Below are 57,671 nucleotides of genomic sequence, written 5' to 3'. Positions count from 1 at the left end.
TCAAAATTGATATGAAATTGGGTACATACGAGTAATTAGATATGATGACTTTAGAAATTGGCGGACAAATGTACGCGATTAAAAAGCTAAATGCATTTGATCAACTACATGTATCAAGAAAAATATCACCGATGACACCGCATATCATTCCTGTGATTTCTGAAATTATGCATGGTGGTTTGGTTAAAACACTAAAAAAAATTGATGAAGAGCTAGATATTGAAAAGCTTGACATTAACAACATTGATGACCTGCTTAACAAAGTTGATCTCAAATCCTTAAATGGTCTATCCGGTGCACTATCTCCACTTACAAAATCATTTGCTGAGCTTCCTCAAGAAGATGTGGACTATGTGATTCACAAATGTTTATCAGTTTGTACTCGAAACGGTGCAAAGGTTTGTCAAAACAATGCAATCATGTTTGATGATTTGGAGTTGGGGCAGATGCTTGCGCTCGTTGTTGCAGTAATTCGTGACAGCATGGGAAATTTTATTCAAGGGCTGCTTACCAAGGCGAGAGCTTTGCAGGAGCAGTCCACGTAAATTATAAAAGCTTGCCTGATGGTGAAGATTGGTTATTAAGACCAGTCATGAAAGGCATGTGTAAGTTTGAGTCATTAAAAGATGGAACTATCGATTTACATGATATTTCATTAATGAATGATGCTTTAGATGTTGTTGCTGACAATGAATACCTTGTTGAAAAAGCGAGGGAGAGAGAAGCAGCGAACAAGTAGTTTGACGACCACCTTCGGGTGGTTTTTTATGGGCGATAGATATGGCACAAGCAGCTACAATTAAAGATTTCCTTGTTGCATTGGGATTCAAAACAGACAATGCAGGTCTTGCGAAAATGCAAGGCGCATTACAGGGTGTTGAGCTTAAAGCTAAATCCCTCAATATGGCTTTAGGTGCGCTTGCTGTTGGTGCTGTTCTCGCAGTCCGTCAAACGGCAAGTGAACTCGATAAACTTTACTTCTCATCAAAACGCATTGGTGCAAGTGCTGAAAACATTAATGCGTATGGTAATGCTATTTCTCAAATGGGTGGTAGTGCAGAGGACGCGATAGGCACTTTAGAAAGTCTTGCTGAGAAAATGCGTAACTCTCCTGGATACGAGGGTATGCTTAATAGTCTTGGAGTAAAAACCAAAGACTCAAACGGTGCATTGCGAGATCGTGTTGAAGTCATGAAAGACTTGAGTGCAACACTTGCTAAAATGCCGTCATACCAAGCCAATGCTTACGCAAATTCTTTAGGGATAGATCAGAAAACACTTTTAGCTATGCGCGATGATAAATTCATCGGCAATATGGAGAAGTACAAAAAGATTCAAAAAGAACTTGGTATGAATGACAAACTTGTGAAGTCGGGTAATGATTTCATGAGTGAATACCGTGATTTGTCTATGATTACTAAGACAGGGTTTCAAGTCATTGTTATGCAGGTCGGTAAGGCGCTTATTCCAGTGCTTAAAGGTTTGAATCACCTTGTTCTTATGGGGGTGCATGCTTTTAGTCAAATGAATCCTAAAATTAAAGAAGGTTTGGTGATTGGTCTTCGTTTTGCGCTACTGGCTACGGTATTTAGTAGTGTGGCAAGAGCATTTGGCTTGTTCCTTCGGTTCATAGCACCATTGAAATTCTTTATTCGCCTTCTTGGTTTACTGCGGGTTGCTTTCCTTGCTACCCCACTCGGTATTATTGCTGCTTTAGCTGCGGGAATCCTTGCGCTCTATGATGATTATAAAACATGGAAAGAGGGTGGGAAGTCTTTTCTTGATTGGTCTCAATGGACAAAAGAAATTGATTGGGTAACCCAAAAAATTAAAGATTTTATGGATTTGATATCTAGTCTTACTGGTAAGGCAATTGAGTTTGTTCAAAAGCTTGTACATGATCCAAAAGGTGCACTCAAGGATATAAAGGATGGTACAGTTCATTTAGCACGTGATTTTATAAACTGGACAAGAGGTACTGCCCATGCTGCGGTTGGTGGAGTGAAAGGTGCTGCAACCCAATATAGTCAAAATTACACAAGTAAAAACTTTACCAATGAAAAGGCAAAAGTAATTCAGGAAACAGCGAAAAGAATAGGTGTTGACCCAAATGATTTAGCTGCGGTAATTTCATTTGAAACAGGTGGGACATTTAGTCCTAGCGCAAAAAACAAAAAGTCATCGGCTACAGGGTTAATTCAGTTTATGAAAGGCATTGGTGGCGTGAAGAATAAATATTATGGTATGACTCGCGATCAATTCTCATCATTATCTTTTGCTGAACAAATGAAATATGTCGAGCGGTATTATAAGGAGAGAGGATTCAAAGAGGGTGGGTCATACTCTGTTGGAGATGTTTATGGTGCTGTTACAGGTTGGGGGTATAAAAAAGGGACAGCAGCATATGATTTAAACAAAGTTTGGGACTCGAATCACGATGGTATAATTACTAAAGGGGAAATGGTGCAGAATCCATCCTTTAAGGCTCATCAAAGAAGTTACTTCTCCAAGCCCAACTTTGGTATTGGCAGTCCGCAAATAAATAGTTTTGCCCCACCAAGAGGTAATCCTAATAAGTCACAAATAAACTCTACTAAGTCATCTGCATCTAATGTTACTATTCATCAAGAATACAATACAACAATGACAGTGAATGGCGCTAAAGATCCACAAGAGTCTGCTAATGCTGTAAAGAGAAGCCAAGATAATGCCAAGATATTTCTAGCACGAAATACTAGGGGCGTAATGGCTTAAGGTGAACAATATGAAATACTATCTTCTAGCACTACTCCTTTGCGGGACTAATGTATTTGCACATGATTTTCCAAATAAAAAAGGCATATGTACTTTCAATGGAAGTGAGCCAACACCGTGCACTATCGAAAATGGTGGCGGTGCTGGAGGTAGTTATTACATTTTAAAATCAAAAAAAGATTCTATTTATGTCGAAAGCGATTGTTCTGGTGATAACTGTGCACTATCTATAGGTGCAAATTCTGATAATACTGTGGATGCCAAGGAGTTTAAAAAAGATGGTTTTTACTGTACATCTAGTAATGATAATAAATTAACTGGATGCTTTAAGATAACATGAGAAAAATAATTACTGCATTAATAGCTACCTTACCAACCCTATCAAATGCTGATTTTAATCAATCTCAAAAGCTCTTACTTATGAATGATATGGAGGCTTGGCTCTCATCAGGGAGTTCGCTTTTTAATTGGTCGGGTATTGCTCAGAAAGATATTTCACTTGATCCGGATATTGAGTCCCCAATAGAAGTTTTTGCAAACTTTCAGAAAAATTCATTTTCATCAGAAAAGATGTACCGTCAAAAATATCAACGAATAGTTGGTAATTTTGAAAGCATTCAAAAAGATAGCTATGGCAATCCTATAGGTGTTTTTGATGTTGGATATTTAAATCACTTATACATTAGTGGCCTAACAAGGAATGAAGCTGAAGACATAGATTTAAGCAAACCTATAGCATTAATGTGTAAAAGTGTAGTTGAACAAGATGGTGATTTAATAGCGAGATGCTCAATGTTTAAAAGCCCAACAAGAATGTTCTCTGTAGATTATTTTCAAGATCATCTAAATGACTTCGCACTAGATAAAGTAAGTAAGATTGTTGCATCAAATGAAAAATTAGCCTCAATTATGAAAACAGCATCAGAAGTCGATTTGGGGAGTGATTGTGATTTAATAGACAGTAAGAACTATAGCTACTGTCTATCAAAGACTGAGAAAGAAGTTGGGAGTAGAATAAAAAGAGATTAGTTGTTATGCCTGATTGTTGTCGATATATGTAGAGTTTCGCTTGGATCAGTACTGTTTGCAATACTTTGTTGTTTCTGCTGTTCAGCACGTTTGTAATCTTCAGCTGTTGGTGTATAACCATGCGCTGCTATTTCAGCATCTTTCGGAAAGTCTTGATTTACAGCAACTGTACTTGCAGGCGCAGGTGTAGCAATTTGCTCTTGTGGCTCAGAGACTGTAGATATTGGTGCTAACTCTTGATTTGCAACAGGTTCACTCGCTATTTCTTGTGTAGTCGTAGGCTGTGTGTCTGCCTTTTTATTAGATTCACCAAAAAAGAAATGATAACCGCCATATACGGCAGCAGCTAAAATAAGTAGTCCAAATAAGGTGCTGAAAAAGCCACCCTCTTTCTTAGGCTCAACTTCATCTATAACAAATTCACTACCACACTTTTTGCAGTCGTAGCCATTTTGCCAATCTGAAAGAAGATCTGGATCAGATGGTCGTGGATATTTATTAGGTTGTGCCGGCATTCTTTTTACTTGAATGCTTCCACAGTATGGACAATTTACTTTAGGTCTATAGGTTTGCATTTTATTGCTCTTTCTTAATATATTTAAGGTGCTACAAGATGTTAACAGGAAAGTGACTAATCAATATAGTAAAGCATATTTTGTCAAGGGTAAGGCTGTGCTGAAAATGCTATATAAATGTATAAGCAATAAGTTACAAAATAAGTAATCAAAATTAATTAAGCCACCTTCGGGTGGTTTTTTTATCTCTCCAAAAAAGTAAAACCCCTGATGCGACCAACATCAGGGGTTTTTTGTATCCACCTTAATAATAAGGGAAACAATAAATACCTATGTATAAAAGTATAGCAGTAATTCTACATAAAGTAGAGGTGATTATGGAAAAACATGGATTTTGGAAAGTAACAGGAGTTTGCTTATTTGCAATTCTCTTATGGCAAGCACCAAATATTATTAATGCAATTGCTAAATTAATAGAAGTTGTGAAGTAAAAATTAGCATCTGAATGGTGTTTTATAGGTGAAATATGGGAATAGAGTCTTTACTAAGTTCAGCTTACAGCACTGCTTCGAGCTCACCTTATACAGAAAAAGCTGCCTCTTTATTGCTTGCCGGCAAAGGCAGAACAATTATGGGGTTGTTTGCCGATGTAACTATTGAAGAAAAGCATAAAGATGAAGTGCAAATTACAGAGCATCCAGTTGAAACAGGTTCTCCAATCTCTGACCATGCCTACAAAATACCGCCTGAAGTCTCAATTAAGGTAGGTTGGTCTGAAAGTGCTGGTCGCTTAAATAGTCTAGTTGGTGATTCATTGCTGTCAGGGAGTACGGGCCTTGTCGCAATATATGAGGTACTTCAAACACTTCAAGATAAATACATACGTCTTATCGTTTCTACAGGTAAGAGACTGTACACCAATATGATTATTAAAACGCTTGAGTGCACAACGGATCCTGAAACAGAAAATGTTTTGATGATCGATATCACATTTAAAAAAGTGAATATCGTGAAAACATCAGAAGCAACGGTACTCCTAGAGCAACAAGCCGACCCATCTAAGACTTCACAGGTTCAAGACAATGGAACGGTACAAAAGCAAGCAACAAATGAATCTTGGTTGTCCCAAATGATGGGTGGAGCTAAAGGTGGCGCATACACATTGCTTAATCCTTTTGGGAGTTAGTTATGGCTTATTTTAATATCCCACTCACTAGCAACAACCAAAAACTGAATGTAGTTTTGGGAAGTACAACTTATAAACTCCGCTTAATCTATCGTTCACAAAAATGGTTTTTAGACATATTGGATACTGCTGAAAATCCACTAGTATTGGGTATCCCAATGGTGATGGGTGATGATTTACTTGTTCAGCATCAGCATGTCCTACAAGGCTCTTTATATGTCGTCAATGTGAATGACAATGAAGCACAAAACTTTAGTGACTTGGGCGATAAAATTACCCTGTACTGGAGTGATAGCTAATGGAACAATGGATTCGGCAATGTAGGCTTACTGTTCAAATCAATAAAGATCAGCCACAAGCACTTGATCTATCCGAGTTTAGAATTGTATTCCATGTAGCGCAGCCAACAACGGAACAGCCCAAATATGCTGAGATATATATTTATAATATGTCTCACAAAACAATGAATACGCTTGCGGGTGAGAATAGTCAAAATAAGGATACTCAAGTCATTCTTGAAGTTGGCTATAAATCAGGGCCATTAGAAACTCTATTTAGGGGGACATCATTTCAGTTTAGAAAGGGTAGAGACAACCAAACAGATACTTGGCTGTGTATTCTTGCTCAATGTGCTGATACGGTAAAAAGCGCTGCTGTTATAAATAACTCATTACCAGCAGGAACATCGCTCAATGACATGCAGCAGTTCATTCTCCAACAGTACAATAGTTATGGTATTGATATTGGTGAAACACCCCAACTAACTGAACAAAGATATCCAAGAGGGCGAGTGTTTTTTGGGTCTTTAGATCGTCATGCCAATCAATTCTATAAAGACAACAACACCAGTTGTTCTGTAGATGACGATACGTTTAATGCTGTTCCACTTGGTAAATATAGTGTTATTCCAATGCTGTCTCTGAATAAAGAGAATGGAATGATCGGCATGCCAAGGCTCACAAGTGAAGGGGTGCAAGTAACTTCACTGATTAATCCTAAGTTCAAACGTAATGGTCGAATACAAATTGATTTATCCAATCTACAGACAGAAAGCTACGATGTGCAATATGGACAACAGGGTGTTGATCAGCCATTTAAAAACCAAAACCTAGCAACCAATACTCAAGGGACATTCATTATTGTTTCTGTAGAGCACTATGGTGATATACGTGGCGATGAATGGTACAGCACACTTATTTGTGTCGGTGTTGATACGGTTGTTCCAAAATCAGGTCTATTGATATCGGGAGTAGATGACAATGGCACTTAGTTATGAAGAACAGGCCCCAACACATCTCAATATCATTAAAGAGTCGATACGAGATGAAATAGCGCACCTATGGACTTGTTTGCCTTGTGAGGTTATGTCTTATAACCCTGATAATGTCACAGTCGATGTTCAGCCATTGATTAAGATTCCAATTAGACAGCAAGATGGCAGTATTCAAACAGTCAATTTACCAATGCTACTTGATGTACCTGTAATGTTCACTTGTGCAGGTGGTTTTACTATTACTCATCCAATCCGAGAAGGTGATGAGTGTCTCGTTAATTTTGGTGATAGAAATATTGATTTGTGGTGGCAATCAGGTGGCATACAAGACCCATTTGACATGAGAAAGCATGACCTATCAGATGGTTTTGCATTCTTCAGGCCACAATCTCAGCTCAATAAAATATCTAATATATCAACAGATAATTTAGAAATTAGAACTGATGATGGTAGTTGCAAGATACAGATGACTCCTGGTGGTGAGATTAACTTCTTTGGTCAAAAGGCAATATTCAACTGCCCTGTAGAGATGGCTCAAACCCTGACTGTAACAGGAATTATTAAATCACTTGCTGATGTGATTGCAAAAACAATCAGTCTGTTTAGTCATAAACATGGTGGGGTTCAAGGCGGTGGATCAACCAGTAGTGGGCCACAATAGTTTTAATCAAGATAGAGGGGCGCGAAAGCGTCTTTTTTTATGCGTTATAGAAAGCAAGATCAAGACGGGGACCACGTATTTGGTTCTAGTGCAAACGACTTCTATGTTGATTCTGCTGAAGCGGTTGCACAATCAGTGAAAACACGGCTTAACCTTTGGATTGGGGAGTGGTTTGCAGATACTTCGGACGGTACAGGCTGGAATCAAAGCATACTTGGTAAGAAAGCTGGGAACTTATACGAGCTCGCACTTAGACAGCGTGTTTTAGAAACGCAAGGTGTTTTGAGTATTGAGGACTTTGAAAGCCAAATTGATCCAAACATAAGAAAGCTCACAGTCACCATGACGATAAACACAGTGTATGGCGAATATTCATTGGATGAGGAAATTAACAGATGACGTTAACCACAATAGCTCCTCAAATTACAGACTCAGGCGTATCTGCACCCACTTACTTTGAAGCATTAGATTACCTAAAAGACCAATATAAAGCGATTTATGGTGATGATGCTTATCTAGAGAATGATAGCCAAGATGGGCAGTGGCTTGGTGTAATTGCTCGTGTTGTTTCGGACTGCGGTGCTGCATGTATAGATGTATATTCAACATTCTCACCAAAAACAGCCACAGGCGATGCACTTTCAAGAAATGTCGCGATTAACGGCATTAAACGTGCACTACCTACTTATTCAACTGTTGATCTGACTATTACAGGTACAGCAGGCACAGTGATTACGAATGGCTATGCAGTGGACAAGAACAACAATCAATGGATGTTACCAACGACAGTAACCATTCCATCGAGTGGTTCAATTGTAGTGACTGCAACAGCATCTCAAGCAGGTGCAGTACTGGCAATGGCTGGATCAGTAACAACCATTGGGAAGCCAACAAGAGGGTGGCAGAGTGTAACGAATGTTGCATCATCTACACTTGGAACAGCAGTGGAGCAAGATGCTCATTTAAAGCAACGACAAGCCTTATCTGTTGCAATCCCATCTCAGTCTAAAACAGACAGTATTAAGGGTGCTTTATTCAGCCTCGCAGGTGTATCACGCTGTAAAACCTATGAGAATGACACCAAAAAAACTAATGACCTTGGATTGCCTCCGAATACGTTATGCGTGGTTATTTCAGGTGGTGATGCGAATGCCATTGCCCAGACTATGCGCTCCAAAAAATCATTGGGTTGTGGGTGGTATGGAAACACCAATGTTTCTGTCAATGATAACTTTGGTGAAGCAGTCACTGTACAATTTTATCGACCAAATGTTAGAAGTATTGGTTTCATCATTAGTGCTCAAAGCACTGTGGACTATACGAGTGATATTGGCGATTCAATCAAGCAAGCGATAGCCAACTATGTGAATCAGCTAGACATCGGTGACAAGATTGCACTCAACAAAATCTATGTTCCTGCAGGTTTATATGGTGGTCTAGATTCAATGACCTACGATATCTCATCAATCATAATCACAGTTGATGGGAAACAAATTTCAGGTGACTTCTTATTAAGTTTTAATGAAGTGGCATATTGTGAAACAAAGAACATAGATATCAGTATCGCAGGGGGATAAATGGACTCATCAAGTTTCTTATCTCTCATCACAAGCCAACATCGATCACAACCAAAATTTAATGCAGCAGTTCGCGTATCAATTGAGCCGATTATAGATGTCATCAACTGTTTCCAGTCAATGAATGGAAAGTTTGACTTGGCTAATGCAACGGGTGATCAATTACAGATTATTGCAGATTGGGTTGGTGCACCAAATGCAATACCCAATGCAATTCCTATCCCATTCTTTGGTTTTGATGATCAAGACGGGTCATTAACTTTTGGTGAACTAGATGATCCTACAGTCGGTGGATATTGGCGTGAATCAGGTATGAATGACTCCACCGCAAAGGTTATGGATACCGGTCTATTTCGCAACGTGATTTATGCCAAGATTCTTTTAAATCAATCTGACTGTTCAGAGCAATCTGCAATCGATATTTTGTCATTAATTCTAACTAAAAAATTCAAATTTATAGATAACTTGGATATGTCAATCACATTCACCTTTCTTGATAGCTATGAAGTATGGGAAAGAGAGCTAGTGAGAATGATGTTTCCATTGCCTTCGGGCGTAAAACTAATATTCGAGGGTGAAAATGAGTATTGATAAACTACCTGATTTCGCTACTGGCTCTACGGCATCAAAAGGTACTGATAATTTAAATCTGCCACTTGGATTTCCATCACGTATACGCCCAGCTAGACAGTGGTTTAATTATTTGTTCAATGCAACTTTCTTAAAGATAAATGAAGTTATCGATAAGAAGTTGGACGCAGATGCGAATGCTGTATCAGCGACAAAGTTACAGAATCAGAGAAATATAACTCTTTCTGGGGTTGCCTTAGGTTCGGTGAGTTTTGATGGTACAGATGATGTAGATATTCAACTATCAGCAAATACTGACCCATTAAGAGTTGTGAAAGGGAATAATTACACCATCACATACGATGATGCACGACGTATCGCAATTATTGAAATGTCACTTTGGACAAACGATAGCGTTATTAATCAGACGGCCAGTGATAATAGTCGTTCAAACTGTCGAGTTGGAACTTTCTCGCTGCCAATTACGCTTAAAAAGCGAATGTCTGCATCAATTCAATTGAGTGAAGAGGGAACAACGGTGGAGTACTTTGTTGAAGCCATGGAGTGGCTTATTAATGTCATGTATGACGGTTATAGAAATGTAGATGCTCAAAAGCAGTTATGCGCTCGGTTTGAAAGGTGGACAGGCTCTAGCGATGAGCAAGTAACAGCAAAAGCTACTATTGTGGGGATTTTCTAAAATGGCGACGAATTGGAATACAATCCTAAGCAACACCAAAAATTTAAATGATGTATTGGCTATTTTACGAAAAATTTTGGGGCAAACTGATAAATTATCTGAATTAGATATTGATGGGATTCTAGCAAATATCAATGTTCAGGTTAATCAAGCAACAAGCAACTTTGACTCAAAACAGGTTGATGCACTTAATGAGTTAAAAACAACACTTGAAGTAGCGAAGGCTGCTGGTGCTGGGGAACATGGCTGGATCACAGATATTGTTGCAACCAAAATAAGTGATGCAGCAACTCAAGACTTATTCAACCAAAAAGGAATTACCACAGTAGAAACATTTGCTGATCTAGCAAAGTTAGATACATGGGACCTACGACTTGTTTATGTGAGTGGTGATGGGCAGTATTATTACTCTGCGGCACAAAAAGCATGGTTGAAAGATGAGCCATATGCCATATTCGATTTTAAAAATGAACAACCTATTCAATACTATTTCAATAAACTTGGAAATTGGGACGATGCAATATTTGAAGCACAATGCAATATATATAGAAAGGGTTTTTCAAGTATATTAAGACTCCCTATGGGTAATATTGAAATAACACGTCCAATTTATGGTGGTCGTGGTCTTATTGAGTATATAACTAAAAATGCTCCCGATATAGACACGAGTGGGCAATGGATACCACTAACGCTTTTAGGCTCCCCAAGGTCTACAGAAGGCAGGCCTGAAAATAATCTTGGAACTCAAATTGTATTTAAAGGTATTAAATCTGATACGGACCTAACGTGGGCAAATTATGGAATAATCCATAGTGCATCGTTAGATTATAAAAATATGCAAACAGGTGATCAAGATAACCCCGGTTCAATAACTTTGCGTGATATGAATATTAGACCAGACAATATTAATGCTGGTCAGTCATCAATTCACGGGATGGTGGTTCGAAATGGTAGTAAACATTATCTGCAAAACGTAACATTTTATGGGTGTTATGGGTCAGGTTTCTACGGGGACTGGATTTTTGATAGTCAATTCGATCAGGTTACATTTATGCGATGTGGTCGAATGTCCCCTGATTATAAGAAATTTATGGCTGATGGCAATCTCGATATTCGATATCAAACTTACGCTCCTTTACAGATTACTCATACTTCAACAGATGCAGATAATTCTAATTTTATTTTTTTCCATAAAACTCATTTTGAAGATAATACATATGGCGCTGCTGATATTATTATTAATGGAGATAGCACACCAATTGTTATGTATGACAATCACCACGAAACAGAGGGCAATGGCGTTGCATCAAAAAATAAAAAGGTTTGTGTAGCATTAGGCGGATATGGTGTTAAGTATTTTGGTCAAGATCAGGAAAATGGATTTGATTATACTAATTTTGATAAGCAGACTAGAGCTGGATACATAACTCTAGCGAATACAAGAGTATATTCTCCAGGGTATGAATATTTAAGCAAACAAACAGCATGGTGCACATCAACATATAATAGTTGCAATGTAGGAGGTTTACCTGTTTATGCATATTCATACAATTCAGGTGGGGGAGTAACCCTTAATGACACACCAATCGGTGACTTTATACATGAAGGTTTTAGTGATAGAGGTTATTTATTAAGGGCGACTCAGGGAACAATTGGAGATATTTATCTAGGTAAGGATAATGGCAGTGGTGGCAGTGTTTCATTAGTAAATTGTGACTGTGGCAATATGAGCATTGGTTCAAACTCTGATGGTTCATGGGCTAGCTCTATTGAAATAAGAGCGACAAACACATCATTTAATTCAATTACTGGCAAGTATCCAAACTTTTTTGGAGATATCAAGATAACATCACCAGACACAGCAAGTAGTTTCACAGTAATAAATAAGGCTGACTTAGATATTCGATCTTATAATTTCTTAGAGACATCTGGAGTATAAAATGGGATACAAGATAATCAAGATTGGCTCAATTAATAATATTGATAAAGCATACATGCATGGTTACTACAATATTAGTGGGTCATCATACGGAGTCCCAAATGGCTCTGAAACTACAGTACATACAGTAAATGTTGGTTCAAATACAACAGCACAAATAGCTTTTCAATATCAAAATTCTGTTTATGCTGGACGTTGCTATTTCAGAGTTGGTGCTGTTCCACAAATATCAGACGGCACACCTAGTAGCAATTGGCAGTCATGGATTGAATTACATGGAGTGGGGAAGCCTTATTCAGCAAATATTGTATTTGACAAGACAGCGACTAGAAATATCGGATCATCATCGAATACAGTAAATAATCTATATATGCAGAATGCAGTTACAGTTGTATCTGATGAAAACTATAAAACAGAGATACAAGATATCCCTGATAACGTTTTAGATGCATGGTCTAAGGTTAACTTTCAAATGTATAAGCTCAATGCTGCAGTACAAGAAAAAGGGGGGGATGCTCGATTTCATTTTGGTGTAATTGCCCAAAGAATTAAAGATGCATTCGATAGTGCCGGTCTAGATTTTAATGAATATGGATTATTGACCTATGACAAATGGGATGCGATTCAAGAAGTTAAGTATCAAGAGGCTACTTACGATAATAAAGGCAATGAATTGACTCCTGAGGTACAAGAAGTTGAACCCAGAGAGGCAGGTGAGGTCTATATGGTTCGTTATGACGAATGTATGGTTCTAGAAATGGCCTATCAACGTAAACGCCTTGCAGATATAGAGGCAAAACTTAAATCATAAATAAGATTATAAAAAATGACCCGCTAATTAGGCGGGTTTTTTATTACTAAAAATCATAAAACAGAGGGAAAAATGTCGGACCAACAACCACTTGTCGATGTAGCAAGTTCAGTTATTGCTAGTAAATCAACAACACTCACAAGCTCAGCAACTACGGTTGGCTCTGGCTTTATCGCACTTATTTCACAACATGACTGGATAACCATAATCACTACATGCACGACAGTAGGTGGTTTTTGTATCGCGGTTATTAGTGTTTGGTCAAATTGGAGATTTAAAAAACGTGAAGAGCTAAGAGCTGAAGAACGCCACAAACTTGAAATACAAAAGCTACTCAAAGAGTCGAAGGAATTAGATGATGGGAAATAAGCATAAGATTATTATAGGTTTACTCACCGCATCAAGCGCACTGTTTTACGGTGTACGAACAGATGAAGGGTTCACCTCCAAACCTGTTCGTCCAACTCAGGGAGATGTACCTACTATTGGTCATGGCACTACGGTTTACCCAAATGGTAAGTCTGTCACGATGCATGACAAGCCCATCTCAAGACAAACTGCTGACTACTACTTAAAAGACCATATCTCAAAAGTAGAGAAGCAGTTTAAGCACTCCATTCCGAATGTAAAACTCGCTCAAAGTGAATATGACGCTTACATCGATTTCGTATACCAATTTGGCATGGGCACTTTCAATCAATCTTCAATGAGAACCAACTTACTTCAAGGTAACTACGTCCAAGCCTGTAAATCACTTCTGAAATATAAATACGTGGCAGGGCGTGATTGTTCAATCCGATCCAACAACTGCTATGGCGTGTATGTACGTCAAAACAACCGTTATGAGAAATGCATGGAGTCAAACCAATGACCTATCTATTACTGGTCCTAAAGTACTGGCGAGAGTGCTTCATTGCATTACTCGCTTTTTTAATCCTGTGCTTACTTATGATCTTGAACCATAAAGATGAAGTGATCGAAAAACAGAAGCAAGAGCATATTGCTTATATACAGGAACAAAAACAAAAATATTTAGAAGCTGCTCAACAACAGCAAATTGAAATGAACAAGGTGAGTGCAGACTATGAAAAACTTAAAACTGAGCAAGCAACTAAAGTTGAATACGTCACTAGGACAATCAATAAATACATTGATCGTCCTGTCTATCGTAATGTGTGTATCGATGATGATGGTCGGGTGCAGCTCAATGACCTCATCAAATCAAGTCAAACCACCAGTACAGATACCAAGTAACCTTTTACAGCCTTGTCCTGATCTTCAAACATTAGATGAAAATACAGGTAAGGCATGGATTCTTTGGTCGGTGGATACGGTGAAGAAGTATAATGAGTGTAAAGATAGGCATGATGCACTTATTAGGTTATAGATTAAATTCACTTTTTAGTAATATACAAGTTTGCCAAAGGAACTAGTTCTTTAAAAAACACATCTTCTAGCTTCTTAAGGTCATTAAAAAAATTCACAATCAATGGAATAGAATCATTTATATCCATTTTTTTATTAAAATGTAACATTACTAATTCCAAAGATTTATTTAGCTTACTTGTTTCTTGAATAATTATTCTTGGTATATCTGTATTGGAAATAATATTTGAGAAAAATGATGCGTTGTGCTGCAACACATCTATTTTTTTAATTATATTATGTATTTCTTTTAAATATATTTCACATGTTTCTATGGAATCATGCTGAGGTGTTTCTAATGATTTCTCAGCTTTCGTAATTATTTTATCTAAACTGTGTATATCATAAGATATGGATTTTATTGATTCAAGGATTTCTAAAGCAAACCTTGAATACATATTAGTATTGTGTTGTTCCTTCCAATCATTAAATAAATATGCAGCTATAATACTAGCACTTATAGTTGCTATTGCTGAAAAAAATGACAGAGTATTAGATGTAACATCCTTAATATCTGGTGGATTGGAGGCACTTCCAGTAAACAAATAATATTTCAAGAATAAGAAAAATACGAAAGTTAATATAATGCCGCTACATACAATCCAAAATAGAAATACATTTAATTCTTTTTTCATCACTTCCACCCATCAACCATATCAGCCCAATCCTGTAGCATCTTGCGTCTATCCTCTAAATATTGAGCATGGTTGTATGATGCTCTTGTTTTGTTTTCTTCAGCATGTGCCAACTGTTTTTCTATCCAATCCTGACTATAGCCTTTTTCGTTTAACATAGTTGATGCAGTTGCACGGAAGTCGTGAGCAGTAACTTCACTTAACCCAATATAATCTAGCATTCGATTTAATGTTGTAGCAGATAGCATTCCTGTTTTATAGACAGAAGGAAATACATACTCTTGGCCACCTGTAATTTTTAATTGCTCTTTTAGAATGTCTTCAATTTGTTTTGAGAACGGTACAAGATGCAGTCGATTTTTTTTAGTTGTTCGTTCACTTGGATTTCTTTTTGATGAAATTGGAAAGGTAATTACACGTTGCTCAAAATCAACAAAAGACCATTTCATACGTCTAATCTCAATTGTTCTAAGCATTGAGTAGAGTAGACATAATCCTGCATTTTTAACAGTTGTTGAGCCTTTATAGCTATCTAGGTTGCTTCTTAGTTTTGACATCTCAGAGCGATCTATTGGTTTTGCATGCTCTACATCGGGTCTAGTAACATAATCTTTAACGGCATAAGTTGGGTCGTATTCAGCTCGCAGCGTAACAATCGCATATCTCATTACAAGACCAATAAACTTACGGTTTTGGATAGCGGTCACTTCCCCTGAACCATAATTGGTTTGTGAGCGCACTCTTTTTAAAGTATTCTCCATAATCTTCAGAACATCAGCAGATGTTACTTTTGAAATATCTTTTGTGCCAATGACTCTAAAGACATCTTTTTCCATTGCACTATCAAATTGATTAATATAGCCAACGGATCGGTTTGCTAGTTTCTTTTCTTTATACTCTTGAGCAATATCTTTAAATGTTGTTGACGAGGATTCTTTTTGCTTTGCCTTTTTCTTTTCGTCAGATGGGTTGAGTCCCTGTGATAGTTTTACCTGTTCAGCCTGTTTTAATCGTCTTGCTTCAAGTAGTGAAATAACTGGGTATTCACCAAGACTAATAGATCCTTCTTTTCCATTTAGTACATACTTGAAACGCCATATCTTTTTGCCACTAGGGCGAACTTCTATATAAAGACGCTCAGCATCAAGGATGCGGTATACCTTATCTTTAGGTTTTAATGTCTTTATTTTTGCATCTGAAAGCATACGGGTAACTTGTACTATTTTTTAAGATTACCCGTTAGAGTACCCGTTTTTTTGTCAGATTAAAACAAACTATATAAAACTAACAAACACTAATAGTATTACTATATATGGACTTTGATGGAATTAATCAAACTAATTAGCACTATATAAAACTAAAATACTTCTTTTCAATCATTAGAAGCATATTAATGGTAACCTTTTGAAAATTAAAGTTTATTTACTTTATGTGTGATTGGTACAGATATAGTACTCAATACGAAAAAGTGCTAACCACAGAAATAAAAAACCATTGGTTAAGTGGTTAATATATCAGATTTTTTGCTTTCTTCTAGTTTTGATTTATTTATAATTTTGTTTTTTAAATGAAATATATTTTATCGTGTGAAAGTTAATAACTTAATTAATATATTTTATATATTAATTTTGACATATTATTTTGTTTTTTGGTATGTAAGTTTTTAATATTTAATATTTAATATTTAATATTTAATATTTAATATTGAGAAGTTTATTTATAATCTTTTAATAGGAAATACTTTAATTTAAAAAATATTTTAATTGCATATTTGTAAATTCTATTTATAAAAATTTAAAAAGATATTAATTTACAGGAACTTATTTATTTTTATCTTAAGTGTGATATATATTTTTTAGTTGATTTTTTTTACTATTTTCGTATTCTTGTATTTATATAAAACTAATCAAACTAAAGAATGTGTTTAGGTTCTTTAAGTTATAAAAAATAAACTTCATAAAAGCGAGATTATAATGACGAATGTGCAAGTTGTATCTAAAACAAGTCATAAAGTTTTAGAAGATGTAAATAGTAATAATATTAATATAAATGAAAATTCAGTTGTCAAAGTTAATGTGAAATATGAGGATGTTGCAAATATTTCTCGTACTGATAACTCTTTAGTTATTACATTGAAAAATGGTGAAAAAATAACAGTAGATAATTTCTATACATCATCTTATCCAGATAATAGCCTTGTTTTTATAGATAATAATCATAATTTTTTGATAATTGATCATAGTGCACAAGGTGTTGTGAATTATGAGCCAATAAGCTCTATTGAAGGACTTTTATATGATTCAGGGGCAGCTGGGGTATTAGGTGGGGCTGGAGTTTCAATACCTTTAGCACTAGGTGGAGGGGCATTGCTTGCTGGAGGTATTATTGCTGCTAGTACACATGACAATAAAAATAGTGATTCTGAAAAGATATCAGCAAGCACACCAACAGTTAAAGCAAATGCTAATGGTACGATTACAGTTGAGGGAACCACATCTGCAGGTAGTACAGTAACGGTAACTTATCCTGATGGTAGTAAAGGGACAGTAACAGCTAATAGTAATGGTAGCTATAGTTTGACATCTACGACGCCTCAGCATTCTGGAAGTGTAAGTGTAACTGCAACAGATACAGCAGGAAATACGTCAGGTGTTGTGAGTAGTACTTATAAAGATACTACTGCGCCAGAAAATCCAACAGATACAGCCGTACAAGCAAATAGTAATGGTACATTAACAGTAACAGGTAAAGCGGAAGCTGGTAGTACGGTTACAGTGACGTATCCTGATGGTACGAGCAGTAAAGTAACAGCAGATAGCAATGGCAACTATAGTGCGACTTCAAGCACCCCACAAACCTCAGGAAAAGTAGATGTTACAGCAACAGATGCAGCAGGAAATACGTCAGGGCAAACAACGACAGATTATAAAGATACTACTGCACCAGAAAATCCAACAGATACAGCCGTACAAGCAAATAGTAATGGTACATTAACAGTAACAGGTAAAGCGGAAGCTGGTAGCACGGTTACAGTGACGTATCCTGATGGTACGAGCAGTAAAGTAACAGCAGATAGCAATGGCAACTATAGTGCGACTTCAAGCACCCCACAAACCTCAGGAAAAGTAGGTGTTACAGCAACAGATGCAGCAGGAAATACGTCAGGGCAAACAACGACAGATTATAAAGACACCACTGCACCAAGTAATCCAACAGATACGAATGCCCAAGCCAATAATGACGGCACACTCACAGTAACAGGTAAAGCTGAGGCTGGTAGCACGGTTACCGTGACGTATCCAGATGGCAGTACAAGTAAAGTAACAGCAGATAGTAATGGTAACTATAGTGTGACTTCAAGCACCCCACAAACCTCAGGAAAAGTGGGTGTTACAGCAACAGATGCAGCAGGAAATACGTCAGGGCAAGCAACGATAGATTATCAGGACACTACAGCGCCATTAAACCCAAGCCAAACACATATTGATGCCAACAATGGTGTGCTAACAGTGACAGGTAAGGCGGAAGCTGGCAGTACCGTTACAGTGACGTACCCTGATGGTACAAGCAGTAAAGTGACGGCAGATAGTAATGGGAACTACAGTGCGACTTCTGCAACGGCACAGCAAGTAGGTACGGTCAAAGTAACTGCGACAGATGCAGCAGGAAACACATCAGGTGTTACAGGCAGTGAATATACGACAAGCACTACCGCACCATCGAATCCAACTGTAAGTACGCAAGCCAATAGTGATGGTACATTAACAGTGACAGGTAAAGCGGATGCAGGCACGACTGTTACGGTGACTTATCCAGATGGTAGTACAAGTAAAGTTGCTGCAGATAGCAATGGCAACTACAGTGCAACATCACAGACACCACAAACCAGTGGTACAGTCAGCAGCACCTCAACCAATGGCATGGGGATTACTTCAGGTGTAACGAACAGTGCTTATAAAGACACCACTGCACCAAGTAATCCAACAGATACGAATGCCCAAGCCAATAATGACGGCACACTCACAGTAACAGGTAAAGCTGAGGCTGGTAGCACGGTTACCGTGACGTATCCAGATGGCAGTACAAGTAAAGTGACTGCAGATAGCAATGGTAACTATAGTGTGACTTCAAGCACCCCACAGACCTCAGGAAAAGTGGGTGTTACAGCAACAGATGCAGCAGGAAATACGTCAGGGCAAGCAACGACAGATTATCAGGACACTACAGCGCCATTAAACCCAAGCCAAACACATATTGATGCCAACAATGGTGTGCTAACAGTGACAGGTAAGGCGGAAGCTGGCAGTACCGTTACAGTGACGTACCCTGATGGTACAAGCAGTAAAGTGACGGCAGATAGTAATGGGAACTACAGTGCGACTTCTGCAACGGCACAGCAAGTAGGTACGGTCAAAGTAACTGCGACAGATGCAGCAGGAAACACATCAGGTGTTACAGGCAGTGAATATACGACAAGCACTACCGCACCATCGAATCCAACTGTAAGTACGCAAGCCAATAGTGATGGTACATTAACAGTGACAGGTAAGGCAGATGCAGGTACGACTGTAACAGTAACCTATCCTGATGGCAGTACGAGTAAAGTTGCTGCAGATAGCAATGGCAACTATAGTGCAACATCACAGACACCACAAACCAGTGGTACAGTCAGCAGCACCTCAACCAATGGCATGGGGATTACTTCAGGTGTAACGAACAGTGCTTATAAAGACACCACTGCACCAAGTAATCCAACCGATACGAATGCCCAAGCCAATAATGACGGCACACTCACAGTAACAGGTAAAGCTGAGGCTGGTAGCACGGTTACCGTGACGTATCCAGATGGCAGTACAAGTAAAGTAACAGCAGATAGTAATGGTAACTATAGTGCGACTTCAAGCACCCCACAAACCTCAGGAAAAGTGGGTGTTACAGCAACAGATGCAGCAGGAAATACGTCAGGGCAAGCAACGACAGATTATCAGGACACTACAGCACCATTAAACCCAAGCCAAACACATATTGATGCCAACAATGGTGTGCTAACAGTGACAGGTAAGGCGGAAGCTGGTAGTACCGTTACCGTGACGTACCCTGATGGTACAAGCAGTAAAGTGACGGCAGATAGTAATGGGAACTACAGTGCGACTTCTGCAACGGCACAGCAAGCAGGTACGGTCAAAGTAACTGCGACAGATGCAGCAGGAAATACATCAGGTGTTACAGGCAGTGAATATACGACAAGCACTACTGCACCATCGAATCCAACCGATACAGCGGTACAAGCCAATAGTGATGGTACATTAACAGTGACAGGTAAAGCGGATGCAGGCACGACTGTTACGGTGACTTATCCAGATGGCAGTACAAGTAAAGTTGCTGCAGATAGCAATGGCAACTACAGTGCAACATCACAGACACCACAAACCAGTGGTACAGTCAGCAGTACCTCAACCAATGGCATGGGGATTACTTCAGGTGTAACGAATAGTGCATACACGGATACCACTGCACCAAGTAATCCAACAGATACGAATGCCCAAGCCAATAATGACGGCACACTCACAGTAACAGGTAAAGCTGAGGCTGGTAGCACGGTTACCGTGATGTATCCAGATGGCAGTACAAGTAAAGTAACTGCAGATAGTAATGGCAAGTATAGTGCGACTTCAAGTACCCCACAAACTTCAGGAAAAGTGGGTGTTACAGCAACAGATGCAGCAGGAAATACGTCAGGGAAAGCAACGACAGATTATCAGGACACTACAGCACCATTAAACCCAAGCCAAACACATATTGATGCCAACAATGGTGTGCTAACAGTGACAGGTAAGGCGGAAGCTGGTAGTACCGTTACAGTGACGTACCCTGATGGTACAAGCAGTAAAGTGACAGCAGATAGTAATGGGAACTACAGTGCGACTTCTGCAACGGCACAGCAAGCAGGTACGGTCAAAGTAACTGCGACAGATGCAGCAGGAAATACATCAGGTGTTACAGGCAGTGAATATACGACAAGCACTACTGCACCATCGAATCCAACCGATACAGCGGTACAAGCCAATAGTGATGGTACATTAACAGTGACAGGTAAAGCGGATGCAGGCACGACTGTTACGGTGACTTATCCAGATGGCAGTACAAGTAAAGTTGCTGCAGATAGCAATGGCAACTACAGTGCAACATCACAGACACCACAAACCAGTGGTACAGTCAGCAGTACCTCAACCAATGGCATGGGGATTACTTCAGGTGTAACGAATAGTGCATACACGGATACCACTGCACCAAGTAATCCAACAGATACGAATGCCCAAGCCAATAATGACGGCACACTCACAGTAACAGGTAAAGCTGAGGCTGGTAGCACGGTTACCGTGACGTATCCAGATGGCAGTACAAGTAAAGTAACTGCAGATAGTAATGGCAAGTATAGTGCGACTTCAAGTACCCCACAAACTTCAGGAAAAGTGGGTGTTACAGCAACAGATGCAGCTGGAAATACGTCAGGGAAAGCAACGACAGATTATCAGGACACTACAGCGCCATTAAACCCAAGCCAAACACATATTGATGCCAACAATGGTGTGCTAACAGTGACAGGTAAGGCGGAAGCTGGTAGTACCGTTACAGTGACGTACCCTGATGGTACAAGCAGTAAAGTGACGGCAGATAGTAATGGGAACTACAGTGCGACTTCTGCAACGGCACAGCAAGCAGGTACGGTCAAAGTAACTGCGACAGATGCAGCAGGAAACACATCAGGTGTTACAGGCAGTGAATATACGACAAGCACTACCGCACCATCGAATCCAACCGATACAGCGGTACAAGCCAATAGTGATGGTACATTAACAGTGACAGGTAAAGCGGATGCAGGCACGACTGTTACGGTGACTTATCCAGATGGCAGTACAAGTAAAGTTGCTGCAGATAGCAATGGCAACTACAGTGCAACATCACAGACACCACAAACCAGTGGTACAGTCAGCAGTACCTCAACCAATGGCATGGGGATTACTTCAGGTGTAACGAACAGTGCTTATAAAGATACCACTGCACCAAGTAATCCAACAGATACGAATGCCCAAGCCAATAATGACGGCACACTCACAGTAACAGGTAAAGCCGAAGCTGGTAGCACGGTTACCGTGACGTATCCAGATGGCAGTACAAGTAAAGTAACAGCAGATAGTAATGGTAACTATAGTGCGACTTCAAGCACCCCACAGACCTCAGGAAAAGTGGGTGTTACAGCAACAGATGCAGCAGGAAATACGTCAGGGAAAGCAACGACAGATTATCAGGACACTACAGCACCATTAAACCCAAGCCAAACACATATTGATGCCAACAATGGTGTGCTAACAGTGACAGGTAAGGCGGAAGCTGGTAGTACCGTTACCGTGACGTACCCTGATGGTACAAGCAGTAAAGTGACAGCAGATAGTAATGGGAACTACAGTGCGACTTCTGCAACGGCACAGCAAGCAGGTACGGTCAAAGTAACTGCGACAGATGCAGCAGGAAATACATCAGGTGTTACAGGCAGTGAATATACGACAAGCACTACTGCACCATCGAATCCAACCGATACAGCGGTACAAGCCAATAGTGATGGTACATTAACAGTGACAGGTAAAGCGGATGCAGGCACGACTGTTACGGTGACTTATCCAGATGGTAGTACAAGTAAAGTTGCTGCAGATAGCAATGGCAACTACAGTGCAACATCACAGACACCACAAACCAGTGGTACAGTCAGCAGTACCTCAACCAATGGCATGGGGATTACTTCAGGTGTAACGAATAGTGCATACACGGATACCACTGCACCAAGTAATCCAACAAGTACCTATACTCAAGCAAATAACAATGGGACAGTAACAGTAACAGGTAAAGCTGAAGCTGGTAGCACGGTTACTGTGACGTATCCAGATGGCACGACTACAAAAACCGTTGCAGATAGTAATGGGAATTATAGTTCAACTTCTAATACACCACAGACATCTGGTAATGTGAAAATTACAGCAACAGATGCAGCAGGAAATACGTCAGGACAGACGACATCTTATTATAATGATGTAACAGCACCATCAAGTCCAACAGGCGTTATTCATGTTAATGATAATGGTACCTTAACAATTACTGGGCAAACAAATGCAGGTAGTACAGTAACAGTAACTTATCCTGATGGTAGTAAAGGGACGGTGACCGCTGGAAGTGATGGTAGCTATAGTGCCACTTCAAGTACACAACAAACGTCTGGTAATGTTTCAATTACAGCATCTAACTCCGTTGGAAATACATCAGGTGCAACGAATCTATCGTATCAAGATACAACAGCGCCAACTAACCCAACGGTAAATGCGCAAGCAAATACAGATGGTACATTAACAGTTACAGGTAAGGCTGAAGCTGGTAGTACAGTTACAGTGACGTATCCAGATAATACAAGCAGTAAGGTTGTAGCTGATAGTAACGGGAACTATAGTGTTACTTCAAGCACACCACAAACGACTGGAACTATTACTGCGACAGCAACAGATGCAGCAGGAAACACTTCTAGTCAATCTACAGTAGATTACAAGGATACAACAGCGCCAACTAACCCAACGGTAAATGCGCAAGCAAATACAGATGGTACATTAACAGTTACAGGTAAGGCTGAAGCTGGTAGTACGGTTACAGTTACATATCCTGATGGTAGCAAGGGAACAGCAACAGCTGGAAATGATGGCAGTTATAGTGTGACCTCTACTACACCACAAACGACAGGAACTGTTACTGCGACAGCAACAGATGCGGCAGGCAATACGTCAGGGCAAGCAACGACAGATTATAAAGATACTACAGCACCAGAAAATCCAAGCCAAACACATATTGATGCCAACAATGGTGTGTTAACAGTGACAGGTAAGGCTGAAGCTGGCAGTACCGTTACAGTGACGTACCCTGATGGTACAAGCAGTAAAGTGACGGCAGATAGTAATGGGAACTACAGTGCGACTTCTGCAACGGCACAGCAAGCGGGTACGGTAAAAATAACAGCGACAGATGCAGCAGGAAATACATCAGGTGTCACAGACAGTGAATATACGACAAGTACTACCGCACCATCGAATCCAACAGTAAGTACGCAAGCCAATAGTGATGGTACTGTTACTGTTACAGGTAAAGCAGATGCAGGCACGACTGTTACGGTGACTTACCCAGATGGTACTACAAGTAAAGTTGGTGTTGATAGTAATGGTAATTATACTGCGACATCACAAACACCTCAAACAAGCGGAACTGTTAGTAGTATCTCAACTAATGGTATGGGGGTTGCTTCAGGTGTAACGAATAGTAATTATACTGATACAACAGCACCATCGAATCCAACTGATACATCTGCGCAAGCCAATAGCAATGGTACCTTGACAGTGACAGGTAAAGCTGAGGCTGGTAGTACGGTTACAGTGACATATCCGGATGGTAGTAAGGGAACAGCAACAGCTGGAAGCGATGGCAGTTATAGTGTGACTTCAAGCACCCCACAAACCTCAGGAAAAGTGGGTGTTACAGCAACAGATGCAGCAGGTAATACCTCTAGTCAATCTACTGTAGATTACAAGGATACAACAGCACCAGTAAATCCAACTGATACATCTGCGCAAGGTAATACGAATGGTACGGTGACGGTAACGGGTAAAGCTGAGGCTGGTAGTACCGTAACGGTAACTTATCCGGATGGTAGTAAGGGAACAGCAACAGCTGGAAGTGATGGCAGTTATAGTGTGACTTCTACCACACCACAAACCTCTGGAAAAGTTAGCGTAACAGCAACAGATGCAGCGGGTAATACTTCTGGACAAGCAACGACAGATTATAAAGATATTACAGCACCAACAGCACCAACAGCTACAACACAGTCACATGATAATGGCTTGCTCACTGTTACAGGTAAGGCCGAGGCTGGCAGTACGGTTACAGTGACATATCCGGACGGTACTAAGGGCACAACAACAGCTGGAAGTGATGGTAGTTATAGTGTAACTTCTACTACGCCACAAACGACAGGAACAGTTACTGCGACAGCAACAGATGCAGCAGGTAACACTTCAGATAAGTCAACTTTAAATTATACAGATACAACTGCTCCATTCACGCCTAACAGTACAGCTGTACAAGCCAATAGTGATGGTACTGTTACTGTAACAGGTAAGGCTGAGGCTGGAAGTACGGTTACAGTGACATATCCGGACGGTACTAAGGGCACAACAACAGCTGGAAGTGATGGTAGTTATAGTGTGACCTCTACTACACCACAAACGACAGGAACTGTTACTGCGACAGCAACAGATGCAGCAGGTAATACCTCTGGTCAATCTACAGTGGCGTATAAAGATACAACAGCACCTGTTGCACCAAGTGATGTTTCTGCAAAAGCTAATGATGATGGTACTGTTACTGTAACAGGTAAGGCCGAGGCTGGCAGTACGGTTACAGTGACATATCCTGATGGAACAAAAGGAACAGCAACCGCAAGTAGCGATGGCTCATACACTATAACTTCTGCCAATAAACAATCTTCTGGTACTATTACTGCAACGGCAACAGATGCGGCGGGTAATACATCTGTATCTTCTGAACTTACCTATAATGCTTCTAGCTCAGGAAGTTCATCGGTAAATGTACAAGCAGCCGATAACAATGTTTCATTAAGTGCTACCGTGACTGGAAAGCAAGAAACCTCCTCTACGACTAAATCTGGGCAGTTAAAATCTTCTGTTCTAGGTATAACAAGTGGGGAAGATCCAACTTCTAGTTTCGTAATTCAGCCAAATCATGTTGCATCGGTGACTACCGTACTTCAAAGTAGTGGATTAAGTGTCTCTTTATTTTCAAATTATGTTGTTACTGTTCAAAAGTATGACTCTTCAACAGGTAGTTGGACTACAGTCTCGTCAAGTAATACCAATTCTTCTAGCATTAGTCTAACCCCAACAAATGGTAGCTTAACTGCAACGATTAATAATTTAAGTGCAGGAACTTACAGAGTTACATTAACAAGTTCGTCATTACTACAATTAAATGCATTGACGACCTATACTTTAACAACAAATATTTCAGAGATTAACTCTACAATTGTAGCGAGTGTGGCTGGAAATACATCTGGAAATGTACTAACAGATACGGATACTACAGCAGGTAAAGATACAGTTGATTCAAATACCGTTGTGAGTTCGGTAACATCAAACAATGGACAGACTACAAATACAGTTAATGTATCATCTAGTGGAGATACTGTTATTACAGGACAGTATGGCACATTAACAATCCATCAAGATGGTAGTTATAAGTATGTTTTAACTAATACAGCTGGTATAGGTAAAACGGATACCTTTACTTATACAATTTCGAATACAACAGGCTCATCATCTGCAAATTTGAATATTTCAATTAACGCTGGTACTTATAGTGCACAGCATTCGAATGCAGTTTCTGATGCGGTGGATGTAGCGGATACAACAGCATTTGCAAGCGCTACAAATGCTACTGTACAAACAGTAAAAGTTAGTAGTACAGCATCTACAAGTGGTAGCTCATATACCGATTCAAGTCAGACAATTACTGTTGGTACAGGTAAGCAGTGGTCAAATATTAGTCTAAACTTGACTTTAACAGATACAGATGCAACGAGATATGTAACAGATAAGGTAGTTATATCTCTTGTTAACTCATCTGGGCAGACAGTTTGGACGAGTGCGAGTACCACAGTTCAATCTGCATTGGCATTAGGAATTATTACAGGTGCAACAGCTACGCTCAGCTTATCAGGAGTATCTTTGGCTGCTGGTACATACAAAGTAGTCGTTGCAAATAGTGCATCTGCTTCTCTTGGACTTGGCAGTGTAGACTATACATTAACAACGGCTGTTTCAGCGACTGAAACAGATACCACTCATTTGTATACAACCTCTACAAGCGTTACAGGAAATATTTTAACGGGAGTAAATTCTTCAAGCGGAGTTGCCGATACAGTTGGATCTACATATACCAAAATGACTGTATATAGTGATACATCGAGTCATACAGCTTATACGTTGTATCAAGATGGAAATATTAAAGATAGCTCAGGTACAACCGTTTCTAACACATCTGTTTATTTAGAGGGCAAGTACGGAACACTAAGTATTGCTTCTGATGGAAGCTATACATATAAGTTAAATGCTGGCGTTGATATTTCTACAATTACAAGTAAAGAAGTATTTGATTATAAATTAACGGATATTGATGGAACGACATCTAGTTCGCAATTAACTATTAATCTTAAACTTGCAATCAATGGTAGTAGTAATCCTGATACAGTCACAAGTACGCCTTATGATGACACGCTTACTCTTGGTTCAGGAGCTGATACACTTGTGTACAAACTCCTAAACAGTTCAGATAGTACAGGTGGTAATGGTCATGATACTTGGACAGATTTCTCTGTAGGTACATCAGGTGATAAAGTCGATGTAACTTCGTTGTTGTCTAGTTCATCAACGTCTTATAGTACATCATCTTCAGATGCCAATTATATTGGTAACTATATTAAGACATCTGTTGTAACGAATTCTAGTGGTGGTAAAGATACTATTATTAGTATAGATAGAGATGGCAGTGGAACAAATTATCAGGCAACTGAACTTTTAACACTTAAAAATACCAATACATCTTTAGATGAGTTGTTGAAAAACCATCAACTTTTATATTAATTTAGGCGAAAAAAAGGGGAGAGCTTAGGCTCTCCTTTTTTATAATCATCTTATTTAAGCCAATTTAATAATTGGCTTATTTTTATTGCAGATTTGATAAGTAGATAAAGATACACTTTTTCTTTATTGCCTACTAAGTCTTTAAGTACGTCTAATTCATATAGGTCAGCTTGCAACCCATAGGTATAGTCATATTTTATATGAATATGCAAGAAGAAAAGGTTGGTGATTGTGATTGACTCGAATGGTCTATATTGGTTTAAAATTGCGTATCTACACTGTAATCATATTAAAAAATGAATCAGAAAATATAGCAAAAATTTCAATTTAAAATTATTTTTTGATGAGTTTCTATTACGTTATTCAGTAAATGCTAATAAATATTTGCTTAATAAAAGAGAGTCTTCTGACTCTCTTTTATTAAAATAATTTTATCTCTCTCGTAAAGCCTCTTTGGCTTTATTAAATGGTTTTAATAAATACTCTAAGACGGTTTTTTGCCCTGTTTGAATATCTACTGTTGCAACCATACCAGGTGTAATTGGGAAGGTATGCCCTAACTTATTAACGAGCTTGTCAGAATTAGTTCGAATATAAACACGATAATAAAACTGATCTTGTTTTACTTCATCACGAATCGTATCGGGTGAGATAATTACTACTTTCCCTTCAAGCCCGCCATAGATGGAATAATCATAGGCAGTGATTTTCACTAGAGCACGTTGATCTGGGTGAATAAATGCAATATCTCGTGGAGAAATTCGTGCTTCAATTAATAGTTGTTCATCTAAAGGTACAATTGTCATAATTTTCCCATTTTGAGGAACAACTCCGCCAATGGTATTGACATCTAACTCTTTAACTATGCCATGTAGAGGCGCTCTAAAAATAGAACGTTTTACAGCATCATCACGTCCATTAATAACTTGTTGTAATGATTGAATATCTGCATTGGCTTGTGCTAAATCTTCACGTGCTTTGACATAGTATGTATTGCGTTTGTCATTCATTTGACTTTGGAAGTTATTAATATCTTGCTTAATTTTAAGCACTTCAACTTCAGAAGCAGCACCACGAGCAACCAAAGGAGCAGTCATCGCCAGCTGATTTTGAGAAAGCTGTAAGGCTTGTGAAAGTCCTTTAAGCGTTTGTTCTAAGTCTTCACGTCGTGAATGATACAAAGCCGTTTCTGCATGTACAAGATTTGGGTTTGCCATCACATCTGCTGGGAATTTTAACGGTGTACCATTTACTTCTGCCGTGAGTCGTGCCGCTTTTGCTTGAGAGGCAAGCAACTTAGAACGGCTTTCTCCCACTTGCGATTCAAAACGTGTTGGGTCAAGTTGAGCTAATATTTGTCCTTTCTCAACAATATCACCTTCTTTTACATCAAGTTTAGTAATGACACCACCATCCAAAGATTGAATGATTTGGTCTTTAGACGATGGTACTACTTTACCTGTTCCTGTTGAGACTTCCTCAAGTTTAAAATTGGCTGCCCACACGACAAACACAATAATAAGCAAAGCAACCACCCAAATCACGATAGAGTAGCGTGGAGTATGAGAACTTTGTAGTTTAAATGATTTTTGCTTTTGCTGTGGTTGAGTAGGTAGACCTATATTTGGAGAAACCTGTTGAATCTCATTCTTTTGATGATCACTCATGACGGATTTCCCTCTGTTAAAGGTTTATTCTGATTGAGAAAGAGTTCATGTTTGGGGATATCTTGAACAATTTTTCCATGATGAACGACTAAAACACGATCAACAAGTTGAAGGATTGGTTGACGATGAGTTGCAACAATTAAAGTTTTATGACTAATCCATTTTTTTAAGTTTTCAATTAACACTTTTTCAGATACATCATCAATAGAGGCTGTTGGTTCATCAAGCAGAACAATATGTGGGTTTTTTAAGATGAGTCGGGTGAGTAAAAGTGCTTGTTTCTGACCACCTGAAAAGCCAAGACCACCTTCTAGAACCAAATGATCTAGACCTTCTTTTTTTTCAAGCACAAAATTTAAAGCATTGGTTAATTGGAGTGCTTTAATAATTTCTTCATCTGAAGAAAGGGGAGCACCTAAGGTTAAGTTTTCACGAATTGTACCAAAGAAGAGTTGTGAGTGTTGGTTTAACAATCCCATATCTCGACGTACATCATCAGGGTCTAAGAGGGTCATATCTAAACCATCTAGTGTAAGTTGTCCTGAGTCAATGAACTGCATTCCTGATAAGAGTTGGAGTAAAGATGATTTGCCCGCACCATTTCGACCTAAGATCGCAATTTTCTCTCCTGCACGAATAGTTAGCTTTTTAATTGCAAGTGTTGGTTCAGCAGCATCTTCTGCATATCTAAACATGGCATGATTTAGCTCGTAATGACCAAATAGTGCGGTTTTATGAATGAGCTGAGCACGTTCTGGATGATCAACGGGTTTTTTCATGAGTTCATCTAAACCATTTTTTGCAACCTTTGCATTTTGCCATTTCAATAAAATATTATTGATATTTGAAATAGGGCCGAGCATACGAGAAGAAAGGATGGAGCATGCAACCAAAGCACCTGTTGTCATATCTCCTGATATGACGGCAAAGCATCCAACTAAGATAACTAGAACATAAGTCAAGTTTTGGATTTGCATTGTCCATGAAGTTAAAAAACCAGTAATTTTACGTTGACGCATACTAATGTCTGCGGCAGTTTCATTCATATGATTCCATTGATTTTGAAATCTTGCTTCAGCACGTAAAAGTTTAATATCTTCAATATTTTGTACAGACTCAACTAACATTGCATTACGAATTGAGCTTTCACGCATTCCTTCATTTGCTAAAATTTGTAATTTCTTTTGATATAAAATTGCAGGTAAAATCATTAAAGGAACAACAAAGACGACAACCCAAAAAACATGGCTACCAATAAAGCAAAGAATAATTAAAAAGAAAAAGAAAAATGGAAGATCAGCAATCGCACCTATGGTCGTGGATGTAATCATTTCTCGGATACTTTCAAGCTCTCTAATTTGTGAAATAAAAGAGCCTGTGGATTTGGGACGATATTTATTTTTAATGCGTAATGCATGTCCGTATACACGGTCTGAAACACGTAAGTCAGCTTGTTTACCAATTTTGTCTGACAGGTAGGTTCTACACATCCGTAATGTCAGCTCAAAGATTGCTGCAATGAGTACACCACTTGCCAGTACCCAAAGCGTAGGATAAGATTGTGCTGGAATAACACGGTCATAGACATTCATAGAAAAGACAATGGCCGCCAAGGCAAGAATATTGGCAATTAAAGAAGCCAACATAATATCAAGATAGCGTTTCCAATCGGTAAGTACGATCTTCCAAAACCAATTCTTTTCAAAAGGTTTAATATATTCATCAACACGAACATCTTGCACGGCATGTTCAGGTCTAAAAATATATAAAGCAGTCGCATGCTGTTTTAATTCATTGAAAGATAGTGTTTGCGCTAAGCCCTGATCTGAACTAAAGCGAACCAATACATTTCCTTCTGCATCTAATTTTTCAATGACAGCGACTTGTGTATGATCAAGTTCAACCACTAAGGGTAAAAGCCAAGGGCTAAACTCGGTTTGAGATAAATTTAATTTTTTTGATGTTAAGCCAAGTTGTTTTGTGGCTAAAGAAATCACTTCATCTTTATTTTCGGGTTGATTCCATTGTAACTCTAAGCGAAGACTCTCTTCTGCAATATCAATACGATAGTGATGAGCAATCATCATTAATGCATGTAGCCATTGTTGTTGGTTTGTATTTTGACTCATGGCTGAAGCTCAACCCCCTGAATATTCATGTTGTTAATTTGATAAAGTTCACGTGCTTTGCCTGTGGCATTAATGTATTTTGCAAGTGTGTCATCAATACTATAAATGGCTTGTGCTTTATCCATTTGTGCGCTGTGATAAGATTGCTCCGCAGAAACAAGGTCTAGAATTGAGCGAGTTCCCAATTTATATTGATCTTCATAAAGTTCACGGGTTTGTTTTGTTGATTCTTCTCGACTATTGAGGAAGGCAATTTGTTGCTGTGTATTGTCAATAATCGCTTTAGATGTTCTAGCTGTATCTAAAATATCTAGGTAGGTTGCGTTGAGTTTTGCTCGTGCAGCATCTTCAGCATAGCTAGCAGATTGTTGTTGAATTTTTGTTTGCCCACCTTGGTAAAAATTACTACTCACTGATAAATAAATTGTAGAGTCTGTACCGTTATGCTTTCCTGTATCTGGGTTCGTCCCATTTACCGCAGTGTTCACATCACCAACTAAAGAAATTGTTGGATAAATACTTTTTTGTATTTGCTTTTTCTGTGCAGCAGCAACATTAATTTCTGCTTGGGATTCAATCATTTTAGGAATGCTATTAAATGTAATTGGCTCATATAAACCTGCCTGTTGAATCATATTTGTGGGTAAATTAAATTGTGTCTGTGAAACATCAATGCCAAGAAGTGTTTTTAGTTTTTGTTCGGTTTGGCGTACATTGCTTTGCTGTGAAATTAAATAAGATTGTGCATAGGTGACGTAGCTTTCTGCTTGTACTGGATCGGCTTTACTACTAATACCTGCTTTTGAGCGTAAAAGGGCAATTTCATAGAGTCGTTGCATGCCTATTATTTGTTGCTGTGCAATTGAAACTAGGTGACGATAATATAAAAGTGCCAATATATTACGACTGGTTTCTGTGGCAATATCATCAATTGAAGCCAAGGTGCTGGCTTGTTCTGTAATGAGTTTTGCTTTTTGTAAGTCTACGCTTGATTTAACTTTGCCAAAGTCATAAAGAAGTTGGGTCGCTTTAAGGGTATAAACTTGTTGTCCACGGCTCGATGAATTAAAGTTTCCTGTGGTTAGACCTGCAGAGAGTTGTGGGTAATATCCTGTTCTTGCATAGTCGATATTTGAATTTTGTTCAGCAAGCGTTGCTAATGATTGACTGATTGTCGGATTACGTTGTACAGCCAGAATAACAGCCTGTTGAATACTCATCTGCTGTGGTGGTGCATTTTTGATGAGATGATCTGATAAATAATCTGTACTTGAGGAATTAGAACGTCCAACAATTGGCAGGTTTGTATTTTCTTGCAGTTGTTTATCCGGTTCGAATGTAAACTGGGATAGTTTACCCATATTTATTTTTTTATAGTCATCATTGGGCTGAGGTTGGATCAGGCTAGAAGAATGTATATCTTTCCAACTCATTGTTGAGTCTGCATGGACGTAGACTATAGGGAGAATGAGGCTAAAAGGGATGAAGTACCTTGATATGACCGTCTTAATCATATGATCTTTTTTTCCTTATGTTTTTCATTTCTTATTTAATAAGTAGTAGTTCTGCTTTATTTCTCATCATATATATGTCATTTTCAAAGTCAAATAGCTTTTATGGCATATAAATTTAATGAGAATAAGGTAAGACTGTAATTTAATTTTAGATCTATTTTGGTGCAAATATATAATTTATTTTTATTTTTGCACTGTTTTTTACTGGTGTTAAATCCGTATATACTATTTATACATAAATATTGGTATATATTAAGTATATCATGTTCATAAATTGTTTTACTGTAGTGCAATGACTAGCATCAAAAGAATAATTATTTTATTGTAATTCGAATAAAATAATACTGTATTAGATAGATTGGTATTGTAACATTCTCATATTAGACTAAAGTTGGCATGAGAGTTGCTTTCTAACTATTAACTGTAACACGCACTTCATAAGTGCAATAAAATACTTCATATTGGAGCAAAGAGCATGGCGAACAAGGTTCTAGAACTCATTCAAGCAACAGGCGCTAAATGGGTTGATTTTCGCTTTACAGATACAAAAGGGAAAGAACAACACGTAACGTATCCTTCACATTCTGTAGATGAAGATAATTTTGAAGATGGTAAGATGTTTGATGGTTCTTCAATTGCTGGATGGAAAGGCATTGAAGCATCAGATATGATTTTACGTCCAGATGCAGAGAGTGCGTTTCTTGACCCATTCTTTGCAGAACCAACAATTGTTGTTACTTGTGATGTTGTAGAGCCTGCAACAGGACAAGGCTATGAACGTGACCCACGTTCGATCGCACGTCGTGCAGAAGAATATCTAAAATCTACAGGAATTGGCGACACAGCATTTTTTGGCCCAGAACCTGAATTTTTTGTATTTGATGAAGTGAAGTGGGACATTGATATGTCTGGCGCACGTCATACATTGTTTGCTGAAGAGGCTGCATGGTCTACAGGTAAAGACTTTGATGCAGGTAACTCGGGTCACCGTCCACGTGTAAAAGGCGGTTACTTCCCAGTTCCTCCTGTAGATTCTCATCATGACATGCGTGCGGAAATGTGTGCAAAACTTGAAGAAGTGATGGGTGAAGGCCGTGTGGAAGTACACCATCACGAAGTTGCATCTTGTCAGTTAGAAATTGGTGTAAGCTTTAATACATTGGTACGTAAAGCTGATGAAGTGCAACAGTTTAAATATGTTATTCATAATGTTGCTCACCAATATGCAAAAACAGCAACCTTTATGCCAAAACCAATGGTAGGCGATAATGGTTCAGGTATGCATGTACATATCTCAATTGCAAAAGATGGCAAAAACTTGTTTGCTGGTGATGAGTATGCAGGTTTATCAGAAACTGCACTTTACTTCATTGGTGGTGTAATTAAGCATGCACGTGCACTAAATGCTTTAACAAACCCATCTACAAACTCTTATAAGCGTTTGGTTCCTCACTATGAAGCGCCAATCATGCTTGCTTACTCTGCACGTAACCGTTCAGCATCTATTCGTATTCCTTACGTTTCTAGTCCAAAAGCAAAACGTATTGAAGCACGTTTCCCTGATCCAGCAGCTAACCCATACTTAGCATTCTCTGCATTATTAATGGCAGGTCTTGATGGTATTCAAAATAAAATCCATCCGGGTGAAGCAGCAGATAAGAACTTGTATGATCTTCCTCCTGAAGAAGAAGCAAAAATCCCAACAGTGGCACACAGCTTAGAAATGGCTCTAGATGCGTTAGAAGCAGATCAAGAGTTCTTGTTAAGAGGCGGTGTATTCACGAAAGATATGCTTGATGCGTATATCGAGTTAAAAACTGAAGAAGTTCGTCGTTTAAATACGACCACTCATCCAGTTGAATTTGACATGTACTACAGCGTTTAAGCATTAAATAAAAAAGCCTGCTTAAGCAGGCTTTTTTATTTTTTACTCAAGACTATTTTTCTTATTAATAGAATAAATTTTATCAATAAATGTAATATGTAAATATTATTTTATTCTAATCATTGTACTGTTCAGTATTCACTAAACCCAATAAAATAAAAAATTATAGTAAATATATATTTCTCTTAGGATGTCTTTTGAACTGGCAATATATTTATAGTGTCGCACCTCAATTTGGACATGCGATATTAACAACTTTAAAAATCTCAGGCATGAGCATTATTTTGGCAGTGCTTTTAGGGTTGCTGTGTGCAATTGTTGTGACGTATAAAATATATGTTTTAGATACAGTTGCAAAAATTTATATTCAACTTTCTCGCAATACACCATTACTTATTCAGCTATTCTTTCTTTATTATGGTTTACCTAAAATAGGTATAAAATTAGAAGGGTTTACGTGTGGTGTTATTGGTTTAAATTTCTTAGGCGGAAGTTATATGGCTGAGGCATTTAGGGCAGGCTTACAAGCTGTTCCTAAAGGTCAAATTGATGCTGCTAAAAGTATAGGTTTAAGACCTACCCAAATATTTAGATATATCACATTTCCTCAAGCATTCGCCATTTCTGTACCATCAATTGGTGCAAATTGTTTATTTCTTATTAAAGAAAGTTCGATTGTAAGTGCTATTGCTGTTGTCGAGTTGTTATTTGTCACTAAAGACTTAATTGGTATGGACTATAAGACGACAGAAGCTTTGTTTTTACTGGTGAGTTCTTATTTAATTATATTATTACCTGTTTCTTTAATCACAAGTTTTCTTGAATATCGTAGTCGTAAGGTGAGTCATGGTGCTTGAGTATTTATTTCAACCAGCTCACCTTGAACGGTTGATGTTTGGTCTAATTGAAACAATTAAAATATCATTTATCTCAATATTTTTTGCAGCCATTTTGGGTGCAATATTTGGGATTATTATGACATCTAAAAGTCTGATAGTTCGTAGTGTCTGTCGTTTATATCTAGAATCTATTCGTATTATTCCAATATTGGTGTGGTTGTTTATTTTCTACTTTGGTTTTGCAACATGGTTTAATTGGCAACTTTCTTCTTTTAGCGTATGTATTTTGGTTTTTATTATGTGGGGAACTGCAGAAATGGGCGATCTTGTTCGTGCTGCGATTTTGTCGATTGATAAACATCAACGTGATACCAGTTATGCATTAGGAATGACGCATTGGCAAACGCTTTATTATATTGTTTTACCGCAAAGTCTGAAGCGTGTGACCCCAGGAAGTATTAACTTATTTACACGTATGGTGCAAACAAGTTCTTTGGCTGTGTTAATTGGTGTGGCTGATGTAATTAAGGTAGGACAGCAATTGATTGAGAACTCTCTATTGGTTGTGCCAAATGCATCGCTATGGATATATGGCTTTATTTTTATTCTATATTTTGCAATATGTTACCCATTATCAAAGTTGGCTGCATATTTAGAAAAGATTTGGGAGTAGGCAAATCATGGCTTTATTATCCATTCAACAGCTACAGAAATCTTTCGGTGCAATAGCTGTACTCAAAGGCGTAGACTTAAATGTACAGCGTGGGGAAGTTGTTGTTATTTTGGGTCCATCGGGTTGTGGTAAAAGTACTTTACTACGCTGTATAAATGGTTTGGAAACGATACAAGGTGGTCAAATTGTTTTAGATGGTAGTGGTGTACTTGGAAAAGATATTCGTTGGGAAAAAGCACGTGCCAAAGTGGGTATGGTTTTTCAAAACTATGAATTATTTGGTCATATGACCATTTTAGATAATATTTTACTTGGCCCTGTTAAAGTCCAGAAAAGAAATGCAAAAGATGTTGAAAAACTTGCCGATGAGCTTTTAACGCGTGTAGGACTTCTGCATAAAAAGAATGCATACCCTCGAGAGTTGTCAGGTGGGCAGAAACAACGTATTGCAATTGTACGTGCTTTGGTCATGAGTCCTGAAGTGATTCTTATGGATGAAATTACGGCAGCACTCGACCCTGAGATGGTGAGAGAGGTATTAGATGTTGTGCTTGAACTTGCAGAGCAGGGCATGACGATGTTAATAGTGACGCATGAAATGTCGTTTGCACGAAAAGTAGCAGATCGTATTATATTTATGGATGAAGGTCATATTATTGAGGAGGCATCGCCAAAGGAGTTTTTTGAACATCCAAAAACAGAGCGTGCACGTAACTTCTTAAATATTTTGGCATATTAGTGTTAAAAATATAACATTTAAAAGGTATAAGAGTATGGGATTTATTCGTGGTGCAAAGGTGCTTGTTGTAGCATCATTACTTGCTATGGGAATTACAGCATGTAGTAAGCAAGAACAATCTGCAGATGCAAATTTGTCATCAATTGATCGTATTAAGAAGAATGATGTGGTGCGTATTGGTGTATTTACAGACAAGCCACCATTTGGTTATTTAGATGAAAAAGGCAATAACCAAGGTTTTGATGTTGAAATTGCTAAACACGTTGCAAAAGATTTATTAGGCGACGAGAAGAAAGTTCAATTCGTTCCAACAGAAGCCGCAAACCGTGTTGAATATCTAAAATCGAATAAAGTAGATATTATTTTTGCAAACTTCACAATTACGCCTGAACGTAAAGAAGTTGTAGATTATGCAAAGCCATATCTTAAAGTAGCTTTAGGTATTGTTTCTCCTAAAGATCATCAAATTACAGATTTAACACAACTTAAAGATAAAATCTTACTTGTGAATAAAGGCACAACGGCAGATAACTTCTTTACCAAGAATCATCCTGAAATTAAGCTACAAAAGTATGAGCAAAATACTGAAACTTTTGATGCATTAAAAGATGGGCGTGGTGCGGCACTTGCACATGACAACTTATTGGTACTTGCGTGGGCAAAAGAGAATCCAAACTTTAAAGTCGGCATTCCAACGTTAGGTCAGCATGACTTTATTGCTCCTGCGGTGAAAAAAGGCGATACAGCATTGCTTGACTGGCTAAATAAAGATATGGATAAGCTGACGAAAGAAGGCGTAATGCAACAAGCATATGAAAAAACCCTGAAGCCTGTATATGGTACAGATATTTCAGAGAAAGAATTACTTGTTGAATAATTTTACTCTCCTAAACGAAAGCCCTTATTTGAGATAAGGGCTTTTTTGTATGTGAGGATGGGATACAAATATATTTCTTATTTTGTAGTAAACTGCTATGTCTAATTTGATGCGTAAAGTGAGTTGTATGATGTTTGAACAAGATGAATTATTAAAATTAGATAACCAGTTTTGTTTCGCCGTCTACTCTATAAACTTGTCTTTAAATCAGACATATAGGAAGTTGCTTTCACCGTGGGGGTTAACCTATCCACAATATTTAGTTTTGTTGGTGTTATGGGAAGAAGACCATTTAACTGTTTCAAGTATTGGTAAGAGGTTATTTTTAGAGTCATCTACACTTACACCACTGCTAAAACGATTAGAGTCTTTAAAGTGGTTGGTACGTAATCGGTCAAAACAAGATGAAAGACAGGTTGTTGTGTCTTTAACAGAAGAGGGTATTCAATTAAAAGAAAAGATGAAAGATATACCGCATCAAATACAATGTGCCTCTGATTGTGATTTACAAACAATGATAGAAATAAAACAACAGTTGAATGCAGTGCGTGATAAGTTAAATCAGAAATAAGGAAAAATAATGTCAAGGGATAGTTGACGGGTATTTTATATCGTGTACGATATAATAGTAAGCAATCATTATTAGCGGTGGAGTAATAACAATGTCATTGGAACAAGTCGTTTATACAGCAAAAGCAAAAGCAACGGGTGGTCGTGATGGTCGTGCAACATCAAGTGATGGTGTACTAGATGTTAAACTTGGTGTACCAAAAGAAATGGGTGGTGCAGGCGGTGAAGCAACTAACCCTGAACAACTTTTTGCAGCAGGCTATTCTGCATGCTTCCTAGGGGCAATGAAGTTTGTATCGGGTCGTGACAAAATTGCGATGCCAAAAGATACTTTTATTGAAGGTGAAGTAGGCATTGGTCCAATTCCAAATGGTTTTGGTATTCAAGTGACATTAAATATTCATTTGCCAGAGATGGAGCAAGAAGCTGCTCAGAAATTGGTAGATGCTGCACATATTGTATGCCCATACTCAAATGCAACTCGTGGCAATATTGATGTAACACTAAATATTGTCGCTTAATGATTTGAATTTACGTTAAAGTACCCACCATTATGGTGGGTATTTTTTTAGGGGTATTATCGCTTTATCTCCAATTTGGTATAGTTGTTATCAAGCAGTTGAAGCTCAAAAGAAATCTTTTAATTTTGATATGGATTTTCCAGAAAATTTTGATCTACTGCGTTTACATGACATTGAATATAAAACGCGTAGTACAAGTGAAGACGAGGAATTTCATTGTCTAATGAAAGCATCCATTACAATTCACGACGCTTATTTAAACTATGAACCATTATCTATAGAACATGCACCAACCCGAATGTATACCTCAGATCCTCGTTCAGAAATTAAAGACATTCACCAAGAGTTTCATGGTTTTTTCAAAACACTAGATGGCTATAAAATATGTACTGAAGAAGGCTATCAGCTCATTCAACAATTTAACTTAGGGCAAGGGACGCAGTTTTTTCCAATTCGTTTATATCATTATGAAACCAATCAACCGGTAAATAATGAAACCTATTATTTGATGTGCTTGACCGATTGGCGTAATTATCTTCTGCCTGAGTTTTGTGAGGGTGAGCTAAAAGATCGTCAACGTCTCAAAGGAAACGTAACTTCATATCGACTTCTTCACGGTGATGAATTTAACGATACAATTGCACTCTCAAGTGAGGCATCAAACTGTGATTTAGATTTATGGCACGATCCTGCATTACATGGTTCTTTATTTATGTCTGATCGCTTAAAACAGGCTTTAGAGCAGGCAGGTTTTCTTCGATGATGGAATGTACTTTCAACTGTGCTTATATATAAACAATAAAATTGTGGATGGCGATCAAATCATTTTCAGTTACACTAACAGCGTTTAAAATAATATGTAGTGATATGCAACAGAAGCGTCGTATTGGTAAAGCTCAAAAACCGCTCAAAAATATTCCTCCTTATTTATATGATTGGTTATACGCTTCGGGCTCTTTAACTCAGCAGTTAACACGCCTTGCATATGGGAATTTTCATGTTGAACCGATACACTCGTCTTTTGAGCGATTAAATCTTAGAGATAGTACATGGTTAAAAATGCCAAGCTATCATACCTCGTGGGTCAGAGAAGCATTTTTGTTTGGTTGTGAAGATATACCATGGGTAAAAGCAAAAAGTATTTTTCCTATTTTAAGTTTACAAAAGAAAGCACGTATTTTTAGACATTTAGGGACAAAGCCTATAGGCTTCTTTTTGTTTCAGCGTACATTGCCTTTATGTGAACGCCGTGTGGTCTATTTAAATGAAGGGTGGACGAGGCAGAGCTGTTATACATGGCATGGTTGTAAGTTTATCGTACAAGAAACGTTTCTACCTGCATTTGAAAATTTTATTCAAGAATATGAGTATAGTAAGGCCTAATAGTGGTGAATAAACAAATAACATGGGCTGAACGCCTAAAAGCATATTATTACTTATGTCGTTTTGACCGACCAATTGGTACAGAGTTGGTACTTTGGCCAACATTGTGGGCATTATGGGTTGCAGCAGGCGGTATGCCAAACTTTAAAATCCTTATATTAATGGCACTTGGTGCTATTTTTATGCGTGCAGCAGGTTGTGCTATTAATGACTTTGCAGATCGTAAAGTGGATGGTCATGTTGAAAGAACCAAAAACAGGCCTTTAGCCACGGGAGTGATTACGCCCAAAGAAGCGGTTGCTGTATTTATTCTTCTTGTTTTAGCCAGTGCATGCTTACTTTTCTTTTTGCCAATTGCAACGTTTTATTGTTCTTTTGGTGCACTATTTCTAGCGTTTATTTATCCTTTTATGAAACGCTATACGCATTTGCCCCAAGTCGTTTTAGGTGCGGCATTTTCTTGGTCTATACCGATGGCATTTACAGCAGTGGGCAGACCTTTAGACTTAACTTGTTGGCTTTTATATTTTGGAAATTTAACGTGGACGGTGGCATATGATACTCAATATGCCATCACAGATCGTGTTTATGATTTAAAAATAGGTGTAAAGTCTACAGCTATTTTATTTGGTCGTTACGATGTGCAAATTATTGCATTATTACAACTCGTAAGTTTGTTTCTCATTGGTTGGGCTTTGTTTCGTGATGATATTTTGCACCCATATGGTACGATAGCACTTTCATGTGTGCTGATTGATTATCTTTATCAATGGTATCAAATTAAGGATCGTAACCCACAGCGCTGTTTTAAAATGTTTTTACATAATCGGTGGGTGGGTATTATGGTATTTATTGGAATATTTATGAGTTTGCTTTAAGAGAGTAGTAAGTATGAGCGAAGATATACGTACAAGAAACCGCAAGCGTTGGATTATTTTTTCTGTTGCTCTGCTTATACCTATTTTATTGGTGTTGCTTTTATTTGTAGCTGCATCACAAGATGCAAAAACTAATAAAAAATATGCATCTGAACGAGCAGGCTATGCTGAAAAGTTTGCGCAACAAGATGAAGAGCGTGCCCTTGCATCAGATCCGGAAGCAACTACAGCAAGTAGTAATCAAAGTCATTAGATCATATGAATAAAATGCTTTCAAAAAGCATTTTATTTTTTTATATGCAATAAGAAAAAACCCCATATATTCTTATATATGGGGTTTTTAGAATCTTGGCTCTCCAACCTGGGCTCGAACCAGGGACCTGCGGATTAACAGTCCGTCGCTCTACCGACTGAGCTATTGGAGAATCTGATACGCATTCTATGTTTGATTTTGTATATCGTCAAGCATGCATTATGAAATATTCACTTGAATGTTTTAAAATTAATCATTTTTAGTAAGAAACACATATTTTGTCTTTGAAATTATATATATTATCTAAAATATTCCTCATTTTTTGTAAAAACAATAAAAAATAAGGATTTCTACAGATGCTTTTACATTAATAACATAATTACTTCATGAAATTATTGAATAATATCGTTAAATTATCTGTTTGAAACATTATCCTGCTTTAATTTGTGCAGAAAATATTTTAACTCTTTTAAGGTTTTATTATGTCGCGAAAAATTAAAACGATCTTTATATTCTTGATCTTAATTGTTGTGATTACAGCGGCTTATTTTTTTATTAAATCAAAATCTTCTAGTCACTCGCGTGGTATGCCTGAATCTATGAGTACTCCTGTACAAGTAGGTGTGGCAACTACACAAGCTGTTCCTGTGCTTGTAAATGCTCTTGGAACAGTTACAGCAAATAAAACAGTGACAGTGACTAGTAGAATAACGGGGAATTTACAAAATATTTATTTTAAAGAGGGACAGTATGTTCATGAAGGGGAGTTACTTGCCCAAGTTGATGTAAAACCATCTCAAGCAACATTAGAGCAGTATGAAGGCACACTGGCTCAAAACCAAGCACAACTAAAAAATGCACGTTTAACTTTAGCAAGATATCAAAGGTTATATGAAAAAGAATCTATTTCTAAACAAGATTTAGATACACAAATTGCAACAGCAGGACAGTATGAAGGTGCAGTAAAAGCAGCACTTGGACAAATTCAAGCAGCTAAGCTTAATATTGGTTATGGGCGTATTGTTGCACCAATTTCTGGGTATATTGGTTTAAGAAAAGTAGATATAGGAAATGCTGTAAGTGCAGATAGCACAGCGATTGCAGTAATTACGCAAACCAAGCCTATTGCTGTTGTATTTAGTATCCCACAAGCACAAATTGTAGATGTAATTAAACCTTTACGTGACGGAAAAACATTAACAGTAAGTGCCTATGATCAAAGCGGTAAAAGTAAGATTGCTGAAGGTAAAGTTGCTGTGATTAGTAATGAAATTGATAGCTCTACAGGAACGGTTTCATTAAAAGCAATATTTGAAAATCAGACAGATCAATTATTTCCCAACCAATTTGTGAATGTTCAACTGACAACTAAAACTTTAGATGATGCAATTGTTGTACCGAGTGCTGCTATTCAACTTAGTGATGCTGGTAAGTATGTCTTTATTGTAAATAATCATTCTGAAGTGAAGAAAGTAATCGTTAAAACAGGTCCTGAAACGAATGATGGGAAAACAACAATACTTGAAGGTGTAAAATTGGGTGATCAGGTAGTAACCACGGGAACGGATGCCTTAGGCAATGGTTCGAAAGTGAAAGTAGTTACACCTGAAAAAGTAGATACGCGTATTTTAGATAATGCACCTGCACCTCGTCATCACGGACCACGCTAAACTATTATGAATCCATCTCGTATTTTTATAGAACGGCCTGTTGCTACATTATTGTTAATGATTGCACTTATTTTAAGTGGAATTTTGGCATATAAAAATTTATCAATATCGGCACTTCCTGAAGTGGATTATCCAATTATTCAGGTAACGACTGAATTTCCAGGTGCAGGTCCTGAAGTTATGACAACGGGTGTTACAGCACCTTTAGAACGTCAGTTAGGTCAAATGGCAGGCTTAAAGCAGATGTATTCCACGAGTTCAGGTGGAGCATCTGTAATTACACTTAAATTTAGTTTAACGATGTCTTTAGATGTTGCAGAGCAAGAAGTACAGGCAGCTATTAATACTGCTGATTCTCTATTGCCGAGTGGTTTACCCAATAAACCGACATATAAGAAAGTGAATCCCGCAGATGCACCTATTTTAACGATTGCAGCAACTTCAGACACGTTACCGCTCATTAAAGTACAAGATATTTTAAATAATAGAGTTGCTCTGAAGTTATCACAGATCTCGGGTGTGGGGCTTGTAAGCCTTGCAGGTGGACAGCAAACGGCAGTACGTATTCAAGTTAATCCTACTGCGCTAACAAATCATGGTTTAACACTTGCTAATATTTCTACCGTCATTAGTAACTCAAATGTAAATGGTTCTAAAGGTGGGTTTGATGGTCCAAGTAAGTCTGTAACTATTGAAGCCAATGATCAGCTTAGAAGTATTGATGATTATAAAAATTTAATTTTAAAGTATGAAAATGGAAGTGCGATTTACTTGCGTGATGTGGCAACGGTAAGTGAAGCACCACAAGATCTTTATCAATCTGCTTCTGCAAATGGAAAGCCTGCCATTATTATGAATGTGCAGCGTCAACCAGGGACAAATGTTGTTTCTATTGCAGATGATATAAAACAGCAGCTTCCTGAAATTCAAAAAAGTTTACCTGCATCAATCCATTTAGATATTTTATCAGACCGTACACAAACCATTCGAGCATCTATTCATGATGTGCAGTTTGAACTTATGTTATCTATGTGCTTAGTGGTCATGGTTTCATTTTTATTTTTAAGAACTTTTGCAGCAACATTTATTCCAAGTGTTGCTGTACCGCTGTCAATTATAGGCACATTCGGTGTGATGTATTTGTCGGGGTTTTCAATTAATAATTTGACATTAATGGCACTTACTATTGCTACAGGGTTTGTTATTGATGATGCGATTGTTGTTGTAGAAAATATCCAGCGCCATATTGAAAATGGTGAAAAACCAATGCAGGCTGCTTTAAAGGGGGCGCGTGAAATTGGTTTTACGATTATTTCACTTACAATCTCATTGGTTGCTGTATTAATTCCACTGCTATTTATGGGTGATGTAATTGGACGTTTATTTAGAGAATTTTCGATTACACTTGCGGTAGCTATTTTTGTATCTATGTTTGTTTCTTTAACGCTTACGCCAATGTTAAGTGCTTATTTGCTTAAGCATATTCCTGAAGAAAAACATAATGCTGTTGCACGTAATTTTGGTCGTGGTTTTGATCGTATATTGCATGGTTATGAGCATTGTTTAAAAGTTGTATTTCGTCATCAGCGGTTAACGCTAGTGGTTGCAATATTTACTTTGGTTCTTACTGGTCTTTTGTATGTTTGGATTCCAAAAGGTTTTTTCCCATCACAAGATACAGGTATGATTCAGGGGATATCTATTGCACCCCAAAATGTATCTTTTGCTGAAATGTCGAGAAGACAGCAAGCACTGGTTCAAGTGTTGCAAAAAGATCCTGCTGTTGCTTCAATTTCTTCGATTGTAGGCATAGATGCAACAAACAATACCACCCTGAACACAGGGCGACTACAAATTAGTTTAAAAGATTTTTCTGAACGAGATAAGGCTGATGTAGTAATTGAGCGTCTAAAGGAAGAGGCATCACATGTGGCAGGAATTAAGTTGTATGCTATTAAAAATCAAGATTTGAGCGTTGATGACCAAGTAACACCGAGTCAGTATCAGCTCACGTTAGATACACCTGATCAGAAAGATTTAGAGATATGGGCACCTAAGCTTGTTGAAGCAATGCAGAAAAATCCAATTTTTTCAGCAGTAAATCAAAACTTGCAGAATAAAGCCAATATTGCATATTTAGAAATCAATCGTACTGCGGCAGGCCGCTATGGTATTACAGCAACTGATATTGATACGGCTCTTTATAATGCATTTGGTCAGCGTTTAATTTCTACTATCTATACACAGGCGAATCAGTATCGTGTGGTTTTAGAGGTTGAAAAGCCGTACCGCCAAGACTTATCTGATTTTTCCAATATTTATGTTTCAGGTACTGCTTCAACCACAACGAATTCAGATGGAACAGTAACGACTTCATCGACTTCTATGGTGCCTCTGAGTAATTTGGTGACGGTATCTGAAAAAATGGGCTATCAGGGGTATACCAGAATTAATCAGACTCCAGCTACAACATTATCTTTTAATGTGAATCAAGGTTATACCTTAGAGGAAGCAAAAGCAGCCTTTGAACAAATTAAACAAGAAATTGGTCTACCTAAAACGATTAATGTGAAGTATCAAGGTGCATTACTTGCTTATAGTACTTCAGGTTCAAATACATTGTGGTTGATTTTGGCTGCATTACTTACAATGTATATTGTACTTGGTATTTTGTATGAAAGTTGGATTCATCCAATTACAGTACTTTCAACGTTACCATCTGCTGCAATTGGTGCTTTGCTTGCACTTCGCTTAACCAATACAGAATTTTCACTAATTGCATTGATTGGCGTGATTCTGCTCATTGGTATCGTAAAGAAAAATGCGATTATGCTGATTGATTTTGCTTTAGAAGCACAGCGTGAAGGGAAAAATGCAACTGAAGCAATGTACCAAGCTTGTATTTTAAGGTTTCGCCCTATTTTAATGACGACTTGTGCAGCCTTGCTTGGTGCTGTTCCACTTATGCTTGCTTCTGGATCTGGTGCAGAGTTACGTCAGCCTTTAGGATTAGTCATTGTTGGTGGGTTGCTATTAAGTCAAGTACTTACGTTGTTTACTACACCAATTATTTACTTGGCATTTGAACGACTTGCTCATGGTAAACAGGCTATAGGTCAGGAGAAATAAGTTGAATTTCTCAAAAATATTTATTCTGCGTCCTGTAGGTACATTACTCATTAGTTTGGCACTGACTCTATTGGGAGTCCTGTCTTTTTATCTAATGCCTGTTGCACCTATGCCAAAAATTGATACGCCAACTATTGTTGTGCAAGGTAGTTTGGCAGGTGCAAGCCCTGAAACGATGGCTGCGACGGTTGCAACGCCGTTAGAGCGTGCTTTAGGACAGGTTGCAGGCATCACTGAAATGACCTCGAACAGTGGGCAGGGGTCGACCAGTGTGATTGTGCAATTTGACTTAGATAAAGATATTGATAGTGCCGCACGTGATGTGCAGGCTGCAATTAATGCTGCAAGAAGTCTACTTCCCAGCAGTATGAAAACATTGCCAACATATCGAAAGGCAAACCCTTCAGATGCACCAATAGTTATTTTATCTTTAACGTCATCACATTTTAATCGTGGTCAGCTCTACGATTTAGCTTCAAGTAAACTGCAACAAAAGCTGGCACAGGTGCAAGGTGTTGGACAGGTTTCTATTCGTGGAAGTGCACTACCTGCTGTACGTGTTTCATTAGAGCCTAAGGCACTCGAAAGTTATGGAATATCTTTAGATACAGTACGTGCAGCAATTAACAATGCAACAACCAATATGCCTAAAGGGCAATTGAATGGGAAAGATTATAATTTATGGATTGATGCCAATGGGCAGTTGACCAGTGCAAAGCAGTATCAAGAAGTTGTTGTTGCCTATAAAAATGGCACAGCCATTCGCCTAAAAGATGTAGCGTCGGTGAAAGACTCGGTACAGGATTTATATGCGGCAGGTTATTTAAATAATGAGCCCGCTGTAATGATTTCGATTACGCGCCAAGCCAATGCCAATATGTTAAAAACGATTGATGCAATTAAGGCTGAAATCCCTGTTTTAAATGAAATGTTACCAGCTGATACACATTTAACGTTTACCATTGATCGTTCATCTTTAACACGTAGTGCTTTGCATGATACAGAAATGACACTTGTGATCGCCATTCTTTTGGTTATTGCTGTGGTATTTATATTTCTTAGAAATGCACGTGCTTTACTCATTCCTGCTGTTGCCTTGCCTATTTCTATTATTAGTACGTTCACTGCAATGTATCTATTGGGTTATACGCTAGATTCTTTGTCTATGCTTGCATTGATTATTGCAACAGGATTTGTAGTAGATGATGCAATTGTTGTACTTGAGAATATTAGTCGTCATTTAGAGATGGGTAAAAAACCTATTCAAGCTGCTTTAGATGGTAGTCGTGAAATAGGTTTTACAGTACTGTCTATGACAGCTTCTTTGATTGCTGTATTTATTCCATTACTTTTAATGGGAGGTATGCTCGGTCGTCTTTTTCGTGAGTTTGCAGTCACGCTTTCTATTTCTCTTGTTTTTTCTATGTTTTTGTCTTTAACATTAACACCAATGTTATGCGCAACGGTCTTAAAGCATGATATAGAGCAAACACAGACTAAAAATAAGTTTTATTTGTGGATTGAACGGCTTTTAAACCGAATCCATGATGGATATGTAAAAAGTTTGCATGTTGTTATGAGGCATAAGCGCTTAACTATACTGACATTATTACTGACCATATTTTGTAATATATATTTGTACACAGTCGTGCAAAAAGGATTTTTCCCAGATCAGGATACGGGAATGCTTATGGGAATGGTTCGAGGAGATCAAAATACAAGTTTTCAAGCATTTGAACCAAAGTTAAAAGAAGTTGCACAGTCTTTGATGCATGATCCGAACGTAAAATATGTGATGTCTTCGACAGGTGGTGGAGGTTTTGGTGCACGTAATACTGGGACTTTTTTTATTCGTTTAAAAGATCTAAGTGAACGTCATCAATCTGCAATGGAAATTGCAAATATATTGACTATGAAAAATAAAAATATTCCAGGCGCATCGGTATTTCTGATGCCTGCACAAGATTTACGTGTTGGTGGAAGAAGTGCAAATGCAACGTATCAATATAGTTTGCAAAGTGATGATCTAGGAGTGCTACGGCAATGGGCACCAATTGTTTATGCGGCATTAAAACAATTACCTCAACTGACAAGTGTAGATACAGATTCACAAACAGGCGGGCAAGAAGTAAGGATTGTGATTGACCGTGAGGCTGCTAAACGATATGGACTGAATGTCAATGATATAGATACATTTTTGAATAATGCATTTAGTCAACGACAAATTGCGACACAGTATCGAATGCTAAATCAATATTATACGATTTTGGGTTTATCTTCAGATTATACGCAAGATCCAAATGTACTGAATGAGTTGAAGGTAATGACAAGTAATAATCAGGCAGTTCCTGTGTCTGATTTTGCTCATTTAAGTTATGGTAATACCTCATTGTCCGTTGCACATCAAGATCAGATGGCCACGACAACTATTGCCTTTAATTTGGCTGATGGTGTTTCATTGGAGCAAGCACAACAAGCAATTAATGAAACAATCGCAAAAATTGGTATGCCGGACTCAGTTCATGGTGGCTTGCAAGGAACAGCGAAGGTTTATGAGTCGTTGGTCAAGAATATCCCATGGTTGATCCTTGCAGCATTGGCAACGATCTATATATTACTGGGTATTTTGTATGAAAGTTGGATTCATCCCATTACCATTTTATCTACTTTGCCATCGGCAGGCGTAGGGGCCCTTATTCTACTTATTCTTACGAACACTCAGTTTACAGTGATTGCATTTATTGGTGTTTTACTACTGATTGGAATTGTGAAAAAAAATGCAATTCTTATGGTTGATTTTGCACAAGATGCAGAAAGGAAAAGAGATCTTCATCCAGAACAGGCAATTGTTGAGGCATGTTCGAAACGGTTCCGCCCAATTTTAATGACTACTATGGCTGCTTTTTTTGGTGCAGTACCTCTCATGTTGGAAACAGGTGGTAATGCAGAGTTACATCATCCGCTTGGATATGCTATTTGTGGTGGACTTGCCTTGAGCCAAATTTTGACACTTTATACAACGCCTGTTGTGTATGTTTATTTAGATCGCTTTGGAACATGGGTGAAAGGACTATGGCAGTCTTTTTATCACTCTACAACAAAGGTTACAGATGAGTCTTAGTATGCTAAAAAATAAATTGTTGTGGTCGCTTGTTGTATTTTTACCTATTGTGACTGGGTGTACTGTTGGGCCAAATTATCAAAAACCTGTAATTAAAACGCCACTTGAGTTTAAAGAAATAAAAGGATGGAAAGTTGCAACTCCATTAGATGCTCAAGCAAAAGGAAATTGGTGGGAGGTCTATCATGATCCGATTCTTAATCAGCTAGAAGAACAAGTTGTAATTTCTAACCAAAATATTGCTCAGTATATTGCAAAATATCAGCAGGCAGCAGCATTAGTTGATCAATCACGGAGTAGTTTATTTCCAAGTGTGACACTTGGACCAAGTGCTACACGTTCAGGAAAGACGGCAGGGGTTACAAATAGTTATACAGCTAGTCTTGGTGCATCATGGGAGCTAGACCTGTGGGGAAAACTCAAAAGACAGGTACAAGAAAATACAGCCAGTACACAAGCGAGTCTGGCTGACTTGGCAAATGCAACACTTAGCGCGCAAACTACTTTAGCACAGAGTTATTTTGCACTCCGTGTGCTTGATCAGAGAATTCATTTGTATGATCAGACCATAGAGGTTTATCGCAAATATTCACAGGTATTAAATGCAAAATATAGTGAAGGGATTATTGCAAAATCTGATCTTACGCAGGCAGAGCAATCTTTGCATAGTAGTATTGCATCTCGTGAAGATTTAATTTGGCAAAGGGCACAGTATGAGCATGCAATTGCAGTACTTATTGGGAAAATGCCTGCTGATTTTAATTTAGAGAAGCAAAATAAAGCGGTTTCTATTCCAAATATTCCTATCGAATTGCCAAGTGAATTATTAGAGCGCCGTGCAGATATTGCAGCAGCAGAGCGCCGTGTGGCTGCTGCTAATGAGGCGATTGGTATTGCAATTGCTGGTTACTTTCCAAGTTTAAGTTTATCAAGCAGTGCAGGCTATAGTAGTAGTCATTTATCTGATCTCTTTTCTGCTGCAACATCTATTTGGTCTTTAGGTGCATCTGCGAGTCAAAGCATACTAGATTTTGGTTCGAATAAAGCTAAAGTAGCTTCTGCACGTGCGGCATATGATGAAACTGTTGCAAGCTATCGTCAGACAGTTTTAGATGCAATGCAAAATGTAGAAGATTATTTGGTGAAATCGACAAGCTTAGAAAAAGAGTTTGCTGCACAGCAAAAAGCATTGGCGGCTGCAACTGAGTCTGCAAGGATTATTCGTAATCAGTATGAAGAAGGTGTAATTGACTATACAAGTGTGGCAACAACAGAAGCAACACGTTTGAGTAGTCAGCAAAGTTTATTACAGTTACAGTCTACTCAGTTGCAAAATAGTGTAGCTCTTATTAGTGCTTTAGGTGGTGGGTGGTCAAACTAAATTCTTGAGGTTTAGATGAGTACTGTCTGTCACTCTTCTAAATTTATATGAGCTCTATTTGCATACATCTAAAATTATACAAATAGAGCAAATTGAAATGTAGAGTTAAGAACAAGTCACATTATTTATTTGAGATGTGCCTTTTTCTACCGCAATAACAGTGTCTGAAATGCTTGTTGTTACACGGTTAAGTGCTACCTTAGACGAGGTGACAATATCAGGAAGACTACTTATATTCGTGATTGGCTGATTAAATGTCATTCTACAACTCAATGTTCGATGAATAGATGGTTTTGTTGCTACGGCTATTTGTATTGGTTCTATAGGTTTGATGATCCAACTTACCTCAACTTCTACATCTCCCTTGTTTTGTTGAGGGGAGATAGATTTGATAATATCAAAACGCGAAAAATCAATTGCAATTCTATAAACGGTATTTGTGCTTGGTACGCCACTGCTATAGCGATCCACAGCATTTAACTGTTGTTGAAGCCCTGAAGAAAGGCTGTCATGTAGTTCTGTAGATAGACTTGAAGTCCATCTGTCATTGTCTAAAATAGTAGCCTGACCTTGTTTGGTATTAATCATGATTGGTATACGATCTAAACGATCGGGTAAGCTAACAGGTAGTACCTCAATCATTCTAAGCGTTGCTCCATGAGCAGGTTCGACACTTGGCGCAAGGGTATAGTAGTTAGGTGTGATTGAGCTTGCACATCCAGTTAAACCTAATATAGATATACTAAGTAAGGCAGATAAGCGTATTAAGCTGAAAGGCTTTATTTTATTTTGCATTTTTAGTCTCTCCTCTTTTTCCACGAATCAATGATTCAGGGTGCTGCTCAATGTAATCTGACATCAGTTGTAATGATGCAGCTGTACGTGTCACTTGTTGTAATACTTTACGTAAATCTTGTTGCATTGGGGCATCACTTGACAAAATTGACTCTGTCGACTGCATCGTTTTACGTGCATCGTTTAATGTCGCTTGAAAATCAGGTGCTACTTTGGTATCTAGCTGTTGAACCAGTTTATCAGTTGAATTAATCGTGCTATTCATATTTTTTAGTGTTTTACGCACATCGTCACCAATTTCATGGATTGGAAATTTACTAATTTTATCTGCAATCTCAGAAACTTGAGCTTGTAAACTATTCAGCTCAGGCGGTGTTGTTGGAACTTCAACAATCCCATTATCATGTTGTATTAAGTGAACAGGTTTGGCTTTATTAAATTTATCAAATGCTATGTAGTTTTGTCCTGTTAGTAAGTTACCTGTGCGCATTTGTGCGCGCCAACCTTGCTGAATAAAGCTTCTGAAAATTGTACCTGTAGGAATTAACTCTTTACCATTTGCTAGACGTGATGGATATAAAACTGCATTTACACGCATACGCAATTTACGATAGTTTGGATCAAACTCAACATTAATGGCTGTTACATCCCCAATATTGATACCCATGAAGTCGATTGGAGCGCCAACAGTTAGACCACGTAATGAAGTATCAAAGTACATGATAATTTTACTTGGCTTACCATCTGGAATTTTTAAGGCATCTGTTCGAGAGTTCCATAAAGTGAAGTGGCTTTGTACAGGTGCTATAGCAGCATTTGAATTATCTGGATAGCCAAAAGCAATACCTCCTGCAACAATACTTGCAAGAGACTGTGTGTTTAGGCTGAAGCCAGAAGCATTTAGACTTACATCTATACCACTAGCTTGCCAAAAACGAGCATCTGTGGTGACAAACTTATCATAAGGGCTACGAATAAATGTTTGTAGTTCAACATGCTTTCCATCTTGAGATAAGTTGTAGGCAGTAATTTGTCCAACATTAATTCGACGATAATATATAGGTGAACCAATATCTAAAGATCCCAGATTATCGGCTGTCAGAAAAAATATTTTTCCTGGAACATCAGAAGGTACAACTGGGGGTGTTTCTAGCCCTACGAAATCAGTTTGTTTCTCAGCATTTTTACCGCCATCAACTTCAATATATGAACCCGATAAGAGGGTATCTATACCTGAAATGCCTGTTGTACCAATGCGTGGACGTACAACCCAAAATCGAGTATCTTTGGCAGCAAAACTGCTACTATTTTTTGTTAGTTCAATTTCAGCAATAACATGTGTTTTGTCTGGAGAAAGTTTAATTTGACGTACTAACCCAATATTCACTTGTTTGTAGCGAACATTGGTTTTTCCTGCTTCTAGTCCATCTGCTGTTTTAAAGCTTACTTCAATAGTTGGACCTCTTTCCCAAACAGCTTTAGCGGCCAATGAGAGAGCTATGAGTAAAGCTACAATAGGAATAATCCAAATAAGGGAAATCTTATGATTTGGCTTTTTTTTCTTGGGCGCAGGTATGTCTTTTAGCTCATGCTCTTGCTGGGTCGTTGTATTATGATCTAAAGCATCATTTTTTATATTGTCGGACATATTATCGTTCATTCAATGATTTGGAATTGGATGTATAAGGTAGAGTTTTTGAATGTGTTGAGTTGCTGTTTACTTCAGCTATTGCATAGTAGTTGTCCCAGATCATGCGTGGGTCAAAACTAAGTGAAGCAAACATTGTAAGAATGACGACAGCACCAAAGGCAACAGCGCCAGGACCAGCCAGTATTGTTGCTAGTGATTGAATTTGAATAAGTGCTGTTAGTAGACTCACAACAAAAACATCAATCATAGACCACCGACCAATAAGTTCTACGACCCTATATAAAACGCTGCAATTTTTAGGGCTAAAAGTCCATTTTTTTATGGATTGCATATAAATCGTAAATAACAAAAAGCTGAGAATAAAAAGTTTTAATAGTGGGATAAAGATACTTGCAGCAAAGATTACGGTAGCAACAAGATAATCATGCGTTTCCCAAAAATAGATTACACCACTCATAATAGTATCTTTTTGACTGCCAAATACTGAATTGGTGATTGTCATGGGTAATATATTGGCTGGAATATATAAAATAGTTGCTGCAATTAAAAAGGCAAAAGTTTTTTGTAGACTTTGTGGTTTACGAAAATGTAATGCTGAATGACATCTTGGGCAATATTGAGGATGTTCAGTTTCATTAGAAGTATTTGTCTGACTCAATAACCCACAGCAATGGCATCTTAATAGGGATAAATCACATGCACGAGTGTAGTATCTTTTATCTTTCATGATAGATCCCGATCTATTGCATTCCATATATCTTGTACTTTAATTGCATTGAGATACACCATGAAAAGACTAAGTACGGCAAATGCCCAAAGAGCAACCTCAGGAATGACAATAACAATATTAATAAGCTTAACTAAAGTGACAAGAATACCAATTAAGAATACTTCAACCATTGCCCAAACTCTAAATAGATAAAGTATTCGCAATGCAAAAACCATAAAATATGGTCGTCTTTTTAGTAGACCAACGTTGAAGAATATATAGGTTAATAAAATTAGGTTAATGAGGGGAATAATAAATGTGGTGAGGATTAAAAGAATACCAACAAATTCTCGATGAATATCAAACATAGTGGCTGCTGCACCAAGCAATGTTGTTTGTAGCGCATTACCTTGCACTTCAACTTTTATGATAGGAAAGCTGTTGGCAACAATGAAAATAATAAGTGCAGTTAAAACTAATGCTAAAATTGTATTAAAAGGTTTTATATCATTGTAAATTTCTGCACCACAACAGAAACAGCAGGCTTTTTCTCCTTTTGCTAAAGGAACTTGAATATACAACGTGTCGCATTCTTCACAGCTTGAAAGTTGTTTTAAATCTTTAATTGGTTTTTTATTTACTAAAGCTGTATTTTGATAAGTTTTGGTCATGTAATCGACATACTCTTATTGATTTAGTTTAGTTAGATCGATTGTTGTGTGTTCTATTAAAGCATAAAATTAATCAGACTTGTTAGTTATATAAAATTGGATTTTACTAAAATAGAATAGCTAAATTTTGAAGTTATTTACTTAAAATGTAGAGCAGACCTGTGGAGGTTTGGTTTAATATTTATATGTAAATATAGTCTAGCGAGTGATAGCAAGATTTTAGATTATCATACGATAAGCATTAAAAAACCCTCAAAGATTAGTGCACTTTGAGGGTTAGTATTTGGCTCTCCCACCTGGGCTCGAACCAGGGACCTGCGGATTAACAGTCCGTCGCTCTACCAACTGAGCTATGGGAGAATAGCTGGCTCTCCAACCTGGGCTCGAACCAGGGACCTGCGGATTAACAGTCCGTCGCTCTACCGACTGAGCTATTGGAGAATCTGATGCGCATTCTAGGGGGGATATAAAAATTCGTCAAGGATATATTGAAATAATTTGATTCTTTTGTATTATTTATAAGCTAAAGTATGGTATCTGTTATAATTTTAATCAAAAAATAGGAATATCCCATAAAGCTGTGAGATATTCCTTATTATTAATTATTTTTCAACGCCTGCTGCTTCACCAGCAAGTTTTGCATTTGCATAGTCCCAGTTTACTAGGCTCTCTAAGAAAGTAGAAATGTATTTAGGACGTGCATTACGGAAGTCGATATAGTAAGCATGTTCCCAAACATCAATTGTAAGTACAGCAATTTTACCATGTGCAAGCGGTGTGTCTGCATTTGCTGTTTTTAAAATTGAAAGATCGCCATTGATTTTATCTGCAACCAACCACGCCCAACCTGAACCAAATTGTGTTGCAGCCGCATTTGCAAATTCTTCTGCAAATTTTTCGTAAGAACCAAAAGCGGTATTGATTTTTTCAGCAATTGCGCCAGTAGGCTGACCACCACCATTTTTCTTTAAGCAGTTCCAGTAAAATGTATGATTCCATACTTGAGCAGCATTGTTAAATACACCTGCTTTAGCAGTATCTTTTGCTGTTGCAACAATAATTTCCTCAAGCGTTTTACCTGCAAGGTCAGTACCTTCAATCGCTTTGTTTAAGTTCACAACATACGTATTGTGGTGTTTATCATGGTGAAACTCTAATGTTTCACGGCTGATATGTGGTGCTAAGTCGTCATAACCGTAAGGTAGTTTTGGTAAAGTAATCGTTGTCATGTTTTTCATTCCTTGCATTATGCTGGGTGAGAAAGTTTTGTCATATTTCAGATGCATGTTATCCACGCTATCGTATACATAGTATGTAAAAAAAATAAATATTCAAATGTTTAAACAGGGTTATCTTGTTCGAAATAGTGATATGTGATTCCAAATTGTTCAGCAAGTGCTTTACCAAGTCGTTGTACACCATAGCGCTCTGTTGCGTGATGTCCACATGCAAAGTAATGTATGTTTAATTCTTTTGCTTCATAAAAAGTTCTTTCACTCACTTCACCTGAAATATATGCATCACACATTTCTTCAGATGCTTTACTAATAAAGTCTTGTGCTGCTCCTGTACAATAGCCAATGCGTTGAATTTTTGAACGATTTGCAGGTAAGTGTAAGATATTAGGATTAATTTTTGTTTGTAATAGTGTTTGGAATTCTAGCGCAGAAAGGGGGCGAGGCAGTCTACCTATATTACCAATTGGATGCTTTTCCTTTGCGTCAAGTGGTGTAATATCTTCAAGTTGAAGTAAATCTGCTATAGCAGCATTGTTACCAAGTGTTGGATGAGCATCTAAAGGCAGATGGTATGCGATGAGTGAAATATCATGCTGAATCAATTTTTTAATTCTTTGCCCACGCATACCCGTAATTGGATAAGCTTCTCCTTTCCAAAAGTAACCATGGTGGACTAAAAGTACATCTGCACCATGTGCAATGCATGCATCAATTGCATCTTGTGATGCTGTAACAGCACAAAGTATTTTTTTTACTTCTTTTTTGCCTTCAATTTGGAGTCCATTAGGTGTGTAGTCTTTAAATTCATTCGTTTTTAAAGTCTGATTACACCATTGAATAATATCATTGAGGTTTGCCATAAAAATCCTAAATTAATGTGCTATATATATGAAAATATGATGATATATTAACTAAAGCTAGACAAAATCATGTTAACTTTTAAAGTCTTTAAATCAAATAATGATTACAATAACCTATAATTTCTTCATTACATCAATGAATTAAAGTATTTACAGAGGGATGATAACGTGCGTAAAGCATTGATATGGCTACCTTGGGGGCTACTTATTCTTGTCATTTTAGGCTTTATTGGATGGCAAAGACTACATCAAACAAATACTATAATTATACCTAAAAAAGTTGCACCTCAAGCACCCGTTGCTTCTGATGGGGTAAAAATGCCTGCTGAAAAAGTAGAACCATTGGTTAATGCAAAAGCTGGTGCATTTGACTCATATAGTAGTGCAGTCAAAGCTGCTGCACCTGCGGTTGTCAATATTTTTACCACGCAAAAAGTAAGAAAGAACAGTAAAGATATTTCTAATGCAGATGCTCTGAGAGAGTTTTTTGATAGGCAGTCGCCAGAGTTAAAAAGTCGTAATGAGAATAATCTTGGATCTGGTGTCATTGTTCGTTCAGATGGGTATATATTGACGAATAATCATGTCATAACACAAGCAGATAAGATTATTGTTGGGTTGAGTGATGGTCGCCGCGCTGTTGCAAAAGTGGTTGGTACGGATCCAGATACAGATTTAGCAGTGATTAAAATAG

Annotated in this window: 49 protein-coding genes and 3 tRNA genes (2 of these 52 cut by a window edge); 37 read left to right on the top strand and 15 right to left on the bottom strand. The window is 37.9% G+C overall.

The features are described 5' to 3' along the window. The 6 genes in view from AC1MPL_RS09945 to AC1MPL_RS09920 are tightly spaced (at most 47 nt apart) and all read left to right on the top strand, a layout consistent with a single transcriptional unit that may run on beyond the window. Positions 1–35: the end of a phage structural protein gene (locus tag AC1MPL_RS09945; RefSeq protein ID WP_023272294.1), read on the top strand. The gene continues 409 nt to the left of window position 1, outside the view; the window shows 35 of its 444 coding nt (coding positions 410–444); the start codon falls outside the window, past its left edge; it ends in the stop codon at positions 33–35. A gap of 6 nt (positions 36–41) precedes the next feature. Further along, the gene (locus AC1MPL_RS09940) at positions 42–545 is read left to right on the top strand and encodes a phage tail assembly chaperone (protein ID WP_479765750.1); all 504 of its coding nucleotides are present in this window, start codon (positions 42–44) and stop codon (positions 543–545) included. 47 nt (positions 546–592) lie between these two features. After that, complete coding sequence (locus AC1MPL_RS09935) at positions 593–739, top strand: DUF6889 family protein (RefSeq protein WP_171068498.1); 147 nt, start codon at positions 593–595, stop codon at positions 737–739. 41 nt (positions 740–780) lie between these two features. Then, on the top strand, positions 781–2,754 hold the full coding sequence (locus AC1MPL_RS09930) for a hypothetical protein (protein ID WP_479765748.1): 1,974 nt from the start codon (positions 781–783) through the stop codon (positions 2,752–2,754). 10 nt (positions 2,755–2,764) lie between these two features. Then, positions 2,765–3,094 (top strand): hypothetical protein, encoded by a 330-nt coding sequence (locus tag AC1MPL_RS09925; RefSeq protein WP_479765746.1) that lies wholly within the window; start codon positions 2,765–2,767, stop codon positions 3,092–3,094. Beyond that, complete coding sequence (locus tag AC1MPL_RS09920; RefSeq protein ID WP_479765744.1) at positions 3,091–3,783, top strand: hypothetical protein; 693 nt, start codon at positions 3,091–3,093, stop codon at positions 3,781–3,783. The genes AC1MPL_RS09925 and AC1MPL_RS09920 overlap by 4 nt, the downstream gene beginning before the upstream one ends. Here the strand turns inward: AC1MPL_RS09920 and AC1MPL_RS09915 are convergent. Further along, positions 3,780–4,358: a hypothetical protein gene (locus AC1MPL_RS09915; RefSeq protein WP_479765742.1), complete on the bottom strand. Its 579-nt coding sequence runs from the start codon at positions 4,356–4,358 to the stop codon at positions 3,780–3,782. The genes AC1MPL_RS09920 and AC1MPL_RS09915 overlap by 4 nt on opposite strands. Before the next feature lie 272 nt (positions 4,359–4,630). Between AC1MPL_RS09915 and AC1MPL_RS09910 the strand changes: the two genes are divergently transcribed. From AC1MPL_RS09910 to AC1MPL_RS09845, 14 genes are all read left to right on the top strand, one after another. Continuing rightward, a complete protein-coding gene (locus tag AC1MPL_RS09910) occupies positions 4,631–4,789 on the top strand; it encodes a hypothetical protein (protein WP_479765741.1) in 159 nt (52 codons plus the stop codon). Between the two features lie 35 nt (positions 4,790–4,824). Further along, on the top strand, positions 4,825–5,484 hold the full coding sequence (locus tag AC1MPL_RS09905; RefSeq protein ID WP_479765739.1) for a phage baseplate protein: 660 nt from the start codon (positions 4,825–4,827) through the stop codon (positions 5,482–5,484). A 2-nt stretch (positions 5,485–5,486) separates the two neighbouring features. Next, positions 5,487–5,783, top strand: coding sequence for a phage baseplate plug family protein (locus AC1MPL_RS09900; RefSeq protein WP_479765737.1), 297 nt, complete (start codon positions 5,487–5,489; stop codon positions 5,781–5,783). Beyond that, positions 5,783–6,754, top strand: a complete 972-nt coding sequence (locus AC1MPL_RS09895; protein WP_479765735.1) for a baseplate hub protein — start codon at positions 5,783–5,785, stop codon at positions 6,752–6,754. Before AC1MPL_RS09900 ends, AC1MPL_RS09895 begins: the two co-directional genes overlap by 1 nt. Continuing rightward, positions 6,744–7,418: a Gp138 family membrane-puncturing spike protein gene (locus AC1MPL_RS09890; protein WP_479765733.1), complete on the top strand. Its 675-nt coding sequence runs from the start codon at positions 6,744–6,746 to the stop codon at positions 7,416–7,418. The genes AC1MPL_RS09895 and AC1MPL_RS09890 overlap by 11 nt, the downstream gene beginning before the upstream one ends. Before the next feature lie 39 nt (positions 7,419–7,457). Continuing rightward, the gene (locus tag AC1MPL_RS09885) at positions 7,458–7,817 is read left to right on the top strand and encodes a contractile injection system sheath initiator (RefSeq protein ID WP_479765731.1); all 360 of its coding nucleotides are present in this window, start codon (positions 7,458–7,460) and stop codon (positions 7,815–7,817) included. Further along, entirely contained in the window at positions 7,814–8,995 is a 1,182-nt protein-coding gene (locus AC1MPL_RS09880) for a baseplate J/gp47 family protein (RefSeq protein ID WP_479765729.1), read from the top strand. The genes AC1MPL_RS09885 and AC1MPL_RS09880 overlap by 4 nt, the downstream gene beginning before the upstream one ends. Then, positions 8,996–9,586 (top strand): baseplate wedge 1 family protein, encoded by a 591-nt coding sequence (locus AC1MPL_RS09875; protein WP_479765727.1) that lies wholly within the window; start codon positions 8,996–8,998, stop codon positions 9,584–9,586. It abuts the gene before it with no gap. Next, positions 9,576–10,265 (top strand): hypothetical protein, encoded by a 690-nt coding sequence (locus AC1MPL_RS09870; RefSeq protein WP_479765725.1) that lies wholly within the window; start codon positions 9,576–9,578, stop codon positions 10,263–10,265. The genes AC1MPL_RS09875 and AC1MPL_RS09870 overlap by 11 nt, the downstream gene beginning before the upstream one ends. Position 10,266: 1 nt before the next feature. Beyond that, entirely contained in the window at positions 10,267–12,204 is a 1,938-nt protein-coding gene (locus AC1MPL_RS09865) for a hypothetical protein (protein WP_479765723.1), read from the top strand. 1 nt (position 12,205) lies between these two features. Continuing rightward, positions 12,206–13,015 carry a tail fiber domain-containing protein gene (locus AC1MPL_RS09860; RefSeq protein WP_479765721.1) on the top strand — a complete coding sequence of 270 codons (810 nt, stop codon included), beginning with the start codon at positions 12,206–12,208 and terminating at the stop codon, positions 13,013–13,015. Positions 13,016–13,087: 72 nt separating this feature from the next. Further along, positions 13,088–13,384 (top strand): hypothetical protein, encoded by a 297-nt coding sequence (locus tag AC1MPL_RS09855; protein ID WP_479765719.1) that lies wholly within the window; start codon positions 13,088–13,090, stop codon positions 13,382–13,384. Further along, the gene (locus AC1MPL_RS09850; RefSeq protein WP_479765717.1) at positions 13,374–13,886 is read left to right on the top strand and encodes a glycoside hydrolase family protein; all 513 of its coding nucleotides are present in this window, start codon (positions 13,374–13,376) and stop codon (positions 13,884–13,886) included. The genes AC1MPL_RS09855 and AC1MPL_RS09850 overlap by 11 nt, the downstream gene beginning before the upstream one ends. A gap of 77 nt (positions 13,887–13,963) precedes the next feature. Next, on the top strand, positions 13,964–14,269 hold the full coding sequence (locus tag AC1MPL_RS09845; RefSeq protein WP_479765715.1) for a hypothetical protein: 306 nt from the start codon (positions 13,964–13,966) through the stop codon (positions 14,267–14,269). Positions 14,270–14,409: 140 nt separating this feature from the next. Here AC1MPL_RS09845 and AC1MPL_RS09840 read toward each other — a convergent pair whose 3' ends face one another. After that, entirely contained in the window at positions 14,410–15,075 is a 666-nt protein-coding gene (locus AC1MPL_RS09840) for a hypothetical protein (RefSeq protein ID WP_479765714.1), read from the bottom strand. Next, positions 15,075–16,280, bottom strand: coding sequence for a tyrosine-type recombinase/integrase (locus AC1MPL_RS09835; RefSeq protein ID WP_479765712.1), 1,206 nt, complete (start codon positions 16,278–16,280; stop codon positions 15,075–15,077). The genes AC1MPL_RS09840 and AC1MPL_RS09835 overlap by 1 nt, the downstream gene beginning before the upstream one ends. A 768-nt stretch (positions 16,281–17,048) precedes the next feature. On the opposite strand from AC1MPL_RS09835, the gene AC1MPL_RS09830 reads away from it, so the two are divergent. Continuing rightward, the gene (locus AC1MPL_RS09830) at positions 17,049–27,824 is read left to right on the top strand and encodes a BapA/Bap/LapF family large adhesin (protein WP_479765710.1); all 10,776 of its coding nucleotides are present in this window, start codon (positions 17,049–17,051) and stop codon (positions 27,822–27,824) included. A gap of 431 nt (positions 27,825–28,255) precedes the next feature. Here the strand turns inward: AC1MPL_RS09830 and AC1MPL_RS09825 are convergent, their stop codons facing one another. The 3 genes from AC1MPL_RS09825 to AC1MPL_RS09815 are packed head-to-tail and all read right to left on the bottom strand — an operon-like array spanning position 28,256 to position 33,053. After that, complete coding sequence (locus AC1MPL_RS09825; RefSeq protein WP_479765154.1) at positions 28,256–29,491, bottom strand: HlyD family type I secretion periplasmic adaptor subunit; 1,236 nt, start codon at positions 29,489–29,491, stop codon at positions 28,256–28,258. Then, a complete protein-coding gene (locus tag AC1MPL_RS09820) occupies positions 29,488–31,620 on the bottom strand; it encodes a type I secretion system permease/ATPase (RefSeq protein ID WP_479765155.1) in 2,133 nt (710 codons plus the stop codon). The genes AC1MPL_RS09825 and AC1MPL_RS09820 overlap by 4 nt, the downstream gene beginning before the upstream one ends. After that, positions 31,617–33,053 (bottom strand): TolC family protein, encoded by a 1,437-nt coding sequence (locus tag AC1MPL_RS09815; RefSeq protein WP_479765156.1) that lies wholly within the window; start codon positions 33,051–33,053, stop codon positions 31,617–31,619. Before AC1MPL_RS09815 ends, AC1MPL_RS09820 begins: the two co-directional genes overlap by 4 nt. A 556-nt stretch (positions 33,054–33,609) precedes the next feature. Between AC1MPL_RS09815 and glnA the strand changes: the two genes are divergently transcribed. The 11 genes from glnA to AC1MPL_RS09760 all read left to right on the top strand — a co-directional run bounded on the left by glnA (position 33,610) and on the right by AC1MPL_RS09760 (position 41,752). Beyond that, positions 33,610–35,019, top strand: coding sequence for a type I glutamate--ammonia ligase (gene glnA, locus AC1MPL_RS09810; protein WP_479765708.1), 1,410 nt, complete (start codon positions 33,610–33,612; stop codon positions 35,017–35,019). 197 nt (positions 35,020–35,216) lie between these two features. After that, complete coding sequence (locus AC1MPL_RS09805; protein WP_479765706.1) at positions 35,217–35,876, top strand: amino acid ABC transporter permease; 660 nt, start codon at positions 35,217–35,219, stop codon at positions 35,874–35,876. Then, positions 35,866–36,531: an amino acid ABC transporter permease gene (locus AC1MPL_RS09800; protein WP_479765705.1), complete on the top strand. Its 666-nt coding sequence runs from the start codon at positions 35,866–35,868 to the stop codon at positions 36,529–36,531. The genes AC1MPL_RS09805 and AC1MPL_RS09800 overlap by 11 nt, the downstream gene beginning before the upstream one ends. A gap of 7 nt (positions 36,532–36,538) precedes the next feature. Continuing rightward, positions 36,539–37,270, top strand: a complete 732-nt coding sequence (locus AC1MPL_RS09795; protein ID WP_479765704.1) for an amino acid ABC transporter ATP-binding protein — start codon at positions 36,539–36,541, stop codon at positions 37,268–37,270. Between the two features lie 34 nt (positions 37,271–37,304). Then, a complete protein-coding gene (locus AC1MPL_RS09790) occupies positions 37,305–38,147 on the top strand; it encodes a cysteine ABC transporter substrate-binding protein (RefSeq protein ID WP_479765703.1) in 843 nt (280 codons plus the stop codon). Positions 38,148–38,277: 130 nt separating this feature from the next. Further along, entirely contained in the window at positions 38,278–38,718 is a 441-nt protein-coding gene (locus AC1MPL_RS09785) for a MarR family winged helix-turn-helix transcriptional regulator (RefSeq protein ID WP_479766215.1), read from the top strand. Positions 38,719–38,809: 91 nt separating this feature from the next. Next, complete coding sequence (locus AC1MPL_RS09780) at positions 38,810–39,238, top strand: organic hydroperoxide resistance protein (protein WP_195771794.1); 429 nt, start codon at positions 38,810–38,812, stop codon at positions 39,236–39,238. A gap of 130 nt (positions 39,239–39,368) precedes the next feature. Next, the gene (locus AC1MPL_RS09775) at positions 39,369–40,001 is read left to right on the top strand and encodes a hypothetical protein (protein ID WP_479765702.1); all 633 of its coding nucleotides are present in this window, start codon (positions 39,369–39,371) and stop codon (positions 39,999–40,001) included. 104 nt (positions 40,002–40,105) lie between these two features. Beyond that, the gene (locus AC1MPL_RS09770; RefSeq protein WP_479765700.1) at positions 40,106–40,621 is read left to right on the top strand and encodes a chorismate--pyruvate lyase family protein; all 516 of its coding nucleotides are present in this window, start codon (positions 40,106–40,108) and stop codon (positions 40,619–40,621) included. 5 nt (positions 40,622–40,626) lie between these two features. Continuing rightward, positions 40,627–41,499 (top strand): 4-hydroxybenzoate octaprenyltransferase, encoded by an 873-nt coding sequence (ubiA, locus tag AC1MPL_RS09765; protein ID WP_479765698.1) that lies wholly within the window; start codon positions 40,627–40,629, stop codon positions 41,497–41,499. A gap of 13 nt (positions 41,500–41,512) precedes the next feature. Further along, the gene (locus AC1MPL_RS09760) at positions 41,513–41,752 is read left to right on the top strand and encodes a hypothetical protein (protein ID WP_479765697.1); all 240 of its coding nucleotides are present in this window, start codon (positions 41,513–41,515) and stop codon (positions 41,750–41,752) included. Positions 41,753–41,848: 96 nt separating this feature from the next. Here AC1MPL_RS09760 and AC1MPL_RS09755 read toward each other — a convergent pair. Beyond that, positions 41,849–41,924: transfer RNA gene (locus AC1MPL_RS09755), tRNA-Asn, on the bottom strand. A 310-nt stretch (positions 41,925–42,234) separates the two neighbouring features. Between AC1MPL_RS09755 and AC1MPL_RS09750 the strand changes: the two genes are divergently transcribed. The 4 genes from AC1MPL_RS09750 to AC1MPL_RS09735 are packed head-to-tail and all read left to right on the top strand — an operon-like array spanning position 42,235 to position 51,053. Beyond that, positions 42,235–43,422 carry an efflux RND transporter periplasmic adaptor subunit gene (locus AC1MPL_RS09750; RefSeq protein WP_479765695.1) on the top strand — a complete coding sequence of 396 codons (1,188 nt, stop codon included), beginning with the start codon at positions 42,235–42,237 and terminating at the stop codon, positions 43,420–43,422. Positions 43,423–43,428: 6 nt separating this feature from the next. Further along, positions 43,429–46,551, top strand: a complete 3,123-nt coding sequence (locus tag AC1MPL_RS09745) for an efflux RND transporter permease subunit (protein WP_479765694.1) — start codon at positions 43,429–43,431, stop codon at positions 46,549–46,551. Position 46,552: 1 nt separating this feature from the next. Continuing rightward, positions 46,553–49,672, top strand: a complete 3,120-nt coding sequence (locus tag AC1MPL_RS09740; RefSeq protein ID WP_479765693.1) for an efflux RND transporter permease subunit — start codon at positions 46,553–46,555, stop codon at positions 49,670–49,672. A 1-nt stretch (position 49,673) separates the two neighbouring features. Next, entirely contained in the window at positions 49,674–51,053 is a 1,380-nt protein-coding gene (locus AC1MPL_RS09735; RefSeq protein ID WP_479765691.1) for an efflux transporter outer membrane subunit, read from the top strand. 105 nt (positions 51,054–51,158) lie between these two features. Here AC1MPL_RS09735 and AC1MPL_RS09730 read toward each other — a convergent pair whose 3' ends face one another. From AC1MPL_RS09730 to AC1MPL_RS09695, 8 genes are all read right to left on the bottom strand, one after another. Further along, positions 51,159–51,848 (bottom strand): PqiC family protein, encoded by a 690-nt coding sequence (locus AC1MPL_RS09730; protein ID WP_479765689.1) that lies wholly within the window; start codon positions 51,846–51,848, stop codon positions 51,159–51,161. Further along, positions 51,838–53,496, bottom strand: a complete 1,659-nt coding sequence (locus AC1MPL_RS09725; RefSeq protein ID WP_479765687.1) for a PqiB family protein — start codon at positions 53,494–53,496, stop codon at positions 51,838–51,840. The genes AC1MPL_RS09730 and AC1MPL_RS09725 overlap by 11 nt, the downstream gene beginning before the upstream one ends. A gap of 1 nt (position 53,497) precedes the next feature. After that, positions 53,498–54,226: a paraquat-inducible protein A gene (locus AC1MPL_RS09720; RefSeq protein WP_479765685.1), complete on the bottom strand. Its 729-nt coding sequence runs from the start codon at positions 54,224–54,226 to the stop codon at positions 53,498–53,500. After that, positions 54,223–54,879 (bottom strand): paraquat-inducible protein A, encoded by a 657-nt coding sequence (locus AC1MPL_RS09715; RefSeq protein WP_479765683.1) that lies wholly within the window; start codon positions 54,877–54,879, stop codon positions 54,223–54,225. The genes AC1MPL_RS09720 and AC1MPL_RS09715 overlap by 4 nt, the downstream gene beginning before the upstream one ends. Positions 54,880–55,163: 284 nt before the next feature. Further along, a tRNA-Asn gene (locus tag AC1MPL_RS09710) sits at positions 55,164–55,239 on the bottom strand. Between the two features lie 5 nt (positions 55,240–55,244). After that, a tRNA-Asn gene (locus AC1MPL_RS09705) sits at positions 55,245–55,320 on the bottom strand. Positions 55,321–55,481: 161 nt separating this feature from the next. Further along, positions 55,482–56,108 carry a superoxide dismutase gene (locus AC1MPL_RS09700; protein WP_479765681.1) on the bottom strand — a complete coding sequence of 209 codons (627 nt, stop codon included), beginning with the start codon at positions 56,106–56,108 and terminating at the stop codon, positions 55,482–55,484. Positions 56,109–56,218: 110 nt separating this feature from the next. Next, the gene (locus AC1MPL_RS09695) at positions 56,219–56,977 is read right to left on the bottom strand and encodes a Nif3-like dinuclear metal center hexameric protein (protein WP_479765679.1); all 759 of its coding nucleotides are present in this window, start codon (positions 56,975–56,977) and stop codon (positions 56,219–56,221) included. A gap of 168 nt (positions 56,978–57,145) precedes the next feature. Between AC1MPL_RS09695 and AC1MPL_RS09690 the strand changes: the two genes are divergently transcribed. Continuing rightward, positions 57,146–57,671, top strand: partial view of a S1C family serine protease gene (locus tag AC1MPL_RS09690; protein ID WP_479765677.1) — the beginning only. 686 nt of this gene lie beyond the right edge of the window; 526 of the gene's 1,212 nt are visible here — the first part of the coding sequence; the start codon lies at positions 57,146–57,148; the stop codon falls past the right edge of the window.

Source organism: Acinetobacter sp. N1-1 (assembly GCF_056711485.1).
Note: the sequence above shows the minus strand (reverse complement) of the source record. Positions and strands in the feature narration are given on the sequence as shown.

Coding starts and splice junctions, on each gene's coding strand:
- AC1MPL_RS09940 (WP_479765750.1), top strand. CDS start 42: ATGATGACTTTAGAAATTGGCGGACAAATGTACGCGATTAAAAAGCTA.
- AC1MPL_RS09935 (WP_171068498.1), top strand. CDS start 593: ATGAAAGGCATGTGTAAGTTTGAGTCATTAAAAGATGGAACTATCGAT.
- AC1MPL_RS09930 (WP_479765748.1), top strand. CDS start 781: ATGGCACAAGCAGCTACAATTAAAGATTTCCTTGTTGCATTGGGATTC.
- AC1MPL_RS09925 (WP_479765746.1), top strand. CDS start 2,765: ATGAAATACTATCTTCTAGCACTACTCCTTTGCGGGACTAATGTATTT.
- AC1MPL_RS09920 (WP_479765744.1), top strand. CDS start 3,091: ATGAGAAAAATAATTACTGCATTAATAGCTACCTTACCAACCCTATCA.
- AC1MPL_RS09915 (WP_479765742.1), bottom strand. CDS start 4,358: ATGCAAACCTATAGACCTAAAGTAAATTGTCCATACTGTGGAAGCATT.
- AC1MPL_RS09910 (WP_479765741.1), top strand. CDS start 4,631: ATGTATAAAAGTATAGCAGTAATTCTACATAAAGTAGAGGTGATTATG.
- AC1MPL_RS09905 (WP_479765739.1), top strand. CDS start 4,825: ATGGGAATAGAGTCTTTACTAAGTTCAGCTTACAGCACTGCTTCGAGC.
- AC1MPL_RS09900 (WP_479765737.1), top strand. CDS start 5,487: ATGGCTTATTTTAATATCCCACTCACTAGCAACAACCAAAAACTGAAT.
- AC1MPL_RS09895 (WP_479765735.1), top strand. CDS start 5,783: ATGGAACAATGGATTCGGCAATGTAGGCTTACTGTTCAAATCAATAAA.
- AC1MPL_RS09890 (WP_479765733.1), top strand. CDS start 6,744: ATGGCACTTAGTTATGAAGAACAGGCCCCAACACATCTCAATATCATT.
- AC1MPL_RS09885 (WP_479765731.1), top strand. CDS start 7,458: ATGCGTTATAGAAAGCAAGATCAAGACGGGGACCACGTATTTGGTTCT.
- AC1MPL_RS09880 (WP_479765729.1), top strand. CDS start 7,814: ATGACGTTAACCACAATAGCTCCTCAAATTACAGACTCAGGCGTATCT.
- AC1MPL_RS09875 (WP_479765727.1), top strand. CDS start 8,996: ATGGACTCATCAAGTTTCTTATCTCTCATCACAAGCCAACATCGATCA.
- AC1MPL_RS09870 (WP_479765725.1), top strand. CDS start 9,576: ATGAGTATTGATAAACTACCTGATTTCGCTACTGGCTCTACGGCATCA.
- AC1MPL_RS09865 (WP_479765723.1), top strand. CDS start 10,267: ATGGCGACGAATTGGAATACAATCCTAAGCAACACCAAAAATTTAAAT.
- AC1MPL_RS09860 (WP_479765721.1), top strand. CDS start 12,206: ATGGGATACAAGATAATCAAGATTGGCTCAATTAATAATATTGATAAA.
- AC1MPL_RS09855 (WP_479765719.1), top strand. CDS start 13,088: ATGTCGGACCAACAACCACTTGTCGATGTAGCAAGTTCAGTTATTGCT.
- AC1MPL_RS09850 (WP_479765717.1), top strand. CDS start 13,374: ATGGGAAATAAGCATAAGATTATTATAGGTTTACTCACCGCATCAAGC.
- AC1MPL_RS09845 (WP_479765715.1), top strand. CDS start 13,964: ATGATCTTGAACCATAAAGATGAAGTGATCGAAAAACAGAAGCAAGAG.
- AC1MPL_RS09840 (WP_479765714.1), bottom strand. CDS start 15,075: ATGAAAAAAGAATTAAATGTATTTCTATTTTGGATTGTATGTAGCGGC.
- AC1MPL_RS09835 (WP_479765712.1), bottom strand. CDS start 16,280: ATGCTTTCAGATGCAAAAATAAAGACATTAAAACCTAAAGATAAGGTA.
- AC1MPL_RS09830 (WP_479765710.1), top strand. CDS start 17,049: ATGACGAATGTGCAAGTTGTATCTAAAACAAGTCATAAAGTTTTAGAA.
- AC1MPL_RS09825 (WP_479765154.1), bottom strand. CDS start 29,491: ATGAGTGATCATCAAAAGAATGAGATTCAACAGGTTTCTCCAAATATA.
- AC1MPL_RS09820 (WP_479765155.1), bottom strand. CDS start 31,620: ATGAGTCAAAATACAAACCAACAACAATGGCTACATGCATTAATGATG.
- AC1MPL_RS09815 (WP_479765156.1), bottom strand. CDS start 33,053: ATGAGTTGGAAAGATATACATTCTTCTAGCCTGATCCAACCTCAGCCC.
- glnA (WP_479765708.1), top strand. CDS start 33,610: ATGGCGAACAAGGTTCTAGAACTCATTCAAGCAACAGGCGCTAAATGG.
- AC1MPL_RS09800 (WP_479765705.1), top strand. CDS start 35,866: ATGGTGCTTGAGTATTTATTTCAACCAGCTCACCTTGAACGGTTGATG.
- AC1MPL_RS09795 (WP_479765704.1), top strand. CDS start 36,539: ATGGCTTTATTATCCATTCAACAGCTACAGAAATCTTTCGGTGCAATA.
- AC1MPL_RS09790 (WP_479765703.1), top strand. CDS start 37,305: ATGGGATTTATTCGTGGTGCAAAGGTGCTTGTTGTAGCATCATTACTT.
- AC1MPL_RS09785 (WP_479766215.1), top strand. CDS start 38,278: ATGTTTGAACAAGATGAATTATTAAAATTAGATAACCAGTTTTGTTTC.
- AC1MPL_RS09780 (WP_195771794.1), top strand. CDS start 38,810: ATGTCATTGGAACAAGTCGTTTATACAGCAAAAGCAAAAGCAACGGGT.
- AC1MPL_RS09775 (WP_479765702.1), top strand. CDS start 39,369: ATGGATTTTCCAGAAAATTTTGATCTACTGCGTTTACATGACATTGAA.
- AC1MPL_RS09770 (WP_479765700.1), top strand. CDS start 40,106: ATGCAACAGAAGCGTCGTATTGGTAAAGCTCAAAAACCGCTCAAAAAT.
- AC1MPL_RS09760 (WP_479765697.1), top strand. CDS start 41,513: ATGAGCGAAGATATACGTACAAGAAACCGCAAGCGTTGGATTATTTTT.
- AC1MPL_RS09750 (WP_479765695.1), top strand. CDS start 42,235: ATGTCGCGAAAAATTAAAACGATCTTTATATTCTTGATCTTAATTGTT.
- AC1MPL_RS09745 (WP_479765694.1), top strand. CDS start 43,429: ATGAATCCATCTCGTATTTTTATAGAACGGCCTGTTGCTACATTATTG.
- AC1MPL_RS09735 (WP_479765691.1), top strand. CDS start 49,674: ATGCTAAAAAATAAATTGTTGTGGTCGCTTGTTGTATTTTTACCTATT.
- AC1MPL_RS09730 (WP_479765689.1), bottom strand. CDS start 51,848: ATGCAAAATAAAATAAAGCCTTTCAGCTTAATACGCTTATCTGCCTTA.
- AC1MPL_RS09725 (WP_479765687.1), bottom strand. CDS start 53,496: ATGTCCGACAATATAAAAAATGATGCTTTAGATCATAATACAACGACC.
- AC1MPL_RS09720 (WP_479765685.1), bottom strand. CDS start 54,226: ATGAAAGATAAAAGATACTACACTCGTGCATGTGATTTATCCCTATTA.
- AC1MPL_RS09715 (WP_479765683.1), bottom strand. CDS start 54,879: ATGACCAAAACTTATCAAAATACAGCTTTAGTAAATAAAAAACCAATT.
- AC1MPL_RS09700 (WP_479765681.1), bottom strand. CDS start 56,108: ATGACAACGATTACTTTACCAAAACTACCTTACGGTTATGACGACTTA.
- AC1MPL_RS09695 (WP_479765679.1), bottom strand. CDS start 56,977: ATGGCAAACCTCAATGATATTATTCAATGGTGTAATCAGACTTTAAAA.